We start from the raw sequence: 56591 nt of genomic DNA, 5'->3' as shown, positions 1-56591 counted from the left end.
GACATGCTGAACTCCGCCTGGCGCGCCGCGCTCTGTGTACTGACCGGAATCGGACTGACGGTCGCGTTCGTCCCGTCGGCGAGCGCCGACGTGACGCCGTGCGCCGACGACATCATTTGCACGGGCGTCCACGAGCCCGGCAGCGGGGGCGGCTCCGGCGGCGGGTCGGGCGGCGGGGGAGGGGACTCCGGGTCGGGCAAGTGCCGCTGGAACGACGAGGACGTGCCGTGCTGGCTCGACGACCTGGGCTGGTTCTCCAGCGGCTGCTACTACCGGCTGTCGAAGCCGCAGCCGCTGGAGAGCGAGGACGTCTGGGACGGCAAGACCAGCAAGGACGGCGCGATCTACGACCGGTCCTGCCTCGGCGTCGAGGCGCCCGGCCAGGTCTTCCTCGCCCAGCCCCCCGGCCCGGTGAAGCCCCCGACGCCCCGCCAACTCGCCTTCGACGCCCTCGACCAGATCAAGGTCGCCCGCCCCGTGCTGCACGCCGCCCCGCAGACGGACGCCGTGGTCGGCTCCCCGGTGGGGCTCTGGTTCGACGCCACACCGCAGTCCGCCGGACCGATCAGCCACACCATCCACGGACCCGGCTACGACGTGACCACCACGGTGACCCTCAAGCAGGTCGTCTGGTCCGTCGACGACGGCCCCGACGGCGCCCGCTCCCAGGAGTTCACCTGCGCCGACGCCGGAACCCCGTTCGCCGCCGGGCAGACACCCAGCTGCAGCCACATCTTCGCCCGCGCCTCCGCCGGCATGAAGGACCACGCCTACACCCTGCGGGTCGCGCTGCTGTGGAAGGTCACCGCCAAGACCTCGAACAACGCCGACATCGACATGGCGGACTTCACCTGGCGCAGCGAATTCCCCGGCCTGACGATGCAGATCCCCGTCAACGAGGTCCAGGTGCTGAACTGACCGGGCCGACAACCCCCTTGCCGGACCAGCATTGACGTTCCATCACGAGTGAGAGGCCGCGAAGCGGTGGAGAACCGAAGCATGCCGACCCCGCCGCGCCGCCTCGGCGTCCGCCGCCGCAGGCCCGCCGTACTGGCCATGGCGGCCGCCCTGATCGCCGCCGGCGGCCTGGGCGGCGCCGTGCTGTACAACAGCAGCGGCCAGCGGATCGCCGTCCTGGCACTGGCCCGCGACGTCCCCATGGGCCAGGTCATCGGCAACGACGACCTGGTCGTCGCCCACATCGCCGGCGACCCCGCGCTGCGCCCGCTGGACGCCCGCGACCTCGAACACACCGTCGGACTGCGCGCCACCACCGACCTCAAGCGCGGCGCCCTGCTGGTCAAGTCCGACCTCACCAGCGACCCCGCCACCCAGCCCGGCCAGCAGATCGTCGGCGTCGCCGCCAAACGCTCCCAACTGCCCGCCACCCGGCTGCAACCCGGACTCCAGGTGCTGATCGTCTACACCCCCGACAGCACCAAGACCGACGGCACCACCCGCACCCCCGACACCATGACCGCCACCGTCTCCGCCGTCGGCCGCACCGACCCCGACGGCACCACCGTCATAGACGTCGCCATCGGCCCGTCCGACGGCCCCCGACTCGCCTCCTGGGTGGCCGGCGGCAAGTTCCAGGTGATCCTCGCACCCCGAAACGCCGGGGGCTCCTGATGACCGTGGTGGCCGTCCTCGGCGGGCCGGGGGCGCCCGGGGCCACCAGCAGCGCCCTCGCCCTGCTGCTGTCCTGGCCGCTGCGCCCGGGCCGCCGCGTCCTGCTCGCCGAATGCGACCCCGACGGCGGCGCGGTGCTGGCCGGCGCCCTCGAAGGCCGCGTCGACGCGGTGTACGGACTGCGCAACCTCGCCGTAGCCGACCGGCGCGGACTCCTCGCCCAGACCCTGTGGGAACAACTGCTGGACGTCTCCCCGCAGGGCTCCGGCGAACGCCTCCTGCTGCCCGGACTCACCGACCCCGCCCAGGCCCCCGGCCTCGTCTACACCTGGGAACCCCTGGTCGAAGCGCTGCGCGCGCTCGACCCCGAGGGCTACGACGTGATCCTCGACCTCGGCCGCTCCGGTGCCAACGGCCCGATGGCCGTCCTCGCCCGGCGCTCCGACGTGGTCGCCGTGACCGTCCGCACCACACTGCGCGGACTCTCCGCCGCCCGGCCCCGGCTGGCCGCACTGCGCGAGGACCTCGACACCCACGGCACCGGATCGGACAGCCTCGGACTGCTGCTGGTCGCCGAAGGCCCCTACCCCGACCACGAGGTGTCCCGGCAGTTCCAACTGCCCGTGCTCGGCACCCTCACGCACGCGCCGCGCACCGCCCGGGTGCTGTCCGACGGCGGCGACACCACCGACCGGCGGTTCATCCGCTCCGAGCTGATGCGCACCGCGCGGACCGCCGCCGACCGGATCCAGCACCACGCCGAGGGGCGTCGGCGACGCCTCGGGCCGCAGGGGCCGCAGCAGGTTCCGCCGCAGCAGCTTCCGCGGCCGCAGGCGCAGGCCGTCCAGCCGTCGCCCCAGCCCGTCCAGCCGCAGCCGTTGACGTACCAGGTGCAGGCCCCGCAGCCGCCCGTTTCCCAGCAGGCCGTACCCTCGCAGCAGATGACGCAGCAACAGATGACGCCCCCGCAGGCACCGCCTCCCGCAGCCCCGTTCGCGCAGCCGCCGTTCGCGGCCGGGCCGGTGGGCGGGCGCCAGGCCCAGCCGTACCCTCCGCAGGCCGAGCAGTCCTACGTCCAGCAGCCGTACCCGCCGCAGCCGTACCAGGCCCAGGCCCCGCAGTACCCGACGCAGCCCCAGCCGTTCCTGCCGCCGCCCGTCCAGCCCCAGCCGGTTCAGCCGCAGCGGCCGCAGGCCGGTGGGCAGTTCACGGGGGAGTGGCCGATCCGGGTGGAGAACCAGCCGCAGATCTCGTACACCGCGCCGTACATCGCGCCGCCCGTGGTGCCGCAGCCGCCAGCGCCCGCGCCGTTCCCCGGACAGGACGACGGGCCCGAGGACGGGCGGGGGGAGGTGCACCGTGCGCGCTAACCCCTACCAGGGGCCGCCGCCCCAGCAGGCCGGGCAGTACGTCAACGGGCAGGTGGTGTACGGAGGTTCGCCGGACGCCGCCGGGCTGCCGTGGGCCGCGCCGGCCGTGCCCGCGCCGATGCCCGCCGCGCCCGTCCCGCCGACCGGCCCGGTGTCGGCCATGCCCGCCGCCGTGCCCGCGCTCGGCCCGGCCGGGGCGGTGCCGGCCGTGGACACCCAGGTCGCACGGGAGCTGAAGCGGCAGGTCGCGGCCGAACTGCACCAGCAGCTGTCCCGGCTGAACGAGGCGTCCGGCACCGAGGCCGACCGGGCCACCCGCCGTCAGCGCGGACGGGCCCTGATCGAGGAGGCGGTGGCCCGCTGGTCCGACGCATACGCGCAGACCCACGGCATCCCGCCCACCCGCGAACAGGACCGGGCGCTCTCCGAGGCCGTCTACGACCTGCTGTTCCGGGCCGGGCGCCTCCAGCCGTACCTCGACGACCCGGAGATCGAGAACATCCTGATCAACGGCTGCGACGACGTCTGGGTCTCCCGGGTGCACCAGCCGCTGCGGCAGGTCCCGCCGGTCGCCGACTCCGACGAGGAACTCATCGAGCTGCTCCAGGACCTGGCCCGCCAGCACGGCGGCGGCGAACGCAGCCTGTCCACCGCCAGCCCGATGCTCGCGCTGCGCCTGGAGGGCGGCATGCGCCTGCAGGCGATGACCGAGGTCACTCCCCGCCCCTACGTGGCGATCCGCCGCCACCGGGTGGCCAGCGCCAACCTCCGCGACCTGGTCCAACTCGGCACCGTGGACACCACCTTGGCCGCGTTCCTGGCTGCCGCCATCCGGGCCCGGAAGAACGTGATGATCACCGGCACCCAGGGCGTCGGCAAGACCAGCCTGCTGCGCGCGATGGCCGCCGAGATCCCGCCCGACGAACGGATCGGCACCCTGGAGTCCGAGTTCGAGCTCTGGCTGCACACCCTCGGCCACCTGCGCCAGGTCGTACCGATGGAGGCCCGCGAGGGCAACGGCGAACGCGTGGACGGACGGCTCGCGGGCGAGCTGACGATCGGTGAACTCATTCCCGCCGCACTGCGGATGACGCTCTCGCGGATCATCGTCGGCGAAGTCCGCTCCGGCGAGGTCGTGCCGATGCTGCGGGTGATGACCAACGGCGAGGGCGGCTCGATGTGCACCCTGCACGCCCGCGGCCCGCACATGGTGGTCGACCGGATCGCCGAACTCTGCCTCGAGTACGGCTCCCACATGACCGACAGCCTGGCCTACCGGCTCACCGCCAACGCCATCGACTTCATCGTGCACGTCACCATGGTCGACGAGACCGCCGTCGGCGGCCGCCGCCACCGGTTCGTCTCGCACGTCCTGGAAGTGGCCGGCCTCGGCGAGTCCGGACGGCCCGCCATGAACACCGTCTTCGGGCCGCGCCCGGAACTCGGCGAGGTACGGGCCGTCCCCGTCACCCCGCCGCACTGCCTGGACGACCTGCGCCGGGCCGGCTTCGACGCGGGGCTGCTCGCCTCCCCCTACGGGGCCTGGGGCGCGCCGCTGAACCTGCGGATCGGGGGGATGCGCTGATGCTCCTGTACGTGCTGTGCGGACTGCTCACCGCCGGCGGACTGGTGGCCCTGGCCGCCGGACTGACCGGACGGCGCGCCGACCCCGACGAACGGGCCAACCCGCTGGAAGGACGGCTGCACACCCTCTGGTACGGCGCCCCCGGCACCGCCTCGCCCGGCGTCGCCCGGCTGCGCCGCATCCAGCTCGCGCTGGCCCTGCTCGGCGGCCCGGCCGGCTGGCTGTTCACCGGCATCCCGCTGGTCGCCCTGCTGGTGCCCGCCGGTGTCTTCGGCCTGCCCTGGCTGTTCGACGCCACCCGCTCCGACACCCGCCGGATCGAACGGCTGGAAGCACTCGCCGAGTGGACCCAGCGCCTCGCCGACGTCCTGCTGCTCGGCGTCGGCCTCAACCAGGCCATCGTCACCAGCCGCCGCACCGCACCCGCCGCCCTGGAGACCGAGATCACCGAGCTCGCCGCCCGCCTCCAGGCCCGCTGGCGCCCCGAGGACGCACTGCGCGCCTTCGCCGACCAACTCGCCGACGCCACCGCCGACAAGGTGCTCGCCGCCCTCCTGCTGCGGGCCGGCGACAGCGGCCCCGGCCTGGCCCGGGCCCTCGCCGACATGGCCGAATCGGTCCGCGAGGAAGTCCGCCAGCGCCGCACCATCGAGGCCGACCGGGCAAAGCACCGGACCACCATCCGCTGGATGGTGGGCATCATCCTGCTGGTGATAGTCCTCGGCTCGTTCAACTCCACCTACACCCAGCCCTACACCACCGGCATCGGCCAACTCGTGCTCGGCGTCGTCGCGGTGGCGTTCGTGCTGGTGATCGCCTGGATGCGCTCGCTCGCCTCGTACACCCCCCTGCCACGGATCCTGGAACAGGACCGGCGCTCCAAGGCCGGCCGGATGCCCGGACAGCGCACCGGCGACGAAACCGCCGACACCGCGGCCGGCGACGACAACGACCCGCTGGTCAAGGGAGCCCGATGATCTCGCCCTGGGCCGTCCTGGCCGGCGCCGCCGCCGCCGGCGGCCTCGCCCTGCTGCTCGCCGAACTCCGCCCCGCCCCACCGGACCTGGGCCAGGCCCTGGACCGGCTGCACCGCACCCCCGAACCGCGCCGGGACGCCGCCGACGACGCCGCCGACCCCTGGTACGACCGGGTCGGCACCCGCTCGCTCCAGCTGCCCGGGGTCCGCATCCCGCAGCAGGAACTCGCCCTGATCGGCCGCAGCCCCGCCCGGTTCATGGCACACAAGGTGCTGTTCGCCGTCATCGGCCTCTCGCTGCCCGGGTACTTCGCCGCACTGGCCGCCCTGTTCGGCGACGGACTGCCCATCGCCGTCCCGCTGCTGGTCGGACCGCTGCTCGGCGCACTGCTCTGGTTCGTCCCCGACGCCATCGTGGCCGGCGAGGCCAAGGAGGCCCGCACCGAGTACCTGCACGGCATCGCCGCCTACCTGGAACTCGTCGCGCTGGAACGCGCCGCCGACTGCGGACCCGCCGAAGCACTCCGCCGCGCCGCCTCCGCCGGCCGCGGCACCGTCTTCCGGCGGATCCGCGACGCCCTCGAACGCGCCGCCACCGACCGGCTCCCGCCCTGGGACGGACTCGACACCCTCGCCCAGGAGTTGGGCCTCACCCCGCTCCAGGACGTCGCCGACATCATGCGGATCTCCGGCGTCGACGGCGCCGCCGTCTACGACACCCTGCGGGCCCGCGCCAAGAGCCTGCGCGGCGAACTGCTCTCCGAAGAACTCGCCAAGGCCAACACCGACAGCGAACGAATGGTCGCACCCGGCTCCGCGCTCACCCTGCTGATGACGGTCCTGATCGTCTTCCCCGCGCTCTACCAGATGCTGACCGTCCAATGACCTCCACGAGTACCCCGCCACCCCGCACCGGAGAGCACACCATGAACCGAATCCGCGCCCTGGCCACGGCAGTTCTGCTGCCGCTGCTGTTCCCCGTCCACCTGCTGCGCCCCGTCCTCGAGTTCCGGCTGGTCAAGCTGCGGGCCGCCCGCGCCTCCGGCGACCGCGGCGCGATCAGCATCGAACTCGCGCTCGCCGTCATCGTGCTGGTCGCCATCGCCGGCGCGGTGGTCTACGCGATCACCCAGCTCGGCACCAACGTGAAGAACAAGATCCCGCAGAACGTGCCGGACGGGGGCCAGGCACCGTGACCTCCCGCCCGCCCCGACCCGTCGCCCGCACGGCCCTGACGGTCCGGCAGTTCCGCGGACGCACGCTCGACGCGGGAGCGATGGCGATCAGCCTCGCCATCGTCTTCCCCGCCGTGCTGTTCGTCATCCTCCTGGTCGTTCAGGCCGGACTCTGGTGGTACGCCGACCAGGCCGCGCTGACCGCCGCCCGGGAGGGCGTGGACGCCGGACGCGTCAACGGCGCGCGCGCGGACGACGGGCCGAGGCGGGCCCAGGACTTCACCGACCGGCTCGGCAACCTCGCCCGGCTGGAACACATCGACACCGACAGCGGCGACCCCGACCTGTACCGGCTGTCCGTCACCGTCCACCCCGCGTCCGTGCTGCCGTTCTTCGACCGGCTGACGCTCACCAAGACCGCCAGCGCGCCCCGGGAGAAGTTCGTTCCGCAGGGGCAGCCGTGAGAGACCTTCTTCGGATACGCCGCGACGACCGGGGGTCGTTCGCGATCGAGGCCGCCATCGTGGTGCCCGTGGTGCTCGCCTTCGCGCTGATGGCGGTCGCCGCCGGGCGCGTCCAGAGCACCGGCGCGATCGTCGACGCCGCCGCCCGCTCCGGCGCGCGCGCCGCCTCGCTGGCCCGCACCCCCGAGGGCGCCCGGCAGGCCGCCGCCGACGCGGTCCAACAAGCCCTCGCCGACCGCCGCGTACAGTGCGCGACCGAGCCCGTCGGGGAGCCCGAGTACGGCATCCTGAACACCGACGGAGAACCGCTCACCACCATCACCGTCCGGGTCTCCTGCACCGTCGCGTTCGGCGACCTGATGGAACTCGACGGCCTGCCCGGCCACAAGACGCTCACCGGTACATTCACCTCCGTGGTGGACCGCTACCGGGGAAACTGATCACACCTCAGGGGGAGGGACCGTGAACGAACGAGGCGTGAACTGCCGTGACCGGGGCAGCATTTCGGTCATGGTCGCCGTCACCGCCGTTAGCCTGGTGGCCGTGGTCGGCCTGGTTCTCGACTGCGGCGGACGGCTGCGTGCCGTTGAACGGACCGACGCGCTCGCCCAGGAAGCCGCCCGGGCCGGCGGCCAGCAGCTCGACATCGACGCGCTGCGGGCCGGCCGGGGCTACCGCTTCGACCGGCCCGCCGCCGAACGGGCCGCCACCGCGTACCTGCGCGGCCACGGCATCAAGGGCGCCATCGGCTTCCCGAACCCGAACGACCTGCAAACGTTCAGCGTCACCGTCGAAACGGACTACCCGACCGCGCTGCTCGGCCTGGTCGGCATCACCACACTCCCCGTGCAGGGTCACGGCAAGGCCACCCTGGTACACGGCATCACGGAAGGGACGACCGGCTGATGGCCGCGCGCGGAGCCGACGACCAGCACCGCAAGGGCCGCCCGGGGCGGCGACCGCACCCCGGCGGCACCACGCCCGTTCATCTCGGGCGCCCCGCCCGACGGCGCGGCGCCGGAGGCTCGCTGCTCGCCGCGCTCGGCTCGCTGCTGGCGCTGGCCGTGTTGCTGATCGGCGTGCCCGCCCTGCTCGGCTACGGCACCGCCACCGTCGCCGCCATGGGCAACCCGTTCGGCCGCGGCCTGGTGGAGGCGCTCACCAGCCCCGACGACGGCAGCCTGTTCCTGTGGCTGCTGGTCGGCGTCGGCTGGCTCGGCTGGCTGTGCTTCCTGATCTCCGTACTGATCGAGATCCCCGCCCAGCTGCGCGGCCGGGTCGCCCGCCGGCTCCCCGCCTTCGGCTGGAGCCAGCGGATCGCCGCCGGCCTGGTCGGCTCCGTGCTCGCCCTGCTCCCGGTGGCCGGCTCGGCCTTCGCCGCCACCCCCGAACTCGCCGAACGCCCCGCCGCCGTCGCCCAGTTGACGTCCTCCCCGGCGCTCGCCGCACTGCCCGCCGCCGCCCCCGCCGCGGCACCCGACGCCGACCCCCAGCAGCCCACCTACACGGTGCGCGACTCCCGGCCCGCCGACAGCCTGTGGACCATCGCCGAACGCCAACTCGGCTCCGGCGAACGCTGGACGGAGATCGCCAAACTCAACGCGGGCCGCGCGATGGACGACTCCGGCACCCGCTTCGACGCCGACCGCCCGATCCAGCCCGGCTGGCGGCTGCTGATGCCCGCCGACGCCAAGCCCGACGCCGCGAGTGGCGGGGGCGCCGGGACAGCGGGTGGCGGCGCGGCCGGTGGGGGTACCCAGAGTGCCGCCGTCACCCCGCCCGGGCTGACCGCGGCCGCCCACGGCACCGTCACCGTGCACTCCGGCGACTCGCTGTCCGGCATCGCCCAGCGGGAGTTGGGCGACGGCGACCGCTGGCCCGAACTGTTCGACGCCAACAAGGGCGTCACCGCGCCCGACGGCGAGAAGCTCACCAACCCGGACCTGCTCGCGCCCGGCATGGTGCTCACCATGCCCGGGGCGCCGGCTGCCGCTCAGCCGCCCGCGGCGGGGGCGCCCGCGCCGCAGGCCCCGGTGGTGCCGCGCAGCCACGCGCCCGAGCGGCCCGAGCACGACGACGTGCCCGCCGCCCAGCCGCCCGCCGCCCAGCCGCCTGCCGCCCAGCCACCTGCGCCCGCGTCGCCCGCTGCGCAGAGCCCGGCCGAGCAGAGCCCGACGGCGCAGAGTCCGGCCGCGCAGAGCCCCGCTGCGGAGAGCCCCGCGCCCGAGCAGACGCCCGCACCGTCCACCGGCGCCGAGACGCCCGCGCCGCAGGACAGCACGCCCGCCGCCAACCCGCCCGCCGTCCGCGACCAGCAGGCCCGCCACGGCGACGACTACACCGTGCCGCTGGCGGTCTCCACCGTCGGCGTGCTGATGGCCGCCGCGCTGGTCAGTCTGGTCGCCCGCCGCCGCACCGACCAGCAGCGGGCCCGCCGCCCCCGGCACCGGATCGCGCTGCCGTCCGCCCCGGCCGGCCGCTTCGAGGCCGAGCTGAAGGCCCGCCAGAACGACGGCGGACTGGAACTGCTCAACCGCGCGCTGCGCACCCTCGGCCGCAACACCGTTCGCGGCGACAAGCGGCTGCCCGCCCTGGTCGCCGCCCGGATCACCAACGCCGGCACCGTCGAACTGCACCTGGCCGCACCCGCCGTGCCGATTGCCCCGTTCCGGGCCGCGCACGCCCCCAACGTGTGGTGGTGCCCCGACGACTCCAACGAGCTGCTGTCCGCCGGGCAGGCCGCCAAGTACAGCGCTCCCTACCCCGCGCTGGTCACCCTCGGCAACAGCCCGGACGGCTCCACCGTCCTCGCCGACCTGGAGACCGTCCGCCTGGTCCACCTCTCCGGGCACCCCGACGACGCCGACGACGTGCTGCGCACCCTCGCCGTCGAACTCGCCCACAGCCCGCTCGCCGACCGTCTCCACCTGCACCTGGTCGGCATCGCCACCGACCTGCCCGCCGCCGGCCCCGCCACCGACCGGGTCCACCACCACGCCACCCTGGAGGCCGCGCTCGCCGCCCTCGGCCCGCGCACCGCCAAGGCCCGCGCCACCCTGGTCGCCGCCGAGGCCGGCAGCCCCCGCGAGGCCCGCAGCCGGGGCAGCGCCGACGAGGCCTGGGTGCCGGAGATCGTGCTCTCCGCGCAGCCGCCCGCCGGTGGCATCCCCGCCGAACTCGGCCGGCTGCTCGACGGCCGCCCCCGCACCTGCCTGGCCGTCCTCACCCGTGCCCCCGAGCGCGGCGCCGGCCCCGTCGCCCGCTGGACGCTCCCCGCCGTCGGCCAGTTCACCCTGCCCGGCCTGCACCTGAACGTCGAACTCCAGCGCCTGAGCCGCGAACAGTACGACCAGCTCGGCGAACTCGTCCGCGCCTCCGGAGACTTCACCCAGCACCCCGCCCCCGACTGGACCCTCGACGGCCCGCACAACGGCCCCGAGGACGAGGCCGAGATCCCGCTCCCCGCCGTCCCCGCACTGGCCACCGTCGGCGCCGCGATCGCCGCCCACCCCGGACCGCTCGGCTTCGAGTCGGACGGCGGCATGCCCGAGCGCGCCGACAGCTCTCTGGACGCCCGGCTGATCGCCCTGCTCGGCGGACCCGGCGGCGCGGAGCGGCACGCCGCCGAGGCATCGGCGCCGCTGTCGCTGGCCAAGCCCGGCGCCGACGGCGGCGCCGATGGCCCGCGCGTGCTGGCCCGGGTCGTGCCCACCGGCAGCAGCCCGTTCGCCGGGCTCGTCCCCACCGCGCCCACCAACCCCTACGCCGTCACCCCGGTCACCCCCGTCCCGCCCGCCGAGCCCCGGCACGCCGCCAACGGCCAGGCCCGCAAGGCCACCACGCCGCCGCACGGCACCGTCGTCGACCCGCGGCTCGCTGCCTACCCCGTTCCGGTGGACCCCGCGCCGCTCGACCACGACCCGGACGCCGCCGACACCGCCGAACTCCCGCCCGTGGAAACGGCGGTGGAGTCGGTGGCGGAGCCGTTGGTGGAGTCGGTGCCGGAACCCGTCGTGGCACCGGAGCCGGACCGCACGGAGTATTTCGAGCTGCCGCCGGCGGAGACCGCCCCGGAACCCACGGCCGGCACCCAGTACTTCGAGCTCCCGCCGGTCGAGACCGCCCCCGCCGTTCCGGCCCCGGCCGCCCAGCCGGTGGTGCCCGAGCCCGCGCCGATCCACGACCAGGCGGAGGCACCCGACCCGCACGCCGCGAGCGCCGCCGCCCGGCCGTCCGCCCGGCCCGGGAGCACCGCCGCCCGGACCGACAGTGACGACCTGCTGGCGATCCTGCGCTCCCCGGAGGCGCACCACCTGCGGTCCGCGCCGCGGATCCGGCTGCTCGGCCCGGTGGACGTCCTCGGGGTGGCGGGCAGCATCGACCCGGCCGCCCGCCCCCGGCTGACCGAGCTCGCCGCGTACCTGGCGCTGCGCCCCGGATCCGAGCACTCGGTGGTCGACCGGGACATCCACCCCGGCGCCGCCCACCTCGACCCGAAGGCCACCGCGGAGCGGCTCGCCGAACCGCTGCCGGTCAAACTCGCCGCGCTGGCCGCCTGGTTGGGCGCCTCCCCGGAGGGCCGCGACTACCTGGCCGCCGAGCCCGCCGAGACGTACACGCTGGCCCCGACGGTCGGCTGCGACTGGGACGAGTTCCGCAGCCTGTACCGGCGCGGCATGCGCTCCACCTCCACCACCGCCGACGCCGCACTCGCCCACGCCCTCGCCCTGGTCCGCGGCGCCCCGTTCGCCGAGTCCCCGGCCGGGACGTTCGGCTGGGCGGAGACCGAACGCCAGGACATGCTGGCCGCGATCGTCGACACCGCGCACGAACTCGCCGCCCGCCGCCTCCAGTACGGCGACCACCGCACCGCCGAGGCCGCGATCTTCCGCGCCCTCGCCGTCGCCCCTGACGTCGAACTCCTGCACCGCGACCTGTTCTACGCGTACGCCTCGGCCGGCGCCCGCGACCAGCTCGTCCGCGCCGTCAACCGCCTCGACGCACTGAGCCGCCGCACCGGCCGCGACCTCGACCCCGACACCGTCGCCCTGCTCCGCGACCTCCTCACCGGAGGCTGAGCGCTGAGGAGTTGAGGCCCCGGTCCTACTGGACGCTCCAGCGGAACTCGATCTCCGGGTACCGCGGGGACGGTCCGTCGAGGATCGGGGCGGGGCAGTCGCGCAGGAAGCGGTCGGCGAAGGCGCGGACGTACGCGCGGGTGAGTTCGGTGGCGCGGGCCGGGGCGAGGGTGCCGAAGAGGCCGGCGTAGACCTCGGCGGGAAGTCGGTCGGCGAGGTGGCCCGGCCCGGCGGCGTGCGGCAGGTCGGTGAAGGTGAGGTGGCCCGCGCCCCGGGTCCGGAGCTGACGCCCCCAGGCCCGGTGGTGCTCGCGCCAGCGCCGCCAGGTGTCATGGTCCTCGAGCGAGGTGAGCAGCAGGAACGGCCGGTCCAGCCCGAGTTCGGGAACGGGCGAACCGAACAGGCCGCCGTCGAGGTCGAGACCGATCCGCAGCCGGGAGTCCTGCCGCAGCGCCTCGGCCGCAGCGGCCCCGCCCATGGAGTGGCCGAGCACCCCGATTCGCCCGCCGTCGACCCGGAACGGCAGCCGGCCGCCGGTCAGTTCGTCGACCACGAAGCGCAGATCGCCGACCCGTGCGGCGATCTGCTGCCGGTCCGGGCCGTCGTTGCCCGGCGGATCGTCCGACAACGAGCTGTACACCACCCGGCCGTCCGGGAACTCCACGGCGGTGGCATCGTAGGTGTGGTCAATGGCCGCGACGAGGTAGCCGTGCGCGGCCAACTCCTCCGCCAACGCCGTGCAGTTGCTGCGCCCACCCTTCCGCCCGTGCCCGAACAGCAGCAGCGGCAGCGGGCCCGGGTGGACGGGGGCGCCGGCGTGGGCGGTGGGCCGGATCCGCGACAACGTGCCCGGGTCGATCAACAGAAAACCTTCGAGCGCGGCCGCGACCCGCGGGGTCGTGTACGACGCCCGGGCCAGGCCGGCGGTACCGCGCGCCGGGTACCAGAACTGCACCATCAACTCGCGTGCCCCGGAGGCGGGTTCGAACGGGTCGGGCCGGCCGTGGTCGACCAGGTGCAGACTGACGGTACCGACCGGCCGGCCGACAGTCGGCGAGGGCAGGTCGATGGGCTGCGGCGAATCCGCCAGGGCAGGCCCGGCCGGCAGCAGGGCGGCGGCCCCGCCCAGACCGGCGAGAGCGAACAGTGAGCGACGCTTGATCATGTGTCATCCTCGGCGACTCGGCTGTTGAGTCCGGCCAGCGTAGGCCGAGGGTGCCGCCAAGTTGTAGAGGGCGCAACGGAGTTGGCCTGTTGCGCCCGCGACCTCCTCACCGGAGGCTGAGCGGGGTTCGGCGCAAGGTCGCTTCGCGCGGGCCGTTGAAAGGCGCCAGGGACAGCACCGTCCTCGGCGCCCGCAGTCCGTCGTGCTGCGTGAAGAGCGCCCGCGCGGCGTCGAACGGCACGTCGTCGGCGGCCAGGAGTGCGGCCCGGTCGTAGAGTTCACGCATCGCGTCGGTGAGGTCCGCGTCGCTGTCCGCCCGCGTGCCCCAGACGTCCCACAGCAGCGTTTCGACCTTGTTCAGCGCCGCGAGATCCAGCCGGACGCACCCCGCGACGAACCACTCCCCGCACATCGGCCCCACCTGCGGCGGGTGCAGCCCGAACGCCTTCGGGTCGGCCTCGCCCGCGCGGACGGCCTGCCAGACCTTGCCCGCGACCTGAAAACGCTCGCGCGGAACGTCCATGGGGTCGAAGTCGAGGTTCCACGCGGCCGCGATCGCCGGGTCGGCCGCCTGGACGTCGGCGAGCAGCCAGCCCCGCTCGCTGTCCCAGTACTCGGTCACCATGTGATCGGCGTGGAAGCCGTCCGTGCCGAGGTAGTCGGCGAAGCCGTACCGCACGCGGGCCGGGATGCCCGCGTGGCGCAGGAACGAGCAGTGCAGCAACGCGAAGTCGCGGCAGACGCCGACGAATCGGTCGCCGGTGGCACGCGGCTGCGTCAGCGGGGCGTCGTTCCGTTCGAGGATCAGCCGGAGGATGTCGTCGAGGTAGCGGGTTTCGGCGTCGTTGTGGAGACGGTCCCGGGGGAGGGTGAAACGGAACTGCCCGCCCTCCAGGCGGTGGATCATCAAGTCGCGTGCGATGCGGGCGAGTTCGGCGGGATCGGTGGGAAGTGCGGCGTAGCGCGGGGCGAGGTCGCCGGGGTCGGAGAAGGCGCTCTGCTCGGTGTAGAAGGCGGTGGCGTCGGCGGCGAGACGGACGGATGGCATGGCTGGACTCCCGGAAGGCTTCGGTCGCATGTTCGATTGCCGGGCCGGCGCGCCTCACGGTGTCAAAATCTCCCGGAATTTGTCCAGACGCGAGATGCCCTTCCGGTTCCCAGCTTGCCCACGACCGCCCGCCCGGTCAGTGGGTCTCCAACGGGTCGGCCCGGGTGAGGAGTTCGGCGAGGGGGGTGCCGGTGCGGGCGGCGATGGTGCGGCGGGTGCGGAGTTGGGTGCGGGTGCGGGGGCGGGATTGGGGTTCCCGGCCGCTGTCGCAGCCCGTCGGCGCGTACGCGGTACGGGCGGGCGATGTTTCGCACCCTGCGGTGTGGAACGTCGCCCGCCCGTGGACTTCCGCTTCGCGTTCGGGAGTTACCGGCTCAACGTGCGGCCGGCCTGGCTCCGGCGCGGTGCCTCGGGGTCTGGCGGCGAACCGGTGGCCGGCGTTCGTGGGTCTGCTGGGGCGGGCCGGTCGGGTGTGGGGTCGGCCAGGCGGCGACCGGGTTGCCGATCCATCGGGTGCTTGCCGGGAGCGACTCGCCGCGCATGGCCAGGGAGGCCCCGCCGATCGAGGCGCCGGCACCGATCGTGGCGCCGGGCAGCACGATGGAGTTGGGTCCGAGGGTGGCACCTTCGTCCAGCTTCACGGTGCCGAGCCGCATCACCCGGTCGTGGAACAGGTGGGTCTGCAGCACGGTGCCCCGGTTGACGCTGGCGCCGGGGCCGACGGTGACCAGGTCGGCCTCCGGCAGCCAGTGCGTCTCGCACCAGGCGCCGCGGCCGATCTTGGCGCCGAGGCTGCGCAGCCACAGGTTGAGGTAGGGCGTGCCGAGCAGGGTCCGGCCGCCCCAGGGCATGGCCAGTTCCTCGACGAAGGTGTCGTAGAGCTCGTTGCGCCAGACGAAGCTGGACCAGAGCGGGTGTTCGCCGCTGCGGAAGCGGCCGACCAGCAGCCATTTGGCGAGTGTGGTGACCAGGCAGGCGGCCAGGGTCGCGCCGGCCAGCACGATTCCGCCGACGGCCAGCGCTGCGGCCAGGCCGTCCCGGTCGATGACTTCCTGGAGCGCGCCGAAGACCAGGTCGCCCAGGATCACCGTGAGCACCACCGGCAGCAGCCGGCACAGTTCCACGCCGGCCCGGGCCAGCACCAGCCGGCGCGGCGGGTCGTAGGTGCGTCCCTCGTCGGCCTGGTCGGCCACCCGGGGCAGTTCGATGCCGGGCCGGCCGAGCCAGGAGGAGCCGGGCGCGGCCTTGGCGGGCGCGTCGGAGAGCACCCCGACCAGGGCCCGGTCGGGCAGCTCGCGGTCGGCGCCGACGATGCCGGAGTTGCCGACGAAGGCCCGCCGGCCGACGTGGGACGGGCCGACCCGCAGCCAGCCGCCGCGCACCTCGAACGGGGCGATCAGGGTGTCGTCGGCGAGGAAGGCGCCGTCGTCCACGGACATCTGACCGGGCAGCGCCAGCACCGTGGAGGCCTCCACCCGGCTGCCGATCCTGGCCCCGAGCAGCCGCAGCCAGACCGGGGTGAAGAGGCTGGCGTAGAACGGGAAGAGGGTGCGGCGGGCGGTGTCCATCAGCCGGTTGACGGCCCAGACGCACCAGGCGACCTTGCCGTGCGCCGGGTGGTGGCCGGGCTTGATCGGCACGCTGAAGATCCGGATCAGCAGCACCAGCAGCAGCGCGTAGACCGCAAGGGTCATGACCGTCAACTCGAGGCTGAAGGACACGAGTTGGAGCATCGCGCTGCCGAGCGTGCGGTCGGTGTCGAGCATCGGGTAGAGCACCAGCAGCCCGGGTACGGCGGCGAGCAGCGGCAGCAGGGTGAAGCCGAACAGGCCGAGGCCGTAGGCGAGGTTCCAGAAGCCCCCGCGGCGGCGGGCCCGGCCCGCGGCGGGCCAGGGTTCGCCCGGTTCGCTGCTGGGGCGGGCGGGCGTCCCGTGGTAGCGCTGCCCGGCCGGGACGGCGTCGAGCACGCAGCTGCCGGGGGCGACCTCGGCGGCGGCGCCGATCCGGGCACCGGGCATCAGGGTGGTCCGGGCGCCGATCCGGGCGCCGGCGCCGATCTCGATCGAGCCGATGTGCAGCAGGTCGCCGTCCAGCCACCAGCCGGCCAGGTCCACGCCTGGTTCCACCGCGCAGTCGGCGCCGAAGCGGGCCAGGCCGGTGATCGGCGGCAGGGCGTGCAGGTGGGCGCCCCGGCCGACCTCGCAGCCGAGCAGCCGGGCGTAGTGCCGGGCCCACGGGGTGCCGATCAGGTCGCCGGCGCCGAACGCCACGGCGGCCCGCTCGGCGGCCCAGAGCCGCAGGTGGACCAGGCCGCCGCGGGGGTAGCTGCCGGGGCGCAGCCGGGCGGTGAGCAGCCGGGCGCCGAGGGCGGTCAGCAGTAGCCGGCCGATGGAGCTGGAGAACAGCAGCAGGCCGGTGATGATCAACCACCAGGGGGTGTGCGGGGCCCAGTCGAGCCGGCCGCCCATCAGGTTGTCGACCCCGGCGACGGCGAGTACCCAGCGCACGCTGGTGACGGTGTAGAGGACGGCGAGCACCAGCGTCTGGCCGATCGCGGCCCGGCGCGGGGTGCGGCGGACCTGGCGCTGCCGGCCGGGTCCGCTGTCCTGGCCGTCCAGTACGGCGGCGGGCACCGGTCCGCTGTCCTGGCCGTCCAGGAGGGCGGCGAGGTCGGCGAGCACCGGGTTGGCGTACAGGTCGGCGACCGAGAGGCCGGGGAACCTGGCGCGCAGCACCGAGATCAGCCGGGCCGCGACCAGGCTGGAGCCGCCGAGCGCGAAGAAGTCGCTGTCGGCCCGGACCGGCAGGCCGAGGGTGGCCTCCCACTGTTCGGCGAGCCAGCCGGCGGTGCCGGTGAGTGGGGCCCGGTGGCCGCCGTCGCCCTGGCCGAGGCCGGGCAGCGGCCAGGGCAGGGCGTTGCGGTCGACCTTGCCGGAGGTTTTGGTGGGCAGCTGGTCGACGGCGGCGAGCAGCGGGACGAGGGCGGCCGGCAGACGTTCCTGGAGGAGTTTGCGGGCCAGGGTGAGGTCGGGATCCACCCCGGGGTGCGGCACCAGGTAGCCGACCAGCAGTTGGGTGCCGGCCGGGTTGGTGCGCACGGCCGCGGCGGCGGCCCGGATTCCGGGCAGCGCCTGGAGTGCGGCGTCCACCTCGCCGAGTTCGATCCGCCGGCCGCCGAGCTTGACCTGCTCGTCGGCGCGGCCGACGAAGATCAGGCCGCGCGGGTCGGCGATCACCAGGTCGCCGCTGCGGTAGACCCGCCCGCCGGGCAGTGCGGGGTGGGCGGTGAACTTCTCCGCGTCCTTGGCCGGGTCCAGGTAGCGGGCGGTGCCGATGCCGCCGATCAGCAGTTCGCCGGTCTCGCCCCAGCCGACCGGGTGCCCGGCCTCGTTGACGACGGCGAGCTGCCAGCCGTCCAGGGGGGCGCCGATCCGCACCGGTTCGCCGGGCAGCATCCGGGCGGCGGTGGCGACCACGGTGGTCTCGGTGGGGCCGTAGGTGTTCCAGAACTCGCGGTGCGGGGCGGCGATCCGGTGCACCAGGTCGGGCGGGCAGGCCTCGCCGCCGACGATGATCAGCCGTACCCGGTCCAGGCACTCCTGGGGCCAGAGCGCGAGCAGGGTGGGTACGGTGGAGATCGCCGTGATGGCGCGCTCGACCAGCCAGGGGCCGAGGTCCGTGCCGGCCTTGACCAGTGAGCGCGGGGCCGGGACCAGGCAGGCGCCGTGACGCCAGGCCAGCCACATCTCCTCGCAGGAGGCGTCGAAGGCGACGGAGAGGCCGGCCAGCACCCGGTCGCCCGGACCGAGCGGGTGCTGCTGGAGGAAGATCCGCGCCTCGGCGTCCACGAAGGCGGCGGCGGAGCGGTGGGTGACCGCCACGCCCTTGGGGCGGCCGGTGGTGCCGGAGGTGAAGATGATCCAGGCGTCGTCGTCCGGCGACGGCCCGGCGGCCCGGCCGGCGGGCGGGACGGCCCCGTTCAGGGCGACCTGCCGGCCGGCGCCGATCACGGCGCAGACCCGGGCGTCCTGCCAGATCATCTCGGCCCGCTCGTCGGGGTCGTCGGCGTCCACCGGCACGTAGGCGGCGCCGGCGGCGAGCACCGCGAGGATCGAGACGTACAGGTCGGCGGAGCCGGAGGGGACTCGGACGCCGACCCGGTCGCCGGCGCCGATCCCCCGTTGGTTGAGCCAGTTCGCCAGGGTGCTCACCTCGTGGAGCAGCGCCTGGTAGTCGAGCACCGCGCCGCCGGCGTCCAGGGCCGGGGCCCGGGGAAACGCCTGTGCGGTGGCGATCAGGATGTCGAGCAGGGTGCGCGCCTGGGGCACCGGGGTCAGGGGCCAGACGGCGACCTCACGAGCGGACCGGTGCGGATGCGCGGTGGGCACCGGGTCGTGGCTCGCAGCCATGGGGTATCTCCTCGAGTCGCTGAACTGCCGAATACGAACTGACGGGGCCGAGTACCGCAGCGGAACAACGGCACGCGATCTTCCGGGACGGACAGCGCGCTCATTCACATTGCCTGAAGCCGGCGCTTTCCGCGCACACAAGCGTGGAATCAAAGCAATTTCTCATCCGAGCCGGAAGGTCCAGCGGTGGGGTGGCGGCCGTCACATGTGAATCAGGGCTTAATGGGTGATAAACCCTTAATAAAATATGGCCGGAAACCTTAAAGAAACCACAAGCGACCTGCGTCGCAAGATCCATTCGTGTAGTGAGCATCCTTCCCGAAGCCGAAAGAGCTCACGGTGGGAAGTGCGGGTGCCGGGTTGCTCCTCCCGTAGGGGGAGGGGCCAGAGTGGGCGGCATGACAGGCGACACGCGCTACTCGATCGGTGAACTGGCCCGGCGGGCCGGGCTGACGGTCAAGACCGTTCGGTTCTACGCGGATCGGGGCATCGTGCCGCCGACCGGCCGTACCCCCGCCGGGCACCGCTGGTACGGCGCCGAGGCCGTCGCGCGGCTGGAGTTGGTGCGGACGCTGCGCGAGCTGGGGCTCGGGCTTCCGACGATCCGGCAAGTGGTGGACCGGGAGCTGTCGCTGGGCGACGTCGCGGCGGCGCACGCCGAGGCGCTGGACGTGCAGATCCGGGCGCTGCGGTTGCGGCGGGCGGTGCTGACGGCGGTGGCCAGGCGCGGGGCATCCCCTGAGGAGATGGATCTCATGCACAGACTGGCCACGCTCTCCGAGGCCGAACGGCGAAGGCTGGTCGGGGAGTTCCTCGATGCCGTCTTCGGTAGCCTCGGCTCCGCCCCGGAGTTCGCCGGGATCATGCGCTCGCTGACTCCCGAACTGCCCGAGGAGCCGAACACCGAACAGGTCGAGGCGTGGGTGGAGTTGGCGGAGCTCACCCAGGGCCAGGAATTCCGCGCAGCCGTAGGGGAGTTGGCGCGGCACCACGCTGCGGATCGGGGCCCGGCCGTGCCGCGCAGGGACCCGGTCGCGCTGGTCCGTTACGGGGTCGGGTCGGCCCTGGGTCTCGACCCCGCCTCCGCGCAGGCCGATCCGGTGGTCGCGGCCGTCACCGCCCAGTACGCCGAGCTCCGGGGCCGCCCGGACGATGCCGAGCTGCGCCGGCAGCTGCTGGCCAGGCTGGAGGCCGCGAACGATCCGCGCCGTGAGCGCTACCTGCGGCTGCTCGCGGTGATCAACGGCTGGACGCCCCCGGAGAGTTCGGCCCCGGCCCTCGCCTGGTTCGCCCGCGCCCTGGCCGTCCGCATCCCGGCCTGACAGACTGCTTCGCATGCACCTCACCGACAACGGAACCGTCGCGGCCTCGCGGCTCGTTCTGATCAACGAGTTCGAGAACGACAACGCCTACGCCTTCGTCCTGCCCCGCCCGCTGTTCCTGGCCGCCGGGGACCGGGTCGAGCTCACCGGTCCACGGCCGGCCGTCATCCGCGCCGACGGCTCCCGGTACCCGCTGGAGGGGTACTGGGAGCCCAGGTGCCGGCCGCGCTTCAGGAGAGGTTGAGGGCCAGGTCGTCGAGGACGAACGAGGTCTGCTTCTGGTAGTCCTCGACACCGGTGAAGGTCAGCGTGACGCTCTGGCCCGCGTAGGCGGAGAGGTCGACGGTGTGCTGCGTGTAGCCGGTGTTGTGGTCGAGGTTGGAGTGGGTGGCGACGGTGGTGCCGTTGGCGGTGACGGTGAGCTTGTCGTAGGCGGTGGTGGTGCTGACCTCGGCGGTGTCGACGTGCAGCCAGTAGCTGAGCGTCGCGGTGCACCCGGCGGGGACGGTGACGGTCTGGGTGAGCGTCTCGGTGTGGGCGGTGCCGTAGCCGTCCAGCCAGACGTCCCAACTGCCGGTGTGGGCGGGCTCGGTGCTGGTGTTGTTGAGGGTGCCGGCGGTGCCCGTCCAGGGAGCCAGGGCCCCGGTCTCGAAGCCGGGGTTGCCGAGCAGTTGGGCGGCCGTGCAGCCGCCGGTGGGCGGCGGGGTGGTGCCGCCGGTGCTCGGGGCGCGGTTGAAGTCGGCGGTGAAGGTGGACTCGATGCCGGAGATCACCGCCGGGTCGGCGATGATCAGGCCGAGTTCGCGGTTGTGGTTGAGCGAGTTGTCGGAGAAGTTCTCCGACCCGGCGAACACCTTCGCGCTCGAGGTGCCGTAGTCCGCGACGATCGCCTTCGCGTGCACGTAGAAGCCGGTGCTGCTGGTGTACGTGGTGACCTTCCCACCCGCCGCGGTGACCTGGTTGAACTGCGCGGTGTACTTGGCGGAGGTGTCCTCGGCGACCACCCGCACCGTCACGCCGCGCTGTTCGGCGGCGACGATCGCGTTGACCAGCGCGGTGTCGCCGAACTCCTCCTGCTCGACGTCCAGGCTGTGCTGGGCGCCGTTGATCAGCGCGAGCAGCCGGTTCTGCGAGTCGGTGGGCGACCACACCAGGTCGGTGCCGTCGGACGGGGTGATGGCGGTGTGCGCGTAGTCCGCGTTGAAGACCTGCTCGATCGCGGCGACGTCGGCCGGGTCGGTGTCGAGCACGCCGTAGTCGCGGGAGGTGGCGTAGTAGGTGGTGTCGAAGTTGCCGGTGGAGATGTACGACTTGGCGCCGTCCACCGTGATGGTCTTCTGGTGGGTGTAGGTGAACGAGGAGGACGAATAGACGACGCTCACCCCGCCGGCGGTCAGCGCGTTGTACGCGGCGCTGTTGACCGTGCTGTGGTTGGGGTCCATCACCACCCGGACGGTCACGCCGGCCTTCTGGCGGTTCACCAGCGCCGTGGTGAGGTTGGTGTCGCGCAGCTCGTAGATGGTCACGTCGACCGACTTGGTGGCCGAGTTCACCAGGTTGTAGATCGCGTTCTCGCCCTGGTCGGGCAGGACCACCAGCGTGTAGGTGCCGGTGGCGGCGTGCCCGGCGGTGACGGGGGCCAGCGCGGTGGCGGCAACGGTGGCACCGGCGGCGAGGGTGCGCAGCAGGCGGCGGGTGAGACTCATGGCGGGGCTCCAGCAGTCCGGTGCACGTACGGAAGTGACGCGCGTAGCGCCGCCCAGTAAGACACGTCCTGACGGCCGATCAGAAGGGGCTGGACATGACAGACCGCTGAACAGGAATACTTTTACCGGGACCCTGCAAACCGTTGACCGGACGGGCCGTCACGCGTTCGGACGGGCCATCACGCGTTCGAACCCGCCGCCCGCCGCCCGCCGCCTGCCGCCTGCCGCCTAGCGCCCGCCGCCTGCCGCCTGCCGCTGCCGGGCCGACGTGGCCGCCGCCTGCTGCCTGTGGGTCACCGGCCGTCGGCCGCGGCCTCCAGCGCGGGGAGGTCGAGCTTGGTCATGGCGAGCATCGCGGTCATCGCCCGGTTCGCCCGCTCCGGATCGGGGTCCTCCAGCAGCTCGATCATCCGGCGCGGCACGATCTGCCAGGACAGGCCGAAGCGGTCCTTCAGCCACCCGCACTGGCCGGGCTGCCCGCCGTCCGCCGTCAGCAGCTCCCAGTAGCGGTCGACCTCGGCCTGGTCCTCGCAGTCCACCTGGAGCGAGATTGCCTCGTTGAAGGTGAACATCGGCCCGCCGTTCAGCGCCCGGTACTCCCGGCCGAACAGTTCGAACGACACCAGCATCACGCTGCCCGCCGGGCCCGGACCGGCCTCCGAGTACCGCTTCACGCCGGTCACCCGGGCATCCCGGAACACCGACACGTAGAACTCGGCCGCCTGCTCGGCCTGGTTGTCGAACCACAGGAACGTGCTGATCTTCTCCGCCATCGGGGGCGCACCTTTCGCCGCCGGCTCTTGTCGCCGGCTTTCGTCGCTGGTCAGGGCCTTGTTCACCCGACGCTAGCCCCGCAGGCGCGGCGAACCCGGGCGGCGCGCCACGGCGGCATCGCGGGGCGGAGGCGGCACGCCGCAGCGGCGACGCGGGGCGCGAAAGCGGGACGAGCGGGCGGGCGCCGTGCCAGAGTCGGGGCCATGACGCCCTCGGATCCCGTCGCCGCCCTGCCCACCGCCGCCGAACAGGCCGCCAACGACCCGGCCCAACGCGCCCTCGCCGCACCGCTGTTGGCCGAGTTCACCGCCCGCCTGCACGCCGCGACCCCCGTCACCGCGCTGTGGGTGCACGGCTCGCTGGCGCTCGGCGACTACCGGCACGGCCGCAGCGACCTCGACCTGATCGCCGTCCTGCCGACCGCGCCGGACGCCCGGCTGCGCACCGAACTGTCCGTGCTGCACGAGGAGTTGATCGCCGAGCGGCCGGGCGCGGAGAAGCTGCACTGCACCTACCTGCCGCAGGACGCGCTCGCCGACCCGGCCGCCGACCACTTCACCTTCGCCCAGGGCGAGCCGATGGACCGGCCGGTCACCGTCATCACCCGGCGTGAACTCCTGGACGGCGGGCTGCGGTTGGCCGGCGCCGCCCCGGACGTGCTGCTGCCGCCGGTCGGCGACCCGGAGCTGCACGCGCACCTCCGCGCCGACCTGCGCACCTACTGGTACCCGGTCACCGACCGCCCCGGGCCGTGGCAGCACGACATCTGGGTGGACTTCGGGCCGATCACCGCCGCCCGCGCCACCATCGCGCTGCGCGAGAGCCGCCTGGTGACCAAGCGCGAGGCGATCGCCCAACTCCCTGCCCTGGGCGCCCCGTCGGAGCTGGTCACGGACATCGTCGCCCGGCGCTACGGCACGCCGCTGCCGATCACCGCCGAAGAACGTGACCAACGCGCCGAGCAGGCCCGGCAGTTCACCCGGACGGCAATCGAACGGGCGCTGGAGTGACGGGAGTTCAGTCGAGGTCGGCGAGTGCGTGGAGCAGCGGGCGGTAGCCGTCGTCCGGGTCGGTGCGGTCGCGCAGGCAGCTCTGGACGGCGGCGGTCAGCTCCAGTCGCGGGCCGATCCGGCGGTCGATCCGGGCCACCGCCAACTGGCGCACAGTGACGGGGTCGACGTCCAGGTTCGCGCGCAGCGGGAGCCAGCGGGCGCCCCGGGCGCGGCAGCCGGTCTCGCCGAGGTACCAGAGGGCGCAGTCGAAGACCGGGTCGTCGAACAGGCGGTGCGAGTGGGGGAGCACGGTCAGTCCGTGCCGCAGCGACGCCTCCAGGACGTCCAGCTTGTCGGCCAGGCCGAGGGTGCGGATGCGCTGCCGCAGGACCTCCTCGAGCATCTCCAACGAGTGCTCGGAGAAGTCGAGTTCAGCCTCCCGGCCGGTGGCCCGCGCCCAGAGCGGGAACGCCTCCTCGCGCACCGCCAGCCAGTGGGCGAGGTCCTGGCCGGGCCGCCCGGGGTCGAGCACCCCGGGCGCGTCGGGCCGGGGCCGGCTGCCCGGATTCTGCGGGCGGTGGATGCGGGCCAGCTCCAGGGCCCGTTCGACCGCCGGTTCCCAGAACGCGTAGCCCTCCAGCGTCTCCGTCAGCGGGTAGGTCGAAGCCGGGTCGGCCACCGCGATCACCAGGTCGATCGGGGCGCAGAGCGGGAAGTCGTCCTCGCACAACTCCTCGGCCTCGGCCAGCTCTTCCGCCTCCTCCTCGTCCAGCGCCTCCCGCGGCAGTTGAACGAGCGGATGGATCTCCCTGCCCAGGAAGGGGCGCGGTTCGGGCGAACACTGCCACAGCGCACCGTAGTTGCGGACGTGCACCTCGCCGAGGTACCACGCCGCCGCGGTCAGGAAGGAACCGTTCCAGTCCGCGTCCGCCTGCTCCCGGTCCGGGTACCGCTCGCGGATCACCCGCTCCAAGCGGGCCAGCGAGTCCGTGCCGAAGCCCCAGCCCCCGCCGGTGAGTTCGGCCCAGGCGGGGAACGCCGCCCGTCCGGCGGCCAGCCAGTCGTTCAACCGGGGGTTGTCGCGCCACGCGGGGTCTTCGATGGTGGTCATGGGGGTCGAGAGTAGGCGAGCCGACTGACAGTCCGTCAGGAAGCGAACAGTGCGGTGAGTTTCGGCAGACGGGCCGCGGTCTGCTCGGCCGTCCAGAGTTCGCCCTCCGGTTCGGCGTTCAGCGGGCTCTCGTGGCCCTGGGCGAGCAGCGACTCCTCCAGGCCGTCCTCCTCGCCCGTCAGTTCCTCCCAGGCCTGCGCGGCGCAGTAGTCGAGCGCCTCCCAGTCGGGCACGAAGCGCTCGGCCCCGGCGGCCAGGGCGCGGAACTCGGGGAGATCGGCGAGGGCGTCCGGGTCGTGCACGGCGAGCCGGTGGGCGTCGCGGCCGAGGCCGATCAGCCAGGCGTGGAAGTACCAGAGGGTGTCGTCACTCAGGAAGCCAGGCCCGACCAGCTTCGCCAGCGCGACCGTGGCCATGGTGTCCAGCGGGGCCCGCACCTCGTCCAGGCGCAGCTGGAACTCCCGCACCTCGTCCGTCGGGAGCTGCGCCAGCCGCTCGGTCAGCTGTTCGGCGCGGTCGCACGGGGAGGTGGCCCGAGTCGACTCCACCAGCTCCCAGAAAGCGTTCACGTTCATGCCGGCATGCTCGCACGCCGCCAGGACACTCCCGCGGGCGGCCCTTGACCTCAAGAGCGCTTGAACTTGCAGGATGGGCCCCGGCGGCCGGGACGTCCGGCCGAACGAGGAGGGGAGAGGCGATGCGGGCGGTGTGGCTGCGGGAGTTCGGCGGGCCGGAGGTCCTGGTACCGGGCGAGGCGCCCGACCCGGTGGCGGGGGAGGGGCAGGTCCTGATCGACGTCGCGCACGCCAACCTGACCTTCGTCGAGACCCAGTTCCGCGCCACCGGGTTCGGGCCGTTCACCGGCGCACTGCCGATGATCCCCGGCAACGGCGTCGGCGGCACCGTCGCCGCCGTCGGCCCCGGCGTCGACACCGCGCTGCTCGGACGCCGCGTCATCTCCACCACCGGCGGCAGCGGCGGCTACGCGGAACGCGCCGCCGTCCCCGCCGCCGGCCTGCACCTCGTCCCCGACGCGCTCAACCTGGACGACGCCACCGCGCTCCTCGCCGACGGCCGCACCGCCCGCATGCTGCTGGACGCCGCCGCACCCGCCGCCGGCGCCCGCGTCCTGGTACTGGCCGCCGCCGGCGGCGTCGGTACCCTGCTCGTCCAACTCGCCACCAACGCCGGCCTGCACGTCGTCGCCGCGGCCGGCGGCCCCGCCAAACTCGCCCTGGCCTCCGAACTCGGCGCCGCCGAAACCCTCGACTACCTCCGCCCCGACTGGACCGCCGGCACCGCCCCCGTCGACCTCGTCCTCGACGGCGTCGGCGGCACCCTCGGCCGCACCGCCACCACCCTGCTCCGCCCCGGCGGCCACCTCCTCAGCTACGGTCTGTCCGGCGGCAGTTGGACCGACCTCCCGCCCGCCGAGACCGAGGCCCGCCGCCTCACCGTCCTCACCCTGCGCCCAACGCCGGACACCATCCGCGCCGCCACCACCGCCGTCCTCGCCGACGCCGCCGCGCACCGGCTGCGCCCGGTCATCGGCCGCCGCTTCCCGCTCGCCGCGGCGGCGGACGCCCACCGCGCGATCGAGTCGCGGGCCACGCTCGGCAAGACCCTGCTGGACGTGTAGGCGGGGCGCGCCCGTCCGCCCCGACTGGGATACTGGCCGCCTCATGAAGGGGTGGACGTGACCGAGCCGATTGCCGGGTGGATCCTGGCCCACAACCTGCGCGCCTTCCTGGAGTTGGTCTCCCACTATGCCGGGTACGCCTTCGACGCGACGGACTGGGAGACCGTCGAGCTCGGCGTCCGGGACACCGACGACGAGGACCCCGACGCCTGGTACTCGTATCCGCTCGTCGGCTCGGCCGCCACCCTGGACGCCGAACTCGCCCACTCCGTCGGCACCGAGGTGCTGATGGTGACCGTCTCCGGAGCCGGGGACCGCGAACTGCGGCTGCGGATCGACACCTTGCTGACCGCCTTCGCGAGCGTCTGATCCCGGTCGGTGCCGCGTGGGTATCGTGGCGGCGTGGAGCTACGGACCTTGCGCTACTTCGTGGCGGTCGCCGAGGAACTCCACTTCGGCCGGGCCGCCAACCGACTGCACATGAGCCAGCCGCCGCTGAGTCGGGCGATCAAGCAACTGGAGGCCGAGGCCGGGGCGTTGCTGTTCACCCGCTCGCCCGCGGGGGTCGCGCTCACTCCGGTGGGCTCGGTGCTGCTCGAGGAGGCGCGGGCCCTGCTCGACCACGCCGACCGGGTCCGGGGGCGGGTGAGCGCGGCGGCCGGCGGCGCGACGCTCACCATCGGGATCCTGGGCGACGGCGCCGACCCGGGGGTGGCCAGGCTGGCCGCCGCCTACCGCCGGCGTCACCCCGGCACCGAGATCCGGGTCCGCGACACCGATCTGGCCGACCCGACCTGCGGGTTGCGGGCCGGGCTGGTGGACGTCGCGCTGACCCGGACGCCGTTCGACGAGACCGCGCTGACGGTGCGTGCGCTGCGGGCCGACCCGGTCGGCGTGGTCCTGCGCGCCGACGATCCCCTGGCCCGCCGCGAGGGGCTGCGGCTGGCCGCGCTGGCCGACCGCCGCTGGTTCCAGTTCCCGCCGGGCACCGACCCCCGCTGGCAGTCGTACTGGAACGGCGGCGAGCCACGCGAGGGCCCGGTGGTGCGGGCCGTCCAGGAGTGCCAGCAGGCCGTGCTGTGGAACGGCACCGTCGGCCTGGCGCCGCTCGGACACGAGCTGCCCGCGGAGCTGGCCGTGGTGCCGCTGACGGACATGCCGCCGAGCCGGGTGGTGGCCGTGTGGAACGAGGGCGACACCAACCCGTTGATCCGTCCCTTCGTCGAGATCGCGACAGCCGCCTACCGTCGCTGAACTTCAGCCGGGAGGTGGGCAGTTGGGCCGAGCTTCATCGGGTGGCGTCCTCGCGGGCCGGGCGGAAATGCGGTCGTGGCGGGCCCGAGGGCTTCGCTAGCATCGCGACATGTCAGATCAGCCGATGTATGCCCCCAAGCCCCGGCCCGGTGACCGGGTCGCCGTGCTCTCGCCTTCGTTCGCCGGGCCGGGCATGTTCCCACTGCCCTACGAGCTCGGACTGCGCCGCCTGCGCGAGCAGTTCGGGCTGGAGCCGGTCGAATACCCGACCACCCGCAAGCTCGGCGCGAGCCCGCAGGAGCGGGCCGCCGATGTGCACGCGGCGTTCACCGATCCGAGTGTGACGGCGATCCTGGCCAGCATCGGCGGCGAGGACCAGATCAGCGTGATCCCGCACCTGGACGGGGAGTTGATCCGGGCGCACGCCAAGCCGTTCTTCGGGTTCAGCGACAACACCAACCTGCTGGACTTCCTGTGGCGGCACGGCGTGGTCTCCTATCACGGCGGCGCCGTGATGACCGAGTTCGGCCGGCCCGGCGCACTGGACCCGCTCACCGAGGCCTCACTGCGCGCCGCGCTGTTCGAGCGCGGCGAGTTCGAGCTGCGCGAGGCCGAGGACGTCAGCACCGAACTCGGCCGCTGGGAGGACCCGGCCACCTTCGAACGGATGCCCGCGAGCGAGCCCGCCACCGGCACCCACTGGACCCGCTCGGACCGAGTGGTCGAAGGCGTCAGCTGGGGCGGCAACCTGGAGATCCTGCACTGGATGGCCGCCGCCGACCGCCTGCTGCCCGTCGAGGCGTACGCGGGCTGCGTGCTGGTCCTGGAGACGTCCGAGGAGATGCCCTCCGGCACCGAGGTGTTCCGGATGCTCCGCAACCTCGGTGAACGCGGCCTGCTGCGCCAGTTCCCGGCGGTGCTGTTCGGCCGCGCCATGGCCTGGTCGTTCGAGCAGCCCAACAACGCCGAGCAGCGCGCCCAGTACCGCGCCGAGCAGCGCGAAGGCGCCCTGCGCGCCCTCGAGACGTACGCGCCGGACACCATGGCCGTGTTCGACGTGGATCTCGGCCACACCTCGCCGCAGCAGGTGATCCCGTACGGCGGCCTGATCCGGGTCGACGGACCGGCCCGCCGCATCACCGTCACCTACTGAAACCGCCCGCGGCCCGCGCCCGGCAAGATCGCCCGAGACCCTTGCCGACCAGCGCGGGTCGCGGCGGGTCCGACACCCTTGCCGACCAGCGCGGGCCGCGGCGGGTCCGACACCCTTGCCGACCAGCGCGGGTCGCGGCGGGTCCGGCCACCCGCCCTGGCCCGGCCACCCGCCGAGCACGTATCGTGTCCGGGATCGGAAATGTGGTGCCGGGCACCATGGCGAACGGGCACGACGTCGCGCAGGCGGCGGACGGGGGCGGTGACCTGACGGTGGCTGATGTGGCATCGACGACGGGAGACGGGCCGGCGGCAGCCGACCTGGAGGACACCTTCAAGCTGCCGACCCAGCCTGCGGGCCCGAAACAGGGCACCGAACCACCGCCCGCCAACGACCCGTTCGCCACCTCGGTCAACCTACGGGTCAACACGGCGCCCCCGGACCTCACCCCCGGCGGCAACCGGAACGGCGCGCCCACCGCGACCCCGGCCGGCGGCACGCCCGTGCCGCCGCCGCCCGCGATGCCGCCCGCGCCGGTCAGCACCGGCTGGACGAGCATGATCCCGGTGATCACCGCCGACATGCCGCCGCCCGCCGCGCCCGCCCCCGTCCAGGCGCCGGGTACCGCGTCAACTCCCGCACCCGTCACCGGCATCGGCCGCGGCCTGCGCGGCCGCATCCTGGTGATCGAGGGCGGCTACGGCGGCGGCCGCCGCTGGGGCCGCGGCGGCGCCGCGCACGCCTCCGTACTGTCCGCCGCACTGGCCGGCGTCGCCCCGCAGATCATGCTCTCCGCCGACCAGGTCGACGCCGTCCACCTGCCCGGCGCCAACGACCCGCAGACCGTCCTCGCCCACCTGCGCGCAGCCGCCCGCCACCCCGGGCCGCTGCTGATCCACCTCGGCGGCCACCTGGTCACCGACCGGCGCGGCGACCAGATGTACCTGTCGCTGCGCGAGAACAAGGCGTCCGAGAGCCTGCCGTGGAGTGCTCTCGCCACCGAACTGCGGCACCGCGTCAACGAGTTCGACACCCTGGTGATCGGCGACCTGAGCGCCGACCCGGTGCTGTGGCCGCAACTCGTCTCCGCCGCCGGCCAACAGCTCAGCGAGGGCGTGCCGTTGTGGGCCGTGGTCAACCACGACCCCGACCAGCTCGGCACCTTCACCCGCGCGCTGATCGAGACCCTGCACCGCGGCCGCCCCGGCGCCGAGCAGCTGCTCACCCCTGAGCTCGTGCGCCAGCAGGTCCACTCGGTGCTGCGCTCCGACACCGTGGTGATCACCGCGCACCCCGGCGACCGGCCGTGGTTCCGCAACACCTCCCGGCAGATCGGCCCCGCCGACCCCGCCACCACCCGGCCCACCGCGCCGCCGGCCCCGACCGCCCCGCCCGCCTCCTCCGCCGCGCGCCCTGCCGAACCGGCCCGGCCTCGGATGGCCCCCGGCTGGACGCCGCGTGTCCTGGTCTCGCTGCGCAAGGCCGGCGTCCCCGCGACGCCCGCCCGGCGTCGGATGATCGTCTCGCTGGTGCGCGGCGTGCCGATGGTTCCGGCGGACGCGCCGATGGTTTCGGCGGATACGCCGCTGGTTTCGGCGGACACGCCGCTGGTCGACCTCGGCAAGTCGGCCGGCCTGCCCGCCGCGCCCGAGCCCGTCGTCCGCCTCGGCAAGGACCTCCCCGCCGACACCGCCACCACGCCGCTGGTCAGGCTCGCCAAGTCCGAGCCCGCACCGGCCGATTCGTACGCCGTGCAGTTCGCCAAGGCCGCGCCTGCGCCTGTGCCCGCGCCCGAGCCCTCACCGGCGTCCGCGCCCGCGCCGGGGTCTGTGCCCGCGCCCGTGCTCATGCCAGTGCCGGATCTGGTGCCCGAACCGGCCGAGGACCGGCCGTGGTTCGACCCGCTGGCGTCGACCGTTCCGCTGCCCGGCGGGAGCGCGCTGGCCACCACCCTGCCGCTGCCCGACCTCGAGGCGACGGCCCCGATGGTGCCGCTGGAGAAGGCCCAACCGCCCGTCCAGCACGACCCGTTGGCGGCCACCGTGCCCCTGGAGAAGCGTCAACCGCCGCTCCAGCACGACCCGTTGGCGGCGACGGTGCCACTGGAGAAGACGGCTCCCGCCCCCGCCCCTGCCTCCGCGGTCGTGCCGGTTGCCGCAACTGCGCCCGCTGCCCGGGCCGTTGCGGTCGAGCAGGCCCCGCCGACCGACTACATGGAGGCGATCGGCCAGATCGTCCGGGCCGCCGAGGCCGGCGACCACGCCACCGCGGCGGCGCTCGCGCTCGCCCTGGAGAACAAGGCGGTCGCCGTGCACGGCAGCCTCGCCCCGGCGGTGCTCCAGGTCCGGCAGGTCCGCGCGCATGTCTCCCGGGTGGCCGGACTGCCCGTGCTGGCAGCCGAGTTGTACCGCCAGGTCGCCACCGCGATGCTCCAGACCGAGGGCCCCGAGCACCCCGAGACCCAGCGCGCCGCCACCAACGCCGAGGCGTGCTGGCGCGCCGTCAAGGACCCGGCCGAGGCGATCCGCATCGCCCCCGAGATCATCGAACTCCGCGCCCACCTGCCCGGCCCCGACGGCCGCAAGCTGCGCGCCGCCGAACGCTACCTGCAGAAGCTCGCCGATGCGAAGGCCGGTGCTGCGGCTGGCAGCTGACGGCCCATCAGCCGTCGATGGACCACGGCACGTCCGGCGGCAGAGTGCCGGTGTCCAGCAGGTGCCGGACGAGGTGCAGCGCCCGGCCGAGCGGGACGGTGTCCTCGTCCGGGTACTCGTCCTGCTGGCCGTTGGCGAGCAGGTAGCCGTCGCTCCAGCCGTCCGCGCCCGGATCGACGGCGTGCTCGCCCGGGTCGCCCGGCGCGGCCAGCAGCATGACCATCGCCCGCACGCCGTTGGAGACCACCGCCAACTGCCGCCCGCGCGAACTGCGCAGCCAGTTCTCCGCCCGGCCCCCGGCGATCCGCCGCCGCAGCTCCGCGACGGCGTCCTGCCCGCAGCCCACGGCGGGCCAGTGGTCGGTGAACTCCCAGTGCTCGGTGGCCGGTTCGGTCATCGGGCGGTCTCCCTGCGGATGCGGCTGTGCTGATCGGCCCGCCCACGCTACCCGCGCCCGCCGGCGTCACTCCTCGCGCACGGGCAGCAGGCCGCGCTCGGCGAAGACCCGCTTCGCGGCGAGGGTGGCGTTGATCGCCCGGGGGAACCCGCAGTACGCGGCGGCGTGCAGCAGGGCCTCGACGATCTGCTGGGGCGTCAGGCCGACGTTCAGCGCGGCGCTCACGTGGACCTCGAGCTCGGGCTCGCAGCCGCCGAGCGCGGTGAGCATGCCGAGGGTGACGAGTTGCCGGTCGCGCGGTGCCAGGGCCGGACGGGAGTAGATCTCGGCGAACCCCCAGGCGGCGATCTGGTGCACCAGTTCGGGGGAGACGTCCGCCAGCGCCGCCACCACCCGCTCGCCCGCCTCGCCGTCGATGCGCGCGAGGACCTCCATGCCCCGCTCGAAGCGTTCGCGACGGTCATCCGTGGTCATGTTCCGCTCCCCGGGGGTTGTCCGACGGCCAGGAGGCCACGGTAGCCAGCGCAGCGCAACCGGCGGGGCCCGGAAGCCGCCCGGCACCGCCGCCGCACACCCGACCGGCCCAACGGGAAGCGGCTACCGCGAAGTTGCCCCGCGGGAGAAATGGTGCGACGTCCGGCGTGAGGAAGCGCTACACTCGCCGCGACACCGTAGGTACGCGATTTCGCGTGGGACGAAGGACAGAAACGTGGCGGGTGACGACGACATCTCCGGGTGAGATCCGGATCTGACGGCCACCGGGCCGGCGCACAGGAGCGCTGCCGGAGTGGTCCGTTTCGTCGACCCCTTTTTTCGCCCGTTTCCCCAGGGCAGTGGCCCGTTCGCAGTGGTCTGTTCGCAGTGGCCGTTCCCTGCCCTCTTGCACCTTCGAGGTCTCTTCACCATGTCCGACGCCGCCGTCGTCTGCTCCAGCATGTCCTTCTCCTGGCCGGACGACACCCAGGTCTTCCACGACCTGTCGTTCACCGTCCCGACCGGCCGCACCGGCCTGGTCGCCCCGAACGGGTCCGGCAAGTCCACCCTGCTCCGGCTGATCGCCGGTGAACTCAAGCCCACCGCAGGCTCGGTGACCGTCTCCGGCACGCTCGGGTACCTGCCGCAGACCCTCCCGCTGACCGGGAAGCTCACGGTCGCCGACGTGCTCGGCATCGCCGAGGTGATCCGCGCCCTGGACGCCGTCGAGTCCGGCGACGTCGCCGAGGAGCACTTCGCCACCATCGGCGACGACTGGGACATCGAGGAACGCACCCGCGCCCAGCTCGACCGCCTCGGCCTCGGCCACCTCGAAATGACCCGCAGCCTGAGCACGCTCAGTGGCGGCCAGGTGATCTCCCTCGGCCTGGCCGCTCAACTGCTGCGCCGCCCCGACGTGCTGCTGCTCGACGAGCCCACCAACAACCTGGACGTGGAGGCCCGCCACCGGCTGTACGAGGTGCTGTCCGAGTTCAACGGGTGCCTGCTGCTGGTCAGCCACGACCGCGCGCTGCTCGACCGAATGGAGCGGATCGCCGAACTCGGTGGCGGCGAACTGCGCCTGTACGGCGGCGACTTCACCGCCTACGAGGAGGCCGTCCGGGGCGAGCGGGAGGTCGCCGAACGCAACGTCCGCAACGCCGAGCAGAACCTGAAGCGGGAGAAGCGCGAGGCCCAGCAGGCCAGGGAACGCGCCGACAAGCGGGCCAGCAACGCCGCGAAGAACCTGAAGAACGCCGGCCTGCCGAAGATCTTCGCCGGAAACATGAAGCGCGGCGCGCAGGAGGCCGCAGGCCGCTCCGGGCAGGTGCACGCCGCCCGGGTCGACGAGGCCAAGGCCCGCCTCGACGAGGCCGGGCGGGCGGTGCGCGAGGAGCAGCGCCTCAGCCTGGAACTGCCCGACACCCAGGTGCCGGCCGGCCGCACCCTGTTCCACGGCACCGGCCTCCAGGTCCGGCTCGGCGACCGCGAGGTGTTCGCCCCCGCCGGTATCGACCTGGTCGTCCGCGGCCCCGAGCGGATCGCGCTGACCGGCCCCAACGGCGCCGGCAAGACCACCCTGATGCGGCTGATCACCGGCGCGCTCACCCCCGACGGCGGCGAGCTGCGGCGCGGCGAGGGCCGGATCGCCTACCTCTCGCAGCGCCTGGACCTGCTGGACGAGAGCCACACCGTCGCGGAGAACTTCGCCAAGTTCGCGCCCGAGCGCCCGGAGGCGGAGCGGATGAACCTGCTCGCCCGGTTCCTGTTCCGCGGCCCGCGCGCGCACCTCCCCGTCGGGGTGCTGTCCGGCGGCGAGCGGCTGCGCGCCACCCTGGCCTGCGTGCTGTGCGCCGAGCCCGCCCCGCAGCTGCTGCTGCTCGACGAGCCCACCAACAACCTCGACCTGGTCGGCGTCGGCCAGTTGGAGAGCGCACTGAACGCCTACAAGGGCGCGTTCCTGGTGATCAGCCACGACGAGCGGTTCCTCGCCGAGATCGGCATCGACCGCCGCCTGCAACTGACCGGCGGCGCCCTCCGGGAGGTCGCGGCCCCGACGGCGTGACGTGCCGTCGGCTCCCGGCCCGCCTGTGGCGCCATGCCCGGGCGGGCCGGGAGGCCGAGCACGGGCGAGTTCTTCGGCCCCAACCTGCCGCGCGCGCACGTGACTTGGTTCGCGTGCTCGGCGTCCCGTCTGCCTGAGGGTAGGTGCGCCGGCCACGGCCCATCGCTCGAGGCCGGTCGCGCCGTCTCCCAACCTGCCGTGCCGGCCGCTGACTTGGCCTGGGTGCCCGTCGGCCGTGGGATTCCGCCGCAGGTCGGTGACGCCTTCAACCTTCGCTGCTCGTCCGTGACTTGCTCTGCGCGCCCGTCCGCCCGTCCGCCCGTCGGCCGGAGACTCGCGTCCGGACGGGCCGCCACAGACCGAACCGGAGTTCCCCCATGCCCCAACCCGCCCTGATCGCACACGACTTGGTCCGCATCCTCGGCGGCCGCCGGATCCTCGACGGACTGTCCCTGACCGCCGCCCCCGGCCGCCGCTTCGGCCTGATCGGGGAGAACGGCTGCGGCAAGTCCACCCTGCTGAGGGTGCTGGCCGGCGCGGACGAACCCGACGCCGGGAGCGTCACCCGCCCCGCCGACCTCGGATTCCTGCACCAGGAAATGCCGTTCGACGCCGCCACCACCGTCGCCGCCGTCCTGGACGACGCGCTGCGCGAGGCCCGCACCGACCTCGCCGAACTCGACCGTCTTGGCAGCGAACTCGCCGAACTCCCCGACGGCGACCCGCGCCAGGCCGCCCTGCTGGCCGCATACGGCACCCGGCTGGAACAGACTCAGCATCGCGAGGCCTGGGACGCCGACCGCCGCGCCGCCCTGCTGCTCGACGGCCTCGGCCTCGCCGCCGTCGCACACCGGCGCACCCTCGGCTCGCTCTCCGGCGGGCAGCGCGGCCGCCTCGCCCTGGCCGCCCTGCTGGTCCGCCGCCCTTCGGCCGTCCTGCTCGACGAGCCCACCAACCACCTCGACGACGACGCCGCCGCCTTCCTGGAGGACCAACTCCGTGCTCTGCCCGGCACGGTGGTCGTCGCCAGCCACGACCGGGCGTTCCTCGACGCCGTCTGCACCGACCTGATCGATCTCGACCCGGCCACCGACGGCCCGGTCCGCTTCGGCGGCGGCTACCGCGCCTATCTGGGCTCCAAGCGAGCCGGCCGGCATCGCTGGGAGCGCCAGTACGCCGCCGAGCAACGGGAGTTGGCGGAACTGCGACGCTCCGCGGGAGTCACCTCACACCGCCTCGCCCCGGACCGCGGCCCCACCGACAACGAGAAAATGGGCTACGGCCACCGCGCGGGCCGGGTGCAGCAACAGATCTCCCGCCGGGTCCGCGACGCCGCCGGCCGACTCGCCGACCTGGAACGCCGCCAGGTCGCCGAACCGCCCGTCCCCCTGCGCTTCGCCCCGCAGAACCTCACCACCGGCCCGGAGGAGGAGAACCCCGATCCGCTGGTGACGCTGCACCGGATCCACATCCCGGGAAGGCTCACCCTGGACGAACTGGAGATCGCCACGGACGAACGCCTGCTGATCACCGGCCCCAACGGCACGGGCAAGTCCACCCTGCTCGCCGTCCTGGCCGGCCGCCTCGACGCCACCGGCGAGGTGCACCGGCGCCCCGGGCTGACCGTGGGCCTGCTCACCCAGGACACCACCTTCGCCCGCCCCGAGCGCACCGCCGCCGACACCTACGAGCTGACCGTCGGCCCCGACCACGCCGAACGCGTCCCGCTCTCCTCGCTCGGCCTGCTGGCCGCCGCCGACCTCGACCGCCCCGTCGGCGCCCTGTCCGTCGGCCAGCGCCGCCGCCTCGCCCTCGCCCTCCTGGTGGCCCGCCCGCCGCACCTGCTGCTGCTCGACGAACCCACCAACCACCTCTCACCACTCCTCTGCGACGAACTGGAGGAGGCCATGGGCGGCAAGGGCCCGGGCGCGATCGTGGTGGCCGGCCACGACCGCTGGCTGCGCCGCCGCTGGCAGGGCCGCGAACTCGCCCTCGGCATGAACCGCTGACGGCCGGGTGTCGGTCGCCGCGACGACCGGCCCCCGGGCCGACGATGGACGCCGAACGGCGCCACCCCCGCGCCGCCGGCACCCGGGAGACCGGAGAGACGGAGCAGGACCATGCAGGAGTTCCTGGTCGAGATCACCACCGCCGTCCCCCCGGACGTCCCCGCCGAGGAGGTCGACCGGCGCCGCGCCGCCGAACACGAGCGCGCCGGTGAACTCGCCGCCACCGGGCGGCTGTTCAGGTTGTGGCGGCCGGTCGGCGAGAAGCGCAGCGTCGGCATCTGGCGCGCCGAGGACGAGGCCCGGCTGCGCACGGACGTACTCGGCACGCTGCCGATGTGGCCGTGGATGACGGCCGTCGTCACCCCGCTGGAGCCGCACCCCAACGACCCGGGTGCCGGAAGTCGTTAGCGAGAGACGGGGCCACTGCCGGAAGCAGCGGCCCCGCCCCGGCCGTACTACCGCGCGCCGCCGTTGACGTACAGCGTCTGCCCGCTCACGTACGACGCGTCCTCGCTCGCCAGGAACGCCACCACCGAAGCGACCTCCTCCGGCAGACCCACCCGCCGCAGCGGGGTGCGCTGCGCGACCTCCGCCTGGTGCTCCTCCGGCGTCGCCCCGACCCGCTCCGCCGTCGCCGCCGTCATCGACGTCGCGATGTACCCGGGCGCCACCGCGTTCACATTCACGTTGAACGGGCCCAACTCGATCGCCAGCGTCGCCGTCAGCCCCTGGATGCCGGCCTTCGCCGCCGCGTAGTTCGCCTGACCGCGGTTGCCGAGCGCCGAACGCGAACTCAGCGACACGATCTTGCCGTACTTCTGCTTCACGAAGTACCGCTGCGCGACGTGCGAACAGTTGTAGGCGCTGGTCAGGTTGACCGTCAGCACCGCGTCCCAGTCGCTCTTCGGCATCTTGAAGAACAGGTTGTCGCGGGTGATCCCGGCGTTGTTCACCAGGATGTGAACCACTCCCAACTCCTCGACCACGGCGGCGAACACCGCCTCCACCGCCTCGTAGTCGGCCACGTCGCAGCCGAACCCGCGCGCCGTGCCGCCCGCCGCGAGGATCTCCTTCACGGTGGATTCGGCGCGCTCCGCCGTCAGGTCGACCACGGCCACCGCCGCGCCCTCCTCGGCCAGCTTCCGCGCCGTCGCCGCCCCGATGCCCTGCGCGGCGCCGGTCACCACCGCCACCTTGCCGTCGAACTTGCCCACAGCCACACCTTTCCGATGCATCGCCAGATAAAGAGAGTCAGTCCCGCTCGACCAGCACCGCGGAGCCCTGGCCGACGCCCACGCACATCGTCGCCAGGCCGCGCCGGGCGCCGGTGCGGCGCATCCGGTGCAGCAGGGTGGTGAGGATCCGGGCACCCGAACAGCCCAGCGGGTGGCCGAGCGCGATCGCCCCGCCGGACGGGTTCACCAGCTCCGGGTCGATGCCCAACTCGCCGACGGACGCCAGCGCTTGGGCCGCGAACGCCTCGTTGAACTCGGCGGTCTCCACGTCCTGCAGCTTCCAGCCGCCGCGCTCCAGCGCCCGCCGGGTCGCCGGGACCGGCCCGATGCCCATCACGTCCGGGTGCACGCCCATCGACGCGCCCGCCACGTACCGGCCCAGCGGCTCCAACTCCAGTTCCGCCAGCGCTCGTTCGCTCACCAGCAGCAGTGCCGCCGCGCCGTCGTTCATCGGCGAGGCGTTGCCCGCGGTGACGCTGCCGCCCGCCCGGAACACCGGCTTCAGCGCGGCCAGCTTCTCCGCCGTCGTGTCGGGCCGGATCGACTCGTCGCGCTCCACCCGCACCCCGTCCGGGCGTTCGATGGCCAGCAGCTCGGCGTCGAAGTGGCCCGACTCCCGTGCCTGCGCGGCCAGTTGGTGGCTGCGCAGGGCGAACGCGTCCTGCGCCTCGCGGCTGATGCCGTAACGCCCCGCGACCTCCTCGGCGGTCTCGCCCATCGACAGCACGCCGTGCAGCTCACGCATCCGGGGGTTGGTGAGCCGCCAGCCGAGCCGGGTGTCGAAGGTCTCCATCCGGTGCGGCAGCGCCTCGTCCGGGCGGGGCAGTACGAACGGGGCGCGGCTCATCGACTCGCAGCCGCCCGCCACCACCACGTCCGCCTCGCCGGAGCCGATCGCCCGGGCCGCCATGGTGACGGCCTCCATCCCGGACGCGCACAGCCGGTTGACGGTCGCACCCGGCACCGAATCGGGCAGCCCCGCCAGCAGCACCGCCATCCGGGCCAGGTTGCGGTTGTCCTCGCCGGCCTGGTTGGCGGCGCCCCAGTACACGTCGTCGATCCGCGCCGGGTCGAGCCCAGGCACCTGGGCGAGCAGCCCGCGCAGCACGGCCGCCGACAGGTCGTCGGGCCGGACGCTGGACAGCGCGCCGCGCAGCCGACCGATCGGGGTGCGGCGGGCGGCGGCGATGAAGACCGGAAGCACTTCGTCGAGCTCCTGTTCCACGTGGTTACCGATGGGCCGGTCCCGCCCGGTGGGCGGCCGGCGTCAGAAGGCGCTGACCCCGGTGGGAGTCAGAAGGCGTTGACCCCGGTCAGGGAACGCCCGATGAGCAGCTTGTGGATCTGGCTGGTGCCCTCGTACAGCGTCATCACGCGGGCGTCGCGCAGATACTTGCCGACCGGGTACTCGTCTGTGAAGCCGTACCCGCCGAACACCTGCAGCGCGTTGTTCGCGCAGCGCACCGCCGCCTCGCTGGCGAACAGCTTGGCGACCGAGGACTCCGTGGCGAAGGGAAGCCGGCGGTCGATCAGGTCGGCGACCCGCCAGGTCAGCATCCGGGCCGCGGCCACGTCCACCGCGATGTCGGCCAGCAGCTCCTGCACCAACTGGTGGTGCGCGATGGACTTTCCGAACTGCTCGCGCTCGCCGGCGTAGCGCACCGCCGCGTCCAGCGACGCCTGCGCGATGCCGACGCAGCCCGCCGCCACCGACATCCGGCCCTTGGCGAGCGCCGCCATCGCCACCGTGAAGCCCTTGCCCTCCTCGCCCAGCCGTGCGCTGTCGGGCACCCGGACGGCATCGAGGTGCAACTCGGCGGTGGCCTGGCCGCGCAGCCCCAGCTTGCCGTGGATCAGCGTGCGGGTGAACCCGGGGGAGTCCGTCGGCACCAGGAAAGCGCTCACCCCCCGGTGGCCGGGCTCACCCGTACGGGCGAACACCAGCGCCACCTCGGCCCACGTTCCGTTGGTGATGAACATCTTCGCGCCGGAGATCAGCCAATCTCCCCCACTTTTCGCTGCGCTCAAGCGGGTGGTGCCCCCAGCGTCCCGCACCGCCCGCGTCGTCAGGTTCGCCGCGTCCGAACCGGTACCGGGCTCCGTCAGCGCGAAACACGCCAGCGCCTCGCCCGAACACAGCCGGGGCAGCCACTGCCGCTTCTGCTCCTCGGTGCCGAACGCGTTGATCGACTTGCCGACCAGCCCCAGCGAGACCGACACCACCCCGCGCACCGAGGAGTCGCCGCGCCCCAGCTCCTCCAGCACCAGGCAGTACGCCAGATGATCACCGCCGCTGCCGCCGTACTCCTCGGGCACGGTGAGACCCAGGAACCCCAGCTCACCGAGCTTCTTGACGATCCCCAGATCGATCGACTCCGCCCGGTCCCACCCGGTGGCGAACGGCACGATCTCCCGGTCGGTGAACCCCGCCGCCAACTCCCGGACGGCGGCCTGCTCCTCGGTCAGCTCCAGGTCCACGCGGCGACCCCTCGACTCGACATTCCGACGGCGGCACTCCGGCGCCCCGAATAAACTAGCGGTGCAAGTTTTACGGTGACTGTAGCCCGCCCCCGCCCCGCACGGAAGGGGGCGCCTGCGACAATGGGGCGGTTCCGGAGCCGGACAGGCCCCGACGGCCCGCGACCCGAGGAGGCCACGATCGCCCGCCCGCGCACCCCCCTGCTCAGCCGGGACCGGATCGTCGCCGCCGCACTCACCCTGGTCGACACCGAGGGACTGCCCGCCCTCTCCACCCGCCGCCTGGCCGCCGAACTCTCCGTCAGCGGACCGTCCCTCTACAACCACTTCGCCACCAAGGACGAACTCCTCGACGCCGTGGTCGACAGTGTCATCGGCGAGGTCGACCTCACCATGTTCGACGCGCCGCCCGACTGGCGCACCGCCCTGCGCGACTGGGCCCGCTCCTACCGCGCCGCCCTGGCCGCCCACCCCCACCTCGTCCCCGTCCTCGCCCAGGGCCCCGGCCGCCGCCCCAACGCGCTGCGCCTCGCCGACGCCGTCTTCGGCTGCCTGGTCGACGCCGGCTGGCCCCGCGGCCAGGCCACCCGGATCGGCGCCCTGATGCGCTACTTCATCACCGGCTCGGCCCTCGGCTCGTTCGCCGCCGGCTTCCCCGAGGACGCCGCCCTCTACACCGCCGAGTACCCCCACCTCGCCGACGCCCACCGCCTCGCCGAACACCGGCGCACCATCGACGAAGGCGCCTTCGAAACCGGCCTCGAAGCACTGCTCGACGGGCTCGAACTCCGCTACCGAATGATGAACTGACGAACCGTCATGGATAGTTGTCGGTGGGTCCGTTGGCGCTGAGCGGACACGGGCGCGCCGCTCCTCCGCGCGCGACCGCGGGCTCCTCCGGCGTTCCCGGGCTCGTCGGCTCCCGCGTCACTGTCCGTTACCTGCCCGAGCACCCAGAGGCCCTTCCCGCCGACACCGACCGCTCCGGCAGCGCCATCGGTTTCGTCGTCTGCGTCGTGGCCCTCGTCCTCTTCGGACTGGTCGGCCTGATCGCCGCCGCCGCCACCGTCAGCACCGTCCTCGACATCAACTGACCGGCGGACGGCTCCTGGCGCGCCGTGGCGGACGCCACCCGCGACCTGCGCGACCGCACTCCGCGGACCGGGCCCGACCGGGCATCCCCGTGGGACGTGCCGTGGATGCCGTTCGGGGCTCTTCGGGCCGACGGTTTGACGTTCCGACAGCCGTTCGCCGCCCGTCCTGTCCGCGTCTGTCCGTTTTACTTCCGTTTTGCATTGAGCTCTCCGTTTCCGTACGGTTTCATCCGTTCGGAGCAATTCGGCAGGCGGACGCGCCGTGAACACGGCGCTGCGCCGTCCGGCCGACATGCGCTCGCCCGAACGGTCGACCAGCGTCGGCCGGACGTGGGCGGCCCCAATCCGCCTGCCCTGACGGTCAGGAGGACCAGGCGCATGGGTGGAACGGACAGGCGGGCGGTGATCGGCGAGTTCCTCGGGACGCTGCTGCTGGTTCTGCTGGCGGTGGGCGCGGCGGTGCTCGCGGGGGACGCGATCGGAACGGTCGGCATCGCGCTCGCCTTCGGCTTCGTGCTGCTCGCCCTGGCGTACGCGCTCGGACCGATATCCGGCTGCCACGTGAACCCGGCGGTGACGCTCGGCTTCCTGCTGGCCCGCCGGATCGACGGGCGCACCGCGGTGTCGTACTGGATCGCGCAGGTGCTCGGCGGCATCGCCGGCGCGGCGCTCGTCCTGCTGCTGGCCAAGCAGGTGCCGGGGCTGGAGACGCACGGCAAGCTCGGCACCAACGGCTGGGGCGAGCGCTCCCAGGTGCACATCAACGCCGGCGGCGCGTTCCTCACCGAGATCGTCCTCACCTTCCTGCTGGTGTACGTCGTGCTGTCGGTCACCCACCGACTGGCCGCCGTCGGCTTCGACGGCCTGCCGATCGGCATCGCCCTGGCGGTCGTCCACCTGGTCGGCATCCCGCTCACCGGCACCTCGGTCAACCCGGCGCGCAGCCTCGGCCCGGCGCTGTTCGCGGGCGGCGACGCGCTCTCCCAGCTGTGGCTGTTCCTGCTCGCCCCGCTGGTCGGTGGCGCACTGGCGGCGGGCGTCCACCTGCTGACCCACCCGCAGCCGAACCTCCCGGTGGCGGAAGCCCCGGCCACCGACGCGCGGGTGTAGTTCCCGCACAACGGCCGAGCGGCGGCCGGGACCGACACCACGGTCCCGGCCGCCGCTGTGTCGATCGGGCGTCACAAACCGTTATCGGCAGGTGAGTTGACGCTTGTCGGGACGGGGAGCACCGTTCCTTCACGCGGACCGCCGCGACCGATGGGGGGAATCGGAATGACGGACTACGGGCCGACTGTCGCGGGAATCGTGTTCTCCCTCTTCGTCGTGGCGACGGGGGTCGCGGCGGGCATCGGCACCGCCTGGCAGGCCGATCGCGCACGGCGCACCCTGGCCGAGGGCCTGCTCGCCGAAGCGGTCGTCCTGGTGGTCTTCACCTCCGAAAGCGCCGGCGGCGTGGGCGAGAACCGCAGCACCACCACCACGCGCCACACCATCCTCGGGTTCCGCACGCCGGACGGCAGCGAGGTCCGGGTGGACGAGAGGGACGGCCATCGACGCGCCGTCGGCGACCGGGTCGCGGTCCGCTACCTGCCGGAGCGCCCGGACCGGGCCGTGGCCGTCGACCGCAGCGCCGTGCAGGACACCTTCGGCATCGTGATGAGCATCCTGCTGACCGTGGGCGGCATCATCGGACTGGTCATCACCCTCGCCCACATGCCGTCCGACCCGCCCACCCCGGGCGTCTGGTCGCCCTGAGCTGCCCGGCCCTTCCCCGCGTGCGTCCCACCTGCCATGATCAACTCGTTCGCGGGAGCCGCACCGAGGGGGGACGTCACCATGGGTCGCGGCAAGAAGCTTGGCGTCCTGGTCGGCCCGCTCCTCCTCCTTGTCGGAGTCTTCCTCGGCTGGTTGAACATTCAGGCCCGCTGCGACTTCGCCGGCGCACCGCGGGTCCAGGCGACGGTCCTGAGCGCCCACTACAAGCCGGGCGGCACCAATGCCTTCGAGATCATCCTCGGCATACCGGAGCCTGTTCCGGTCGACGACATCCGCACCGCCCCCGACCACCTGGTGCCCGGTGACACCGTCACCGCTCTGGTCCGCCCGGGCCACGCGCTGCTTCCCGAACAACTCTCCTGGTCCACGCTCGTTTTCCCGGTCCTCTTCGCCGGGGTCGGCCTCCTCGTCACCGCGGTCGGCGTCCGCGCGATCCGCGCCGACCCGCCGACCGGGCCCACCGACCCGGAAGCCTGGCTCTGACCTGGCCCGATCTCCCGGTCCCGGGACCGGGAGAACACCCCTTGCCGGGTGCGCCGGCCGACCCCTATTGTTCGGCGCACTTGCACCACTGTCGGGGGGACCAATGAACGACGCAGTAGACACTTTCACCACGGTCTTCGGCCTGATCACGGGCCTGATGGCCCTGGTCGGCCTGCTGATCTCCGGCCTCGGCGTCAGCGGCGTCGTCTTCGCCCTGCGGCGCTTCCGCCGCCGCGACCGCGTCCGTACCGAGGGACTCGTCGCCGAGGCCGAGGTGCTGGACGCCTACCTGACGCAGGACCGCGTCGCGGACTCGGTCACCATCCGCACCAGCCGCTACGTCATCCTCGGCTTCCGCACCGCCGACGGCCGGGACATCCGCCTCAGGGACACCACCGGCATCCCCCGGATCGTCGGTGACCGCGTCACCGTTCGGTACCTCCCCGCTCACCCCCAGGAGGCCATCCCCGCCGACGCCCCCGGCTCCGGCCGCCACCCCGGACACGTCGTCGTTCTCGCGATCGGCTCGTTCTTCGCCGTGGCCGGCCTGGTATTCGCCGTCGCGGCCATCGGCATGTCCGTCTTCGCCTCGCAGATGCCGACCGACCTGCCCACCCCCACCCCGGGCAGCAACTGGCCGTAGCGATCCGCCCGCGCCCGCCGCGCCGGGCCGTACGGGCTCCCGCCGCGCCGGGCCGTACGGCTCCCGGCGGGGCGGGGAAGCGGCTACCGCAGGGCGCGGCGCAGCGAGGCCACCGGGTCGCCCGTGTGGTATGGGCGCTCGCTGGGCTCGATGCCGTCCAGGAACTCCTGGTAGCGCACCGCGAAGTGGAGGTGCATCAGCGGGGCGGCCGGTTTCAGGGCGCGCAGCGGGTCGCTGTCCGGGACGAGGGACTGCCAGGCGGCGGCCCAGCGGTCGCGGACGGTGGCGCCGCGTTCGGGGGAGAGGAACGGGGCCGGGCGCAGGCCGTCGAGGGCCGGGTGGCTCCACACCGCGTCGGAGAAGTCGAGCACCACTCCGCGCCGGCCGTCCCAGCGCCAGTTGCCCGGGTGGCAGTCGCCGTGCACCAGCGTCAACGGGAGCCCGCAGTCCGCGAGTTCGTCGACCAGAGCGGGCAGCCGGTCGCCCAGCGCGAGCGCCCGGTCGTACTCCTCGGCGGTGAGTTCGGGGCGCAGCCGCTCCAGCAGGGCGGGGAACAGCGCGGCCAGCGCCGCAGGTGAACGGTCCGTCAAGCCGCCCGGCCCGTCCTCCGCGACGGCCGCCTGCACGGACGCCCACCGGTCGACCACGCTCAGCATGCCGTCCTCCGGCAGCCCCCAGCAGTCCACGCCCGGCACGTCGTCCATCAGCATCCGGCGGCCGTCCGCCGCCAGCACCCGCGGCACCAGCTCCGGATCCGCCTTCGCGACCCGGGCGATCACCTCGGCCTCGGCCACCGCGAACGGCGGGGTGCTCTTCAGCCAGGCCGCGCCCGTGCCGGTCGGGAAGCGCGACAGCGCCGACAGGTTCCAGCTGCGCAGCTGCTCCACGGGGCCGGTCCGAGGCCGGCCGAGGGCCGCCAACTCGTCGTCCGCCCAGGCCCATTCGGCGGCCAGGCCGTCCGCCGACGCCCACGGCAGCCGCAGCGGCTGCTCGTCGAGGTCTTCGGCGGGGGCGGCCGCCAGCGGCCGGGACGGACGCTCCAGGGCCTGTGCCAGGTACACCACGTCGCCGGCGCAGCCGGTCTCGCCGCCGTCCACGGAGAGCATCCGCAGCAGCGCCACCGGGACCCCGGCCGCCTCCGACGCCGCCTGCACCACCTCGCCGATCTGCGCCCAGTAGGGCGAGGAAGCCGTGAAAGGCCCCACCGCGCCGAGGAGTTCACCCTGCCATGCGATCAGGACGGTCGCCGTCCGCTGTTCAGTGTTCTGCACCCGGGCATTGTCCGGGCGTGAAGGCCCGCCCGCCAGCGAATTACCGCCGGCGGGCGGGCCCGGTGGCCGCGGTAGGCCCCTACGCGTCCGTCATCGGCCGTGACAGCGACAGCCCGAAGCGCTCCTCGGAGTCCGTCCACCAGTCGCTCAACCGCAGTCCGGCGGCGAACAGTTCACGCTCCACCCGCTCGCGCCGGAACTTCGCCGACACCTCGGTGTGCAGCTCCTCGCCCTCCTCGAAGTGCACCGCGAGACCCAGTTCCGTGATCTTCACGCTCTGCGACCGCAGCGAGCGCAGCCGCATCTCGATCCACTCCTGCTCGGCGTCCCAGAGCGCGACGTGCGCGAACTGCGCCGGGTCGAAGTCCGCGTCCAGCTCGCGGTTCAGCACCGTCAGCAGGTTCCGGTTGAACTCGGCCGTCACGCCCGCCGCGTCGTCGTACGCGGCGACCAGCACCGCCGGGTCCTTCACCAGGTCCGTTCCCAGCAACAGGGCGTCGCCCGGCAGCAGTTGGGCCCGCAGGCCGGACAGGAATCCGGCCCGCTCGGCCGGCACCAGGTTGCCCAGTGTGCCGCCGAGGAACACCACCAGCCGGGGGCCGCCGCCCTCCTCCGGCAGGCCGAGGCCGGTGGTGAAGTCCGAGAGCACCGCCGAGACTTCGAGCCCCGGGTAATCGGCGATCAGCGACTTCGCCGCCGACTCCAGCGCACTCTCGCTGACATCGACCGGCACGTACCGCTCCAGCGTGCCGTGCGCGCGCAGCGCGTCCAGCAGCAGCCGGGTCTTCTCCGAGGAGCCCGAGCCGAGCTCGACCAGGGTGCGGGCCCCGGTCGCGGCCGCGATCTCCCCGGCCCGCGCCGTCAGGATCTCCCGCTCCGCCCGGGTCGGGTAGTACTCGGGCAGCCGGGTGATCTCCTCGAACAGCTCGGAGCCGCGGGCGTCGTAGAACCACTTCGGCGGCAGCCGTTTCGGTTTCCCGGCCAGGCCGGCGCGGACGTCCGCGCGCAGCGCGTGGTGCAGGTGGTCGGCGGGCAGCAGCCGGGTCAGCCGGTATCCGGTCACAGCGTTGCGTCCTCTCGGCTTCGCGGCCCGGTCGGGGCCGGCGGGGTGAGCGCGCTGCCGGCCGGGTGGGCCACCAGCGGGATGAGCGCGCTGCCGGCCGCGTCGGCCACCAGCAGGGAACGGTCGGGGACTTCGGACCAGCCCGGCCCGTCGTCGAACGGCTCGGAGGCCACCAGCAGCGAGCCGTCCGCGTCCCGGCGCTGGAACAGCGTGTCGCCCCAGGCGGTCGCGGCCAGCGAACTGCCGTCGGTGGCCAGCAGGTTGATCCGGGCATCGGCCAACTCGGACGCGGCCAGGCACACTTCGGCGAGCGCCTTGCCCAACTCGACGCCCGCGCGCAGCCGGTTCAGCACCACCGCCCACAGCAGCGCCGAATCGGTGCGCGCCTCCAGCTCCAACAGCTCGGCGGTGGGCAGCAGTTCGGCCAGCGGCTCGAACGCGCCCGGCCAACCCGGCAGCGCCCCGTTGTGGCTGAACAGCCAGCGCCCGGCGGCGAACGGGGCCGCCGCCTGCGGGCCCGGCGCGCAGCCCGGGGTCGCCGAGCGGACCGCGCCGAGTATCGCGTGCGAGCGCACCACCCGGGCCAGGTCCGCGAGATCGCCGTCCGCCCAGATCGGCCCCTCCCGCCGGTAGCGGGCCGGCCGCTCGTCGCCCTCGGCGTACCAGCCCACCCCGTAGCCGTCCACGTTGACGTTGCCGAAGCGCTGCAACCGGGGCGACCAGGACTGCCGCAGCAGGCCGAACGGCGGATCCAGAAGGACCGTGCGCAGCGCCACCGGCCTTCCCAGATAAGCGAAGTGACGGCACATCAGGCCTCACCCCGGCCCTCGGCGTCGCGGGCGGTGCGGAAGCCGGAGAAGATCTGCCGCCGGATCGGGTAGTCCCAGTTGCGGAAGGTGCCCCGGCAGGCGACCGGCGCGACCGCGAACGAGCCGCCGCGCAGCACCTTGTACTCGGGCCCGAAGAACACCTCCGAGTACTCCCGGTACGGCCACGCCCGGAAGCCCGGGTAGGCGGTGAAATCGCTGGCCGTCCACTCCCACACGTCACCGATCAACTGCCGCGCCCCGTACGGCGATGCGCCCTGCGGGTAGGCGCCGGCCGGGGCCGGGCGCAGGTGGCGCTGGCCGAGGTTGGCGTGCTCCGGGCCGGGCGGGTCGTCGCCCCACGGGAAGCGCCGGGAGCGGCCGGTCACCGGGTCGTGCCGGGCCGCCTTCTCCCACTCCGCCTCGGTCGGCAGCCGCCGCCCCGCCCACCGGGCGTACGCGTCGGCCTCGTACCAACTGACGTGCAGCACCGGCTCGTTCGGCGGAACCGGCTCGACGTGCCCGAAGCGGCGGCGCAGCCACTGCCCGTCCCGCTGGGTCCAGAACAGCGGAGCCGTCAGGTCGGCGGCCATCCGGTGCTCCCAGCCGGCCGGCGTCCACCAGCGTGGGTCGCGGTAGCCGCCGTCGGCGATGAACGCCTGGTAGGCGGCGTTGGTGACCGGTGCGGTGTCCAGCCAGAACGCCGGCAGGTCCACCAGGTGCGCCGGGCGTTCGTTGTCGAGCGCCCACGGCTCGGTGTCGGTACCCATGGTGAACGGGCCTGCCGGGACGAGCACTTCGGGCGCCAGGGTGTCCTCGGCGGCGGGCGGCGGCGGGGCGTCCAGCACCGCCGGGCCCTTGCGCAGCTGGTGGGTGATCAGCATCGTCTCGTCGTGCTGCTGCTCGTGCTGCGCGATCATCCCGAACGCGAACCCGGCGTCCAGCAGCGGCGCCCCCTCCAGCGGCGAGGCGGCCAGCAGGTCCAGCACCCGGCCGCGCACCTCGTACGCGTACGCGCGGGCCTGGTCGGGCGGCAGCAGCGGCAGGCTGGGGCGCTCGGCGCGCGGGTGCTCGAACGCGTCGTACAGCGGGTCGATCTCCGGATGCATCGGGTCGCGGCCGCCGACGTTGCGCAGCAGCCACAGCTCCTCCTGGTTGCCGATGTGCGCCAGGTCCCACACCAGCGGCGACATCAACGGCGAGTGCTGGGCGACGAGTTCGGCGTCCTCGACGGCGCCGGTGAGCAGCCCGGTGCGTTCCCGGGCGGCCAGCAGTTCGGTGGCGATCAGCTCGCGCAGCACGGCGGGGTCGGTGCGGTCGGCGTTCAGCACGGGGTGTCCTCCTGCAGCGCGGGCGCGGCGCCGGTGCGCAGCGCGGCCAACTGGTCGTCGGCGGGGCAGCGGCCCCGGGCCGGATAGCGTTCGGCGAACTCCAGCAGTGCGGGCCGGAGTTGGCCGTCGCGGCGGGCGAGCGCCCGCTCGGCGGCGGAGAAGCAGGCCAGGGCGGCCCGGCGCAGTTCGGCGTCGGCCATGCCGAGCGCGGCGGCGCGCCGCCACAGGCCCGAACGGGGCGCGCGTGAGCCCGCGTGGCCGAGGCGTTCCAGCGCGGACCGGGCCTCGTCGGCGGCCTGCGGGTCGTCCATCAGCGCGGACACCAGTGCCAGCGGCACCCGCCAGCCCTCGCCGGGCTGGGCGTCGATCATCCGCAGTTCCAGGTGGCCGCGCGGGCGGACCGGCGGGAACAGCGTGGTGCGGTGGTAGTCCAGGTCGGCCAGCACGGCGCCGCGTTCGCCGCCGCCGCGCAGCCAGTCGCGGAACGTCAGCCCCGCCGGCGCGTCCCACGGCAGGCCCTCCGGGCGTCGCACGCACAGCACCGCGGCGTCCAGCACGTACCGGGTCCATGCCTCGCGCGGGTCGGCCAGCGGCGGCGGGGCCAGCGTGCGGGAGGGGTCCATCCGCGACCAGACCAGCTGCCGGGTCGACTTCCAGCCCGTCGGACGGCCTTCCAGCAGCGGGGAGTTGGCGAACGCGCCGACCAGCACGGGCCCCAGCTGATGCGCCAGGCGCCAGCGGTCGAGGTGCGTCGCCTCGGTGCCCGCGTCCACGCAGACCTGCACGGAGGCGGTGCCCGTCATCATGATCCGGCCCCACGGGCCGCCGCGGGCGAAGTGGCGTTCCATCGCCCGGTATCGCGGGTGGGTGGCCAGCATCCGGCGCTCGCGGTCCAGCGGATCGGTGCCGGTGCCCGTCAGCCGCAGGCCCTCGGCGGCGAGTGCCGCCCGCAGTACCGTCTGGTCGGTGCTCAGACCCGCCGCGCAGGCGGCCGGGTCGGCGGCGGGCGGGGAGCTGAGCTCGACCTGCCCGCCGGGTTCGTACGTCAGCCGGGAGCCGGCCGGGAACACCGGGCCGTCGGCCGAACCGGGCAGCACCGCCAGCGCGGCCGCCACCCGGGCGGGATCCACCGGGGCGGTCGGACATCGGCCGTCATGGACGAACCACTCCGCCTCCACCCCGACCAGCGCCGGCGGCCCGATCTTGAAGCAGATGGCGCCCAGGTGTCGTTCGGCCGACGCCTCGGTCAACTCCGTCGGCGGGGTCACGCTCTGTGTCGAATCGGCCGGTAGATCGGCCTGTGGTGGGCGTACAACTGTCACCGGACTCACCATCCCTCGGTACGTGACTAGGGCCCGGTTGTTCCTGCTCAGTCTGCCCCGGGGCAAACCTCGACGCCCGTCAGCTCGTAGTCGCGCAGGTCAAGCGGGTGAGGGCGGTGCGGAGCCGGTCCGGCGGCAGGGCGAAATTCAGCCGCAGGCAGCCGGAACCGGCCGGACCGAAGTCAAACCCGCTCGCCAGTTCGACATGACGCTGTGTGAGCAGCTCTTCCCTGGTTCCGAGGCCCGATCCGTCCAGCCAGAGCAGGAACGACGCCTGTGGACGGGCCAGTACCGCGCCGCCCAGCGCCGCCGTCGCCGACTCCCGGGCCGTCACCAACCGTGTCAGCAGCCCCGCCAGCCACTCCTCACCCTCCGCGAGGGCCGCCCGCTGCACCAGCGCGCCCAGCAGACCGCCCTCCCACAGGCCGAACCCCGCCATCACCTCCGCCAGCCGCGCCCGGAGCGCCGGATCCGGCACCAGCGCGAGACAGCTCGGCACCCCCGACAGGTTGAAGGTCTTGCCGACCGAGTTCAGCGTCACCACGTTCGGCGCGCCGTCCGTCACCGCCACCGCCACCGGGTGCGGCACACCTGCGTCCGGATGCCGCAGATCCCCGTGCACCTCGTCCGACACCAGCAGCCCCGGCGCCGCCGTCCGGGCCAGCGCCAGGATGTCGCCGGCCGGCCAGAGCAGGCCCGTCGGATTGTTCGGACTGCTCAGCAGCACCATGCCGGGGCGGGCGGCGGCGATCCCCCCGAGTGGCAACCGGAAAGCGTTTTCCCGTTGGTCCGGGGCATGGACCAGCGGTACCTCCCGCACCGGCACCCCCGCCGCCCGGCACGCCCGCGCCAACCCGTTCCACTCCGGCGTCACACACACCGCCGGACCGGACAGCGGACGCGCCGCCTCCAGCAGCAACCGCACCGCCGTACCCGGCCCGAACGGCAGCAGCATCACCCACTCCGGCGGCACCTCCACCCCGTGCCGCCGCCGGTACCAGCGCGCCACCAGCACCCGGTCCGCCTCCTCCGCCACCGGATACCCGAACGCCGGATGCCCCGCCCGCACCCGCAACGCCGCCCCCACCGCCGGCGGCCCCGGCAGATCCATGTCCGCGACCCCCATCGCGATCCGCCCCGCGCCCGCCCGCGCCCACTTCGCACTCCCCGTTCCGTCCCGCGAAAACGCACCGCCCACGACCACTCCCCGCAGCTAGAGAATGAGCATGCAATCACCGAACATGTCGAACTCGTACCCGCCCTTGTCGAGGATCTCCGCATAGGACCGCATCACGAGATCCTTTCCGCCGAACGCCGCCGTGAGCACAATGTGACTGGAACGCGGCCGGTGCAGATTGGTCACCAGCGCATTCACGATCCGGAACTGGAACCCCGGATAGATGTAGAGATCCGTCCACCCCTTCTGCGGCTCGACTCCGGCCCCGTCCCCGGTCTTCAGCGATTCGAGCGTTCGCATCACCGTCGTGCCGACCGCGACAATCCGCCGCCCCTCGGCCATCGCCCGACCGATCTGCGCGGCCGCCTTCTTCCCGACCTCGAAATACTCGGACCGCACCTTGTGATCCTCGACCTCGTCCGCACTGATATGCCGCACCGCGAGGATCTCGGTCGCGCCCACATGCAGCGTGATGTAAGCGATCTCGACCCCCTTGTCGGAAATGCGCTCCAGCAGCTCCCGCGAGAAATGCAGGCCCGCCGACGGGATCTCCAGCGAACCCGGCGTCCTGGCGTAGACCGAGCGGTACGCCCCGCGCGCCGACCGCCAGTTCGCCGGATCGAGCGGGACGGTCTCGTCGCTGCGCCGCCCGTGCCGATCGAGCGCGGGCACCAGTCGCCCGGCGGGTTCGAACGTCACTTTCCAGAGCCGGTCGGGCTGCGGCCCGACCAGAATACATTTCAGTTCGGGGTCGTCCACGGATGTCAGAGTGAGGCCGGGTTCGAGTTTCTTCCGGGCGTCGATCCTCACGATGTTCGCGCCGTCCGGCTCGTGGCCGTACACGATGACGTCCACTGCCTTGCCGTCGTGCCGGAATGCCAGCGTGTTCGACAGCATGTAGCTGTCGTTCAGCACCAGCAGATCGCCGACCTGGAGGTGATCGAGAATGGAGGGGAATTCGGTGTGCTCGATCGTTCCTCCGGACCGGTCGAGCACCACCATCTTTCCGTTCTCGCGGCTCCGGCCGCGCAGTTCGACGGGGTCGGTCGGCATGTCCTTCGCGTTGTGGTCGAATTCGAATTCCTCGGTCCGCATCGTCCGCCATCCTCTCGGTTCGCATGGCCGGCGACCGGTGGTTCGCCGATATCGACGAGTGGACCCGAGCGGTGTGGCAGCCGCACCTCGTGCCTGCCGTTCGGACCACCCGCACGCTCAGCGGGACGAGTCCGGCACCTTCCGGCGGCGCGCCTCCGCGGCCTCCTGTCGGCGTCCCATCACGTCGAGCGCCTTCGCTCGCACGCCCAGCACGGCGTTGAGCTCCGGGATCAGCGAGGGCCGGGCGGCGACGAGAGAGCGGTAGAGCGCCTCGGCCTCCTGGCGGGCGGGCGCGTCGGCCGCCAGCCGACGGAGGAAGTCCACCACTTCCCGTGTGACGGCCAGCGCCTCGTCGTGGCGCTGAACGTCCGCCAGCCGCAGGGAGAGGTTGTTCAGCGAGCCCGTGAGGACCAAACGCCTCAGGAGGTGAGGCGGCGCTCCAGCGGGGTGCGGAAACGCGGCGTGACCCGGGCGTCGCCGAGCACCGCGCGCAGTTCGGTGGCCCGCGCCGCGATGGCGGCGTCCGCCTCCCGGCCGGCATCCTCCAGGAGCTCGAACACCACCTCGCCGTCCGGCCGTTGGGCCCAGCCGCCGACCACCCGGCCGTTCCACCACACCGTCGGGCCGATGTTGCCCGAGCGGTCGACCAGCTGCGGACGGTGGCCGGAAAGCAGGTACCAGTCGCGGTGCTTCCCGTTCATCGCGGTCGGATCCAGGGCCGGCAGCAACGCCGCCCACGGGCCCGGCTCCGCGACCGGGTCGAGATCGCCGGGAAGCACGAACCCGGTTGCGCCGCCCGCGAGTTCCACCTCGACGGCCGCGCAGCCGGCCAGCGCCGCCCGCACCTCGCGGACACCCCAGCCCGTCCACCACACCAGATCGTCCTCCGTCGCCGGGCCGTACCGGTCCAGCCAGCGACGCGCCAACTCCCGCTGCGCCTCCGCCCGTTCGGCCGCCGACGGCGCGGCCGGGGCCGGCGGGCCCGGCGCCCAGCGGTGCTGGCTGCTGGTCCAACTGCCCACCGGGCGGCGACGAACCATGCTGCCCTCCATGCCGAGCAGCCGCAGCAGGCGCATCCCGACCGACTGCTCGGCGTGGTACGAGGTGCCCGCACCGTACTCGATCTTCTCCCGCAACTGCGGTACCAGCTCGCCGATTTGACTGCCCGTCAGTTCGGAGTCTGCGAGGGCGTCTTGGACGGCGGACTCCACGCCGGCCGTCCAGTCGGCGTCGCGGCCGGAGGCGGCGAAGTCCTTGAGCAGGCGGGCGCGTTCGCGGGCCACCAGCTTCGCGGTGGTGGAGGTGTACACGGTCGGGGCGAGCGCGGCGGGGATCGCGAACAGCGTGCTGCGCATGCCGTGTTGGCGCAGCACGGTGCCGTCCCGGTAGAGGGCCCGTTCGGTGTCGGAGATGCCGGGCGTGGCGAGCCGGGCCGCGACGGCGAGGAACACCGTGGCGGGATCGGTGGCGTGCACGGCGACCAGGTCGTCCACCACCTGCTCGGCCCGGTCCGCCCGGGCGTCCGGGGCGAGGTGGTGCCGCCGGGCCAGCCGGGCGCGGCGCTGGTCGTCGTCGAACTGCGGTCGGGCGGGCACGCGTTCCTCCTCGGACTCCGGGTCGTCCTCAGCCTGCCACGGTGCGCGGCGACCTCACCTCCGCAACGCGTGCCGTGAAAGTTTCGTCCGGGTGGACCGGCCAGCTCCCGGGGTGGGGCCGGTGGGGCGGCGAGGTGGTGAAGTGCGCGTCCCCTCGCGGGGGTCCGGCCGTCGCTGCGGGAGCGCTCCCATGGTTTCTGTGCAACTCCTTGACGACACCAGGAGGCCATGGCTTCATATCGGTTGTTCCCGGGCCGAGTTCGATCCCGTCCGGGCCAAGTATGGGAGCGCTCCCACCAGTTGGGGGTGTCTCACGCCGAGTCCGTCCCCCACCCGAAAGGACTCCCCGTGACTGTGTCGGCCAACCTGACGCGCCGTCTTCGGGCGGCGGCAGCGGCCGCGGTGCTCAGCGCCGCGACCGCACTGCCGATCGCCGCCGCGACCCCCGCCGCCCACGCCGCGGCGACCGCCCGCGTGGACAACCCGTTCGTCGGCGCCGGGGTGTACCTGAACCCCGAGTGGTCCGCCCACGCCGCCGCCGAACCGGGCGGCTCCGCCATCTCCACCCAGCCCACCGCCGTCTGGATGGACCGCATCGCGGCCATCGCCGGCGGCAACGGTGTGATGGGCCTGCGCGACCACCTGAACGCCGCCGTGCAGCAGGCCGCGGGCAAGCCGTACGTGTTCCAGGTCGTCATCTACGACCTGCCGGGCCGCGACTGCTCCGCCCTGGCCTCGAACGGCGAACTCGGCCCCACCGAACTGCCGCGCTACAAGAGCGAGTTCATCGACCCGATCGCCGCCATCCTGGCCGACCCGGCCTACGCGAACCTGCGGATCGTCACCACCGTCGAGATCGACTCGCTCCCCAACCTGGTCACCAACGCCGGCGGCACCGCCACCGCCACCCCCGCCTGCGACACCATGAAGGCCAACGGCAACTACGTGAACGGCGTCGGCTACGCGCTCGCCAAGCTCGGCGCCATTCCGAACGTCTACAACTACGTGGACGCCGGCCACCACGGCTGGCTCGGCTGGGACTCCAACCTGCAACCCGCCATCGACGTCATCAAGCAGGCCGCCACCGCGTCCGGCTCGACCGTCAACAACGTCCAGGGCTTCATCACCAACACCGCCAACTACTCGGCGCTGCACGAACCCAACTTCACCGTCGGCGACTCGGTGAACGGCACCTCGGTGCGCCAGTCGAAGTGGGTGGACTGGAACAACTACGTCGATGAGGCGACCTACGCCAAGGCGTTCCGGGCCAAGGCGGTCGCGTCCGGCTTCAACGCGAACGTCGGCATGCTGATCGACACCTCGCGCAACGGCTGGGGCGGCAGCAGCCGACCGGCCGGACCGGGCCCGACGACCAGCGTCGACGCGTACGTCGACGGCGGCCGCATCGACCGCCGCTTCCAGACCGGCAACTGGTGCAACCAGTCCGGCGCGGGCCTCGGCGAACGCCCCAAGGCCGCCCCCGAGGACGGCATCGCCGCGTACGTGTGGGTCAAGCCGCCCGGCGAGTCGGACGGCGCGAGCTCGGCGATCCCGAACAACGAGGGCAAGGGCTTCGACCGGATGTGCGACCCCACGTACACCGGCAACCCGCGCAACAACAACAACATGTCGGGCGCGCTGCCGGGCGCCCCGTTGGCCGGCCACTGGTTCTCCGCGCAGTTCCAGGAACTGCTGAAGAACGCCTACCCCGCGCTCGGCCCGTCCACCGGCGACACCACCCCGCCGACCGCCCCCACCGGCCTGACCGCCACCACCACCGCCGGCAGCGTCTCGCTGACCTGGAACGCCGCCACCGACAACGTCGGCGTCACCGGCTACGACGTTTATCGCGGTGGTGTTCTGATCGGGTCCACCGCCGGCACCTCCTACACCGAAACTGGCCTGACCGCCTCGACCGCGTACTCGTACACCGTCAAGGCGCGCGACGCCGCGGGCAACGTCTCCGCGTCCTCCGCGGCACTCGTCGCCACCACCCAGGCCTCCGGCGGCGGCACCGGCGCCGGCTGCACGGCCAGCTACAAGGTCACCAACGACTGGGGCGCCGGCTTCAACGCCGACGTCACCGTTACCGCCGGCAGCGCGGCGATCAAGACCTGGAAGGTCACCTGGAACTTCGGCGGCAACCAGCAGATCACCAACCTGTGGAACGGCCAGCTCGCCCAGTCCGGCCCGGCCGTCACCGTGACCAACCTCGCCTACAACGGCACCGTCGCAGCCGGTGCCAGCACCGCGTTCGGCTTCGGCGCCAACTACTCCGGCAGCAACGCCACACCCACCCTCACCTGCACCGCCACCAGCTGACACCGCCCCGCACCACCCCGCCGCCACCCACCCGCGAACCCTGCGGGCGGGCGGCGGTTCCGGTGCACGGTGCGCTGGGCCGCCGTCGATGCCCTGCGGCCAGCGGTGATGACTACGCCCGGTCGGACGACGCCGCTCTTCTCGCGCCCCGCGCAGCCCTGGCGCCGTCCACCCGCAGGTCCCGTCGGCAGGCGGCAGTCTCGTGGCCGGATCGGTCGCCGTCGATGGCCTGCGGTCAGCGGTGATCGCTACGCCCGGTCGGACGACGCCGCTCTTCTCGCGCCCCGCGCAGCCCTGGCGCCGTCCACCCGCAGACCGCGCCGGCAGGCGGCGGCCTCGTGGCCGGGACCGGTCGCCGTCGATGGCCTGCGGTCAGCGGTGATCGCTACGCCCGGTCGGACGACGCCGCTCTTCTCGCGCCCCGCGCAGCCCTGGCGCCGTCCAC

Annotated in this window: 51 protein-coding genes (1 of these 51 running past the window's edge); 30 read left to right on the top strand and 21 right to left on the bottom strand. The window is 73.6% G+C overall.

Features of this window, described 5'->3' with window-relative positions; all coding sequences use genetic code 11:
• The 12 genes from ACFYS8_RS01990 to ACFYS8_RS01935 all read left to right on the top strand — a co-directional run.
• Positions 1 to 10 carry the 3' end of a hypothetical protein gene (locus ACFYS8_RS01990; protein ID WP_387634383.1) on the top strand. The gene continues 620 nt to the left of window position 1, outside the view, so only the last 10 of its 630 coding nucleotides appear in the window; its start codon lies off the left edge, out of view; the stop codon is at positions 8 to 10.
• Entirely contained in the window at positions 4 to 918 is a 915-nt protein-coding gene (locus ACFYS8_RS01985; RefSeq protein ID WP_387634380.1) for a hypothetical protein, read from the top strand. Before ACFYS8_RS01990 ends, ACFYS8_RS01985 begins: the two co-directional genes overlap by 7 nt.
• A gap of 81 nt (positions 919 to 999) precedes the next feature.
• The gene (locus ACFYS8_RS01980) at positions 1000 to 1632 is read left to right on the top strand and encodes an SAF domain-containing protein (protein ID WP_387634377.1); all 633 of its coding nucleotides are present in this window, start codon (positions 1000 to 1002) and stop codon (positions 1630 to 1632) included.
• Entirely contained in the window at positions 1632 to 3002 is a 1371-nt protein-coding gene (locus ACFYS8_RS01975) for a hypothetical protein (protein WP_387634374.1), read from the top strand. The genes ACFYS8_RS01980 and ACFYS8_RS01975 overlap by 1 nt, the downstream gene beginning before the upstream one ends.
• A gap of 118 nt (positions 3003 to 3120) precedes the next feature.
• Positions 3121 to 4587 (top strand): CpaF family protein, encoded by a 1467-nt coding sequence (locus ACFYS8_RS01970; protein WP_387636795.1) that lies wholly within the window; start codon positions 3121 to 3123, stop codon positions 4585 to 4587.
• Positions 4587 to 5564 carry a type II secretion system F family protein gene (locus ACFYS8_RS01965; RefSeq protein ID WP_387634371.1) on the top strand — a complete coding sequence of 326 codons (978 nt, stop codon included), beginning with the start codon at positions 4587 to 4589 and terminating at the stop codon, positions 5562 to 5564. Before ACFYS8_RS01970 ends, ACFYS8_RS01965 begins: the two co-directional genes overlap by 1 nt.
• Entirely contained in the window at positions 5561 to 6448 is an 888-nt protein-coding gene (locus tag ACFYS8_RS01960) for a hypothetical protein (protein WP_387634368.1), read from the top strand. Before ACFYS8_RS01965 ends, ACFYS8_RS01960 begins: the two co-directional genes overlap by 4 nt.
• Before the next feature lie 41 nt (positions 6449 to 6489).
• Positions 6490 to 6759: a hypothetical protein gene (locus tag ACFYS8_RS01955; RefSeq protein WP_073808831.1), complete on the top strand. Its 270-nt coding sequence runs from the start codon at positions 6490 to 6492 to the stop codon at positions 6757 to 6759.
• Positions 6756 to 7202 (top strand): TadE family protein, encoded by a 447-nt coding sequence (locus tag ACFYS8_RS01950; protein ID WP_387634365.1) that lies wholly within the window; start codon positions 6756 to 6758, stop codon positions 7200 to 7202. The genes ACFYS8_RS01955 and ACFYS8_RS01950 overlap by 4 nt, the downstream gene beginning before the upstream one ends.
• A complete protein-coding gene (locus ACFYS8_RS01945) occupies positions 7199 to 7642 on the top strand; it encodes a TadE/TadG family type IV pilus assembly protein (RefSeq protein ID WP_387634362.1) in 444 nt (147 codons plus the stop codon). The genes ACFYS8_RS01950 and ACFYS8_RS01945 overlap by 4 nt, the downstream gene beginning before the upstream one ends.
• A gap of 70 nt (positions 7643 to 7712) precedes the next feature.
• Positions 7713 to 8108 (top strand): hypothetical protein, encoded by a 396-nt coding sequence (locus ACFYS8_RS01940; RefSeq protein ID WP_387634360.1) that lies wholly within the window; start codon positions 7713 to 7715, stop codon positions 8106 to 8108.
• Positions 8108 to 12280, top strand: a complete 4173-nt coding sequence (locus ACFYS8_RS01935; RefSeq protein ID WP_387634358.1) for a BTAD domain-containing putative transcriptional regulator — start codon at positions 8108 to 8110, stop codon at positions 12278 to 12280. The genes ACFYS8_RS01940 and ACFYS8_RS01935 overlap by 1 nt, the downstream gene beginning before the upstream one ends.
• A gap of 25 nt (positions 12281 to 12305) precedes the next feature.
• Here ACFYS8_RS01935 and ACFYS8_RS01930 read toward each other — a convergent pair whose 3' ends face one another.
• The 3 genes from ACFYS8_RS01930 to ACFYS8_RS01920 all read right to left on the bottom strand — a co-directional run bounded on the left by ACFYS8_RS01930 (position 12306) and on the right by ACFYS8_RS01920 (position 18902).
• Complete coding sequence (locus tag ACFYS8_RS01930; protein WP_387634355.1) at positions 12306 to 13445, bottom strand: alpha/beta hydrolase family protein; 1140 nt, start codon at positions 13443 to 13445, stop codon at positions 12306 to 12308.
• 106 nt (positions 13446 to 13551) lie between these two features.
• Positions 13552 to 14493: a transglutaminase-like domain-containing protein gene (locus ACFYS8_RS01925; RefSeq protein ID WP_387634352.1), complete on the bottom strand. Its 942-nt coding sequence runs from the start codon at positions 14491 to 14493 to the stop codon at positions 13552 to 13554.
• Between the two features lie 374 nt (positions 14494 to 14867).
• The gene (locus ACFYS8_RS01920; RefSeq protein WP_387634348.1) at positions 14868 to 18902 is read right to left on the bottom strand and encodes a Pls/PosA family non-ribosomal peptide synthetase; all 4035 of its coding nucleotides are present in this window, start codon (positions 18900 to 18902) and stop codon (positions 14868 to 14870) included.
• 398 nt (positions 18903 to 19300) lie between these two features.
• Between ACFYS8_RS01920 and ACFYS8_RS01915 the strand changes: the two genes are divergently transcribed.
• Both ACFYS8_RS01915 and ACFYS8_RS01910 read left to right on the top strand, forming a co-directional pair.
• A complete protein-coding gene (locus ACFYS8_RS01915; protein ID WP_387634345.1) occupies positions 19301 to 20224 on the top strand; it encodes a MerR family transcriptional regulator in 924 nt (307 codons plus the stop codon).
• Between the two features lie 13 nt (positions 20225 to 20237).
• A complete protein-coding gene (locus ACFYS8_RS01910) occupies positions 20238 to 20468 on the top strand; it encodes a hypothetical protein (protein ID WP_387634342.1) in 231 nt (76 codons plus the stop codon).
• Here ACFYS8_RS01910 and ACFYS8_RS01905 read toward each other — a convergent pair.
• Positions 20455 to 21930, bottom strand: a complete 1476-nt coding sequence (locus ACFYS8_RS01905; protein ID WP_387634339.1) for a phospholipase D-like domain-containing protein — start codon at positions 21928 to 21930, stop codon at positions 20455 to 20457. The genes ACFYS8_RS01910 and ACFYS8_RS01905 overlap by 14 nt on opposite strands.
• Before the next feature lie 293 nt (positions 21931 to 22223).
• Complete coding sequence (locus ACFYS8_RS01900) at positions 22224 to 22703, bottom strand: VOC family protein (RefSeq protein ID WP_387634336.1); 480 nt, start codon at positions 22701 to 22703, stop codon at positions 22224 to 22226.
• Between the two features lie 204 nt (positions 22704 to 22907).
• On the opposite strand from ACFYS8_RS01900, the gene ACFYS8_RS01895 reads away from it, so the two are divergent.
• A complete protein-coding gene (locus tag ACFYS8_RS01895; protein WP_387634333.1) occupies positions 22908 to 23714 on the top strand; it encodes a nucleotidyltransferase domain-containing protein in 807 nt (268 codons plus the stop codon).
• A gap of 7 nt (positions 23715 to 23721) precedes the next feature.
• Here the strand turns inward: ACFYS8_RS01895 and ACFYS8_RS01890 are convergent, their stop codons facing one another.
• Positions 23722 to 24807: a hypothetical protein gene (locus tag ACFYS8_RS01890; RefSeq protein WP_387634330.1), complete on the bottom strand. Its 1086-nt coding sequence runs from the start codon at positions 24805 to 24807 to the stop codon at positions 23722 to 23724.
• Between the two features lie 35 nt (positions 24808 to 24842).
• Positions 24843 to 25382 (bottom strand): DUF4240 domain-containing protein, encoded by a 540-nt coding sequence (locus ACFYS8_RS01885; RefSeq protein WP_387634327.1) that lies wholly within the window; start codon positions 25380 to 25382, stop codon positions 24843 to 24845.
• 122 nt (positions 25383 to 25504) lie between these two features.
• Between ACFYS8_RS01885 and ACFYS8_RS01880 the strand changes: the two genes are divergently transcribed.
• The 5 genes from ACFYS8_RS01880 to ACFYS8_RS01860 all read left to right on the top strand — a co-directional run bounded on the left by ACFYS8_RS01880 (position 25505) and on the right by ACFYS8_RS01860 (position 31507).
• Positions 25505 to 26446: a zinc-binding dehydrogenase gene (locus ACFYS8_RS01880; protein WP_387634324.1), complete on the top strand. Its 942-nt coding sequence runs from the start codon at positions 25505 to 25507 to the stop codon at positions 26444 to 26446.
• A gap of 57 nt (positions 26447 to 26503) precedes the next feature.
• On the top strand, positions 26504 to 26815 hold the full coding sequence (locus ACFYS8_RS01875; protein WP_387634321.1) for a hypothetical protein: 312 nt from the start codon (positions 26504 to 26506) through the stop codon (positions 26813 to 26815).
• 33 nt (positions 26816 to 26848) lie between these two features.
• Positions 26849 to 27700 (top strand): LysR family transcriptional regulator, encoded by an 852-nt coding sequence (locus ACFYS8_RS01870; RefSeq protein WP_387634319.1) that lies wholly within the window; start codon positions 26849 to 26851, stop codon positions 27698 to 27700.
• Positions 27701 to 27809: 109 nt separating this feature from the next.
• Complete coding sequence (locus tag ACFYS8_RS01865; RefSeq protein WP_387634317.1) at positions 27810 to 28853, top strand: S66 peptidase family protein; 1044 nt, start codon at positions 27810 to 27812, stop codon at positions 28851 to 28853.
• A gap of 218 nt (positions 28854 to 29071) precedes the next feature.
• Entirely contained in the window at positions 29072 to 31507 is a 2436-nt protein-coding gene (locus ACFYS8_RS01860; protein ID WP_387634316.1) for a hypothetical protein, read from the top strand.
• 7 nt (positions 31508 to 31514) lie between these two features.
• Here ACFYS8_RS01860 and ACFYS8_RS01855 read toward each other — a convergent pair whose 3' ends face one another.
• Positions 31515 to 31904 carry an Imm1 family immunity protein gene (locus tag ACFYS8_RS01855; RefSeq protein WP_387634313.1) on the bottom strand — a complete coding sequence of 130 codons (390 nt, stop codon included), beginning with the start codon at positions 31902 to 31904 and terminating at the stop codon, positions 31515 to 31517.
• A 66-nt stretch (positions 31905 to 31970) separates the two neighbouring features.
• The gene (locus ACFYS8_RS01850; RefSeq protein WP_387634311.1) at positions 31971 to 32378 is read right to left on the bottom strand and encodes a carboxymuconolactone decarboxylase family protein; all 408 of its coding nucleotides are present in this window, start codon (positions 32376 to 32378) and stop codon (positions 31971 to 31973) included.
• Positions 32379 to 32808: 430 nt separating this feature from the next.
• Here ACFYS8_RS01850 and ACFYS8_RS01845 point away from each other — a divergent pair, with 430 nt between their 5' ends.
• From ACFYS8_RS01845 to ACFYS8_RS01835, 3 genes are all read left to right on the top strand, one after another.
• Positions 32809 to 34443 carry an ABC-F family ATP-binding cassette domain-containing protein gene (locus ACFYS8_RS01845; protein ID WP_387634309.1) on the top strand — a complete coding sequence of 545 codons (1635 nt, stop codon included), beginning with the start codon at positions 32809 to 32811 and terminating at the stop codon, positions 34441 to 34443.
• A gap of 377 nt (positions 34444 to 34820) precedes the next feature.
• Entirely contained in the window at positions 34821 to 36452 is a 1632-nt protein-coding gene (locus tag ACFYS8_RS01840) for an ABC-F family ATP-binding cassette domain-containing protein (protein WP_387634307.1), read from the top strand.
• A 111-nt stretch (positions 36453 to 36563) separates the two neighbouring features.
• Complete coding sequence (locus ACFYS8_RS01835; protein ID WP_387634304.1) at positions 36564 to 36860, top strand: muconolactone Delta-isomerase family protein; 297 nt, start codon at positions 36564 to 36566, stop codon at positions 36858 to 36860.
• A 47-nt stretch (positions 36861 to 36907) separates the two neighbouring features.
• Here the strand turns inward: ACFYS8_RS01835 and fabG are convergent, their stop codons facing one another.
• From fabG to ACFYS8_RS01820, 3 genes are all read right to left on the bottom strand, one after another.
• Positions 36908 to 37666 carry a 3-oxoacyl-ACP reductase FabG gene (fabG, locus tag ACFYS8_RS01830; RefSeq protein ID WP_387634301.1) on the bottom strand — a complete coding sequence of 253 codons (759 nt, stop codon included), beginning with the start codon at positions 37664 to 37666 and terminating at the stop codon, positions 36908 to 36910.
• Between the two features lie 37 nt (positions 37667 to 37703).
• Positions 37704 to 38891, bottom strand: coding sequence for a thiolase family protein (locus ACFYS8_RS01825; protein WP_387636792.1), 1188 nt, complete (start codon positions 38889 to 38891; stop codon positions 37704 to 37706).
• 89 nt (positions 38892 to 38980) lie between these two features.
• Complete coding sequence (locus tag ACFYS8_RS01820) at positions 38981 to 40165, bottom strand: acyl-CoA dehydrogenase family protein (RefSeq protein ID WP_387634298.1); 1185 nt, start codon at positions 40163 to 40165, stop codon at positions 38981 to 38983.
• Positions 40166 to 40345: 180 nt separating this feature from the next.
• Here ACFYS8_RS01820 and ACFYS8_RS01815 point away from each other — a divergent pair, with 180 nt between their 5' ends.
• The 6 genes from ACFYS8_RS01815 to ACFYS8_RS01790 all read left to right on the top strand — a co-directional run bounded on the left by ACFYS8_RS01815 (position 40346) and on the right by ACFYS8_RS01790 (position 44164).
• Positions 40346 to 40975 (top strand): TetR/AcrR family transcriptional regulator, encoded by a 630-nt coding sequence (locus ACFYS8_RS01815; protein ID WP_387636790.1) that lies wholly within the window; start codon positions 40346 to 40348, stop codon positions 40973 to 40975.
• A 23-nt stretch (positions 40976 to 40998) separates the two neighbouring features.
• Positions 40999 to 41259 carry a hypothetical protein gene (locus ACFYS8_RS01810; protein ID WP_387634295.1) on the top strand — a complete coding sequence of 87 codons (261 nt, stop codon included), beginning with the start codon at positions 40999 to 41001 and terminating at the stop codon, positions 41257 to 41259.
• A gap of 378 nt (positions 41260 to 41637) precedes the next feature.
• Positions 41638 to 42369: an MIP family channel protein gene (locus ACFYS8_RS01805; protein WP_387634292.1), complete on the top strand. Its 732-nt coding sequence runs from the start codon at positions 41638 to 41640 to the stop codon at positions 42367 to 42369.
• Between the two features lie 165 nt (positions 42370 to 42534).
• The gene (locus ACFYS8_RS01800) at positions 42535 to 43017 is read left to right on the top strand and encodes a DUF3592 domain-containing protein (RefSeq protein WP_387634289.1); all 483 of its coding nucleotides are present in this window, start codon (positions 42535 to 42537) and stop codon (positions 43015 to 43017) included.
• A gap of 81 nt (positions 43018 to 43098) precedes the next feature.
• Positions 43099 to 43521 carry a hypothetical protein gene (locus tag ACFYS8_RS01795; protein ID WP_387634286.1) on the top strand — a complete coding sequence of 141 codons (423 nt, stop codon included), beginning with the start codon at positions 43099 to 43101 and terminating at the stop codon, positions 43519 to 43521.
• Positions 43522 to 43624: 103 nt separating this feature from the next.
• On the top strand, positions 43625 to 44164 hold the full coding sequence (locus ACFYS8_RS01790) for a DUF3592 domain-containing protein (RefSeq protein WP_387634283.1): 540 nt from the start codon (positions 43625 to 43627) through the stop codon (positions 44162 to 44164).
• An 83-nt stretch (positions 44165 to 44247) separates the two neighbouring features.
• Here ACFYS8_RS01790 and ACFYS8_RS01785 read toward each other — a convergent pair whose 3' ends face one another.
• The 9 genes from ACFYS8_RS01785 to ACFYS8_RS01745 all read right to left on the bottom strand — a co-directional run bounded on the left by ACFYS8_RS01785 (position 44248) and on the right by ACFYS8_RS01745 (position 53824).
• Positions 44248 to 45435 carry an aminoglycoside phosphotransferase family protein gene (locus ACFYS8_RS01785; protein WP_387634280.1) on the bottom strand — a complete coding sequence of 396 codons (1188 nt, stop codon included), beginning with the start codon at positions 45433 to 45435 and terminating at the stop codon, positions 44248 to 44250.
• A 79-nt stretch (positions 45436 to 45514) separates the two neighbouring features.
• Positions 45515 to 46498 (bottom strand): L-histidine N(alpha)-methyltransferase, encoded by a 984-nt coding sequence (gene egtD, locus ACFYS8_RS01780; protein WP_387634277.1) that lies wholly within the window; start codon positions 46496 to 46498, stop codon positions 45515 to 45517.
• Positions 46495 to 47307 (bottom strand): ergothioneine biosynthesis protein EgtC, encoded by an 813-nt coding sequence (gene egtC, locus ACFYS8_RS01775; RefSeq protein WP_387634274.1) that lies wholly within the window; start codon positions 47305 to 47307, stop codon positions 46495 to 46497. The genes egtD and egtC overlap by 4 nt, the downstream gene beginning before the upstream one ends.
• A complete protein-coding gene (gene egtB, locus ACFYS8_RS01770; RefSeq protein WP_387634271.1) occupies positions 47307 to 48635 on the bottom strand; it encodes an ergothioneine biosynthesis protein EgtB in 1329 nt (442 codons plus the stop codon). The genes egtC and egtB overlap by 1 nt, the downstream gene beginning before the upstream one ends.
• Positions 48629 to 49903 carry an ergothioneine biosynthesis glutamate--cysteine ligase EgtA gene (gene egtA / locus ACFYS8_RS01765; protein WP_387634269.1) on the bottom strand — a complete coding sequence of 425 codons (1275 nt, stop codon included), beginning with the start codon at positions 49901 to 49903 and terminating at the stop codon, positions 48629 to 48631. Before egtA ends, egtB begins: the two co-directional genes overlap by 7 nt.
• Positions 49904 to 50036: 133 nt before the next feature.
• Positions 50037 to 51068 (bottom strand): aminotransferase class I/II-fold pyridoxal phosphate-dependent enzyme, encoded by a 1032-nt coding sequence (locus ACFYS8_RS01760; protein WP_387634266.1) that lies wholly within the window; start codon positions 51066 to 51068, stop codon positions 50037 to 50039.
• A 102-nt stretch (positions 51069 to 51170) separates the two neighbouring features.
• Positions 51171 to 52229, bottom strand: a complete 1059-nt coding sequence (locus ACFYS8_RS01755) for an S-adenosylmethionine:tRNA ribosyltransferase-isomerase (RefSeq protein ID WP_387634263.1) — start codon at positions 52227 to 52229, stop codon at positions 51171 to 51173.
• 117 nt (positions 52230 to 52346) lie between these two features.
• Positions 52347 to 52643, bottom strand: a complete 297-nt coding sequence (locus ACFYS8_RS01750; protein ID WP_387634260.1) for a hypothetical protein — start codon at positions 52641 to 52643, stop codon at positions 52347 to 52349.
• 5 nt (positions 52644 to 52648) lie between these two features.
• Positions 52649 to 53824, bottom strand: a complete 1176-nt coding sequence (locus ACFYS8_RS01745) for a winged helix DNA-binding domain-containing protein (RefSeq protein ID WP_387634257.1) — start codon at positions 53822 to 53824, stop codon at positions 52649 to 52651.
• A 402-nt stretch (positions 53825 to 54226) separates the two neighbouring features.
• Here ACFYS8_RS01745 and ACFYS8_RS01740 point away from each other — a divergent pair, with 402 nt between their 5' ends.
• Positions 54227 to 56146 (top strand): glycoside hydrolase family 6 protein, encoded by a 1920-nt coding sequence (locus tag ACFYS8_RS01740; protein WP_387636787.1) that lies wholly within the window; start codon positions 54227 to 54229, stop codon positions 56144 to 56146.
• The last annotated feature ends 445 nt before the right edge of the window (positions 56147 to 56591 follow it).

It is taken from the genome of Kitasatospora sp. NPDC004615 (assembly GCF_042873545.1).
Taxonomy (GTDB): domain Bacteria; phylum Actinomycetota; class Actinomycetes; order Streptomycetales; family Streptomycetaceae; genus Kitasatospora.
This window is presented reverse-complemented; position numbering and strand designations above follow the sequence as displayed.

What these genes read in the sequence shown, in the direction of transcription:
- ACFYS8_RS01985 (WP_387634380.1), top strand. Translation starts at nt 4, where the DNA reads ATGCTGAACTCCGCCTGGCGCGCCGCGCTCTGTGTACTGACCGGAATC.
- ACFYS8_RS01980 (WP_387634377.1), top strand. Translation starts at nt 1,000, where the DNA reads ATGCCGACCCCGCCGCGCCGCCTCGGCGTCCGCCGCCGCAGGCCCGCC.
- ACFYS8_RS01975 (WP_387634374.1), top strand. Translation starts at nt 1,632, where the DNA reads ATGACCGTGGTGGCCGTCCTCGGCGGGCCGGGGGCGCCCGGGGCCACC.
- ACFYS8_RS01970 (WP_387636795.1), top strand. Translation starts at nt 3,121, where the DNA reads ATGCCCGCCGCGCCCGTCCCGCCGACCGGCCCGGTGTCGGCCATGCCC.
- ACFYS8_RS01965 (WP_387634371.1), top strand. Translation starts at nt 4,587, where the DNA reads ATGCTCCTGTACGTGCTGTGCGGACTGCTCACCGCCGGCGGACTGGTG.
- ACFYS8_RS01960 (WP_387634368.1), top strand. Translation starts at nt 5,561, where the DNA reads ATGATCTCGCCCTGGGCCGTCCTGGCCGGCGCCGCCGCCGCCGGCGGC.
- ACFYS8_RS01955 (WP_073808831.1), top strand. Translation starts at nt 6,490, where the DNA reads ATGAACCGAATCCGCGCCCTGGCCACGGCAGTTCTGCTGCCGCTGCTG.
- ACFYS8_RS01940 (WP_387634360.1), top strand. Translation starts at nt 7,713, where the DNA reads ATGGTCGCCGTCACCGCCGTTAGCCTGGTGGCCGTGGTCGGCCTGGTT.
- ACFYS8_RS01935 (WP_387634358.1), top strand. Translation starts at nt 8,108, where the DNA reads ATGGCCGCGCGCGGAGCCGACGACCAGCACCGCAAGGGCCGCCCGGGG.
- ACFYS8_RS01930 (WP_387634355.1), bottom strand. Translation starts at nt 13,445, where the DNA reads ATGATCAAGCGTCGCTCACTGTTCGCTCTCGCCGGTCTGGGCGGGGCC.
- ACFYS8_RS01925 (WP_387634352.1), bottom strand. Translation starts at nt 14,493, where the DNA reads ATGCCATCCGTCCGTCTCGCCGCCGACGCCACCGCCTTCTACACCGAG.
- ACFYS8_RS01920 (WP_387634348.1), bottom strand. Translation starts at nt 18,902, where the DNA reads ATGGCTGCGAGCCACGACCCGGTGCCCACCGCGCATCCGCACCGGTCC.
- ACFYS8_RS01915 (WP_387634345.1), top strand. Translation starts at nt 19,301, where the DNA reads ATGACAGGCGACACGCGCTACTCGATCGGTGAACTGGCCCGGCGGGCC.
- ACFYS8_RS01910 (WP_387634342.1), top strand. Translation starts at nt 20,238, where the DNA reads ATGCACCTCACCGACAACGGAACCGTCGCGGCCTCGCGGCTCGTTCTG.
- ACFYS8_RS01905 (WP_387634339.1), bottom strand. Translation starts at nt 21,930, where the DNA reads ATGAGTCTCACCCGCCGCCTGCTGCGCACCCTCGCCGCCGGTGCCACC.
- ACFYS8_RS01900 (WP_387634336.1), bottom strand. Translation starts at nt 22,703, where the DNA reads ATGGCGGAGAAGATCAGCACGTTCCTGTGGTTCGACAACCAGGCCGAG.
- ACFYS8_RS01895 (WP_387634333.1), top strand. Translation starts at nt 22,908, where the DNA reads ATGACGCCCTCGGATCCCGTCGCCGCCCTGCCCACCGCCGCCGAACAG.
- ACFYS8_RS01890 (WP_387634330.1), bottom strand. Translation starts at nt 24,807, where the DNA reads ATGACCACCATCGAAGACCCCGCGTGGCGCGACAACCCCCGGTTGAAC.
- ACFYS8_RS01885 (WP_387634327.1), bottom strand. Translation starts at nt 25,382, where the DNA reads ATGAACGTGAACGCTTTCTGGGAGCTGGTGGAGTCGACTCGGGCCACC.
- ACFYS8_RS01880 (WP_387634324.1), top strand. Translation starts at nt 25,505, where the DNA reads ATGCGGGCGGTGTGGCTGCGGGAGTTCGGCGGGCCGGAGGTCCTGGTA.
- ACFYS8_RS01865 (WP_387634317.1), top strand. Translation starts at nt 27,810, where the DNA reads ATGTCAGATCAGCCGATGTATGCCCCCAAGCCCCGGCCCGGTGACCGG.
- ACFYS8_RS01860 (WP_387634316.1), top strand. Translation starts at nt 29,072, where the DNA reads ATGGCGAACGGGCACGACGTCGCGCAGGCGGCGGACGGGGGCGGTGAC.
- ACFYS8_RS01855 (WP_387634313.1), bottom strand. Translation starts at nt 31,904, where the DNA reads ATGACCGAACCGGCCACCGAGCACTGGGAGTTCACCGACCACTGGCCC.
- ACFYS8_RS01850 (WP_387634311.1), bottom strand. Translation starts at nt 32,378, where the DNA reads ATGACCACGGATGACCGTCGCGAACGCTTCGAGCGGGGCATGGAGGTC.
- ACFYS8_RS01845 (WP_387634309.1), top strand. Translation starts at nt 32,809, where the DNA reads ATGTCCGACGCCGCCGTCGTCTGCTCCAGCATGTCCTTCTCCTGGCCG.
- ACFYS8_RS01840 (WP_387634307.1), top strand. Translation starts at nt 34,821, where the DNA reads ATGCCCCAACCCGCCCTGATCGCACACGACTTGGTCCGCATCCTCGGC.
- ACFYS8_RS01835 (WP_387634304.1), top strand. Translation starts at nt 36,564, where the DNA reads ATGCAGGAGTTCCTGGTCGAGATCACCACCGCCGTCCCCCCGGACGTC.
- ACFYS8_RS01805 (WP_387634292.1), top strand. Translation starts at nt 41,638, where the DNA reads ATGGGTGGAACGGACAGGCGGGCGGTGATCGGCGAGTTCCTCGGGACG.
- ACFYS8_RS01800 (WP_387634289.1), top strand. Translation starts at nt 42,535, where the DNA reads ATGACGGACTACGGGCCGACTGTCGCGGGAATCGTGTTCTCCCTCTTC.
- ACFYS8_RS01795 (WP_387634286.1), top strand. Translation starts at nt 43,099, where the DNA reads ATGGGTCGCGGCAAGAAGCTTGGCGTCCTGGTCGGCCCGCTCCTCCTC.
- ACFYS8_RS01790 (WP_387634283.1), top strand. Translation starts at nt 43,625, where the DNA reads ATGAACGACGCAGTAGACACTTTCACCACGGTCTTCGGCCTGATCACG.
- egtC (WP_387634274.1), bottom strand. Translation starts at nt 47,307, where the DNA reads ATGTGCCGTCACTTCGCTTATCTGGGAAGGCCGGTGGCGCTGCGCACG.
- ACFYS8_RS01760 (WP_387634266.1), bottom strand. Translation starts at nt 51,068, where the DNA reads ATGGATCTGCCGGGGCCGCCGGCGGTGGGGGCGGCGTTGCGGGTGCGG.
- ACFYS8_RS01755 (WP_387634263.1), bottom strand. Translation starts at nt 52,229, where the DNA reads ATGCGGACCGAGGAATTCGAATTCGACCACAACGCGAAGGACATGCCG.